Origin of the sequence: Bradyrhizobium sp. 154 (assembly GCF_023073875.1) — a bacterium.
Taxonomy (GTDB): Bacteria; Pseudomonadota; Alphaproteobacteria; order Rhizobiales; family Xanthobacteraceae; genus Bradyrhizobium.
In genome coordinates this window covers 54,209-109,689 of record NZ_JADPKG010000122.1, presented here as the reverse complement: position 1 = coordinate 109,689, position 55,481 = coordinate 54,209, and the positions used below count along the sequence as shown (strand labels likewise).

At 64.6% G+C, this 55,481-nt stretch carries 59 protein-coding genes (1 of these 59 cut by a window edge); 29 read left to right on the top strand and 30 right to left on the bottom strand.

The window, feature by feature from the left end; genetic code table 11:
* Positions 1–33: 33 nt before the first annotated feature.
* From IVA92_RS33815 to IVA92_RS33795, 5 genes are read right to left on the bottom strand one after another with little or no spacing between them, the layout of a single operon-like run.
* Positions 34–1,341 carry an adenylate/guanylate cyclase domain-containing protein gene (locus tag IVA92_RS33815; protein ID WP_247280747.1) on the bottom strand — a complete coding sequence of 436 codons (1,308 nt, stop codon included), beginning with the start codon at positions 1,339–1,341 and terminating at the stop codon, positions 34–36.
* Positions 1,342–1,371: 30 nt separating this feature from the next.
* Positions 1,372–2,535 (bottom strand): ABC transporter permease, encoded by a 1,164-nt coding sequence (locus IVA92_RS33810; protein ID WP_247280746.1) that lies wholly within the window; start codon positions 2,533–2,535, stop codon positions 1,372–1,374.
* A 12-nt stretch (positions 2,536–2,547) separates the two neighbouring features.
* Complete coding sequence (locus IVA92_RS33805; protein WP_247280745.1) at positions 2,548–3,480, bottom strand: ABC transporter ATP-binding protein; 933 nt, start codon at positions 3,478–3,480, stop codon at positions 2,548–2,550.
* Positions 3,477–4,424: an efflux RND transporter periplasmic adaptor subunit gene (locus tag IVA92_RS33800; protein WP_247280744.1), complete on the bottom strand. Its 948-nt coding sequence runs from the start codon at positions 4,422–4,424 to the stop codon at positions 3,477–3,479. Before IVA92_RS33800 ends, IVA92_RS33805 begins: the two co-directional genes overlap by 4 nt.
* Positions 4,421–5,113 (bottom strand): TetR/AcrR family transcriptional regulator, encoded by a 693-nt coding sequence (locus tag IVA92_RS33795; RefSeq protein WP_247280743.1) that lies wholly within the window; start codon positions 5,111–5,113, stop codon positions 4,421–4,423. Before IVA92_RS33795 ends, IVA92_RS33800 begins: the two co-directional genes overlap by 4 nt.
* A gap of 108 nt (positions 5,114–5,221) precedes the next feature.
* Here IVA92_RS33795 and IVA92_RS33790 point away from each other — a divergent pair, with 108 nt between their 5' ends.
* Genes IVA92_RS33790 through IVA92_RS33780 form a run of 3 tightly spaced genes read left to right on the top strand, consistent with a single transcriptional unit; the run spans position 5,222 to position 6,453 of the window.
* Positions 5,222–5,557 (top strand): metalloregulator ArsR/SmtB family transcription factor, encoded by a 336-nt coding sequence (locus IVA92_RS33790; protein ID WP_247280742.1) that lies wholly within the window; start codon positions 5,222–5,224, stop codon positions 5,555–5,557.
* Positions 5,554–6,027, top strand: a complete 474-nt coding sequence (locus IVA92_RS33785) for an SRPBCC domain-containing protein (protein ID WP_247280741.1) — start codon at positions 5,554–5,556, stop codon at positions 6,025–6,027. Before IVA92_RS33790 ends, IVA92_RS33785 begins: the two co-directional genes overlap by 4 nt.
* Before the next feature lie 12 nt (positions 6,028–6,039).
* Positions 6,040–6,453 carry a GFA family protein gene (locus IVA92_RS33780; RefSeq protein WP_247280740.1) on the top strand — a complete coding sequence of 138 codons (414 nt, stop codon included), beginning with the start codon at positions 6,040–6,042 and terminating at the stop codon, positions 6,451–6,453.
* A gap of 85 nt (positions 6,454–6,538) precedes the next feature.
* On the opposite strand, the gene IVA92_RS33775 is transcribed toward IVA92_RS33780, so the two are convergent.
* The 10 genes from IVA92_RS33775 to IVA92_RS33730 form a co-directional block, all read right to left on the bottom strand.
* The gene (locus tag IVA92_RS33775; protein ID WP_247280739.1) at positions 6,539–6,949 is read right to left on the bottom strand and encodes a DUF2000 family protein; all 411 of its coding nucleotides are present in this window, start codon (positions 6,947–6,949) and stop codon (positions 6,539–6,541) included.
* Positions 6,950–7,029: 80 nt separating this feature from the next.
* Positions 7,030–7,419, bottom strand: coding sequence for a DUF4189 domain-containing protein (locus tag IVA92_RS33770; protein WP_247280738.1), 390 nt, complete (start codon positions 7,417–7,419; stop codon positions 7,030–7,032).
* Between the two features lie 110 nt (positions 7,420–7,529).
* Positions 7,530–9,134, bottom strand: a complete 1,605-nt coding sequence (locus IVA92_RS33765; protein ID WP_247280737.1) for a molybdopterin-binding/glycosyltransferase family 2 protein — start codon at positions 9,132–9,134, stop codon at positions 7,530–7,532.
* Positions 9,131–9,832: an XdhC family protein gene (locus IVA92_RS33760; RefSeq protein ID WP_247280736.1), complete on the bottom strand. Its 702-nt coding sequence runs from the start codon at positions 9,830–9,832 to the stop codon at positions 9,131–9,133. The genes IVA92_RS33765 and IVA92_RS33760 overlap by 4 nt, the downstream gene beginning before the upstream one ends.
* 2 nt (positions 9,833–9,834) lie before the next feature.
* A complete protein-coding gene (locus IVA92_RS33755) occupies positions 9,835–10,158 on the bottom strand; it encodes an XdhC family protein (RefSeq protein WP_247280735.1) in 324 nt (107 codons plus the stop codon).
* A 10-nt stretch (positions 10,159–10,168) separates the two neighbouring features.
* A complete protein-coding gene (locus IVA92_RS33750) occupies positions 10,169–11,371 on the bottom strand; it encodes a VWA domain-containing protein (RefSeq protein ID WP_247280734.1) in 1,203 nt (400 codons plus the stop codon).
* Positions 11,372–11,487: 116 nt separating this feature from the next.
* The gene (locus IVA92_RS33745; RefSeq protein ID WP_247280733.1) at positions 11,488–12,411 is read right to left on the bottom strand and encodes a MoxR family ATPase; all 924 of its coding nucleotides are present in this window, start codon (positions 12,409–12,411) and stop codon (positions 11,488–11,490) included.
* Between the two features lie 61 nt (positions 12,412–12,472).
* Complete coding sequence (locus IVA92_RS33740) at positions 12,473–13,279, bottom strand: xanthine dehydrogenase family protein subunit M (RefSeq protein ID WP_247280732.1); 807 nt, start codon at positions 13,277–13,279, stop codon at positions 12,473–12,475.
* A 33-nt stretch (positions 13,280–13,312) separates the two neighbouring features.
* Positions 13,313–13,798: a (2Fe-2S)-binding protein gene (locus IVA92_RS33735; RefSeq protein ID WP_247280731.1), complete on the bottom strand. Its 486-nt coding sequence runs from the start codon at positions 13,796–13,798 to the stop codon at positions 13,313–13,315.
* Between the two features lie 135 nt (positions 13,799–13,933).
* Positions 13,934–14,380 carry a carbon monoxide dehydrogenase subunit G gene (locus tag IVA92_RS33730; RefSeq protein ID WP_247280730.1) on the bottom strand — a complete coding sequence of 149 codons (447 nt, stop codon included), beginning with the start codon at positions 14,378–14,380 and terminating at the stop codon, positions 13,934–13,936.
* 169 nt (positions 14,381–14,549) lie between these two features.
* Between IVA92_RS33730 and IVA92_RS33725 the strand changes: the two genes are divergently transcribed.
* The 3 genes from IVA92_RS33725 (at position 14,550) to IVA92_RS33715 (ending at position 17,214) form a co-directional block, all read left to right on the top strand.
* Positions 14,550–15,905, top strand: a complete 1,356-nt coding sequence (locus tag IVA92_RS33725) for a 3-carboxy-cis,cis-muconate cycloisomerase (RefSeq protein ID WP_247280729.1) — start codon at positions 14,550–14,552, stop codon at positions 15,903–15,905.
* A 27-nt stretch (positions 15,906–15,932) separates the two neighbouring features.
* Positions 15,933–16,715, top strand: coding sequence for a 3-oxoadipate enol-lactonase (pcaD, locus tag IVA92_RS33720; protein WP_247280728.1), 783 nt, complete (start codon positions 15,933–15,935; stop codon positions 16,713–16,715).
* 106 nt (positions 16,716–16,821) lie between these two features.
* Positions 16,822–17,214 (top strand): carboxymuconolactone decarboxylase family protein, encoded by a 393-nt coding sequence (locus IVA92_RS33715; protein WP_247280727.1) that lies wholly within the window; start codon positions 16,822–16,824, stop codon positions 17,212–17,214.
* Here IVA92_RS33715 and IVA92_RS33710 read toward each other — a convergent pair.
* Positions 17,176–17,700, bottom strand: coding sequence for a hypothetical protein (locus tag IVA92_RS33710; RefSeq protein ID WP_247280726.1), 525 nt, complete (start codon positions 17,698–17,700; stop codon positions 17,176–17,178). The genes IVA92_RS33715 and IVA92_RS33710 overlap by 39 nt on opposite strands.
* A gap of 183 nt (positions 17,701–17,883) precedes the next feature.
* Positions 17,884–18,045 (bottom strand): hypothetical protein, encoded by a 162-nt coding sequence (locus tag IVA92_RS33705; RefSeq protein WP_164934786.1) that lies wholly within the window; start codon positions 18,043–18,045, stop codon positions 17,884–17,886.
* A 276-nt stretch (positions 18,046–18,321) separates the two neighbouring features.
* On the opposite strand from IVA92_RS33705, the gene IVA92_RS33700 reads away from it, so the two are divergent.
* The 5 genes from IVA92_RS33700 to IVA92_RS33680 all read left to right on the top strand — a co-directional run bounded on the left by IVA92_RS33700 (position 18,322) and on the right by IVA92_RS33680 (position 23,434).
* Positions 18,322–19,239, top strand: coding sequence for a branched-chain amino acid ABC transporter permease LivH (locus tag IVA92_RS33700; RefSeq protein WP_247280725.1), 918 nt, complete (start codon positions 18,322–18,324; stop codon positions 19,237–19,239).
* Positions 19,240–19,270: 31 nt separating this feature from the next.
* Positions 19,271–20,572 (top strand): high-affinity branched-chain amino acid ABC transporter permease LivM, encoded by a 1,302-nt coding sequence (gene livM, locus IVA92_RS33695; protein ID WP_247280767.1) that lies wholly within the window; start codon positions 19,271–19,273, stop codon positions 20,570–20,572.
* On the top strand, positions 20,569–21,402 hold the full coding sequence (locus IVA92_RS33690; RefSeq protein WP_247280724.1) for an ATP-binding cassette domain-containing protein: 834 nt from the start codon (positions 20,569–20,571) through the stop codon (positions 21,400–21,402). The genes livM and IVA92_RS33690 overlap by 4 nt, the downstream gene beginning before the upstream one ends.
* Positions 21,399–22,142: an ABC transporter ATP-binding protein gene (locus tag IVA92_RS33685; protein ID WP_247280723.1), complete on the top strand. Its 744-nt coding sequence runs from the start codon at positions 21,399–21,401 to the stop codon at positions 22,140–22,142. The genes IVA92_RS33690 and IVA92_RS33685 overlap by 4 nt, the downstream gene beginning before the upstream one ends.
* A gap of 173 nt (positions 22,143–22,315) precedes the next feature.
* A complete protein-coding gene (locus IVA92_RS33680) occupies positions 22,316–23,434 on the top strand; it encodes a branched-chain amino acid ABC transporter substrate-binding protein (protein WP_247280722.1) in 1,119 nt (372 codons plus the stop codon).
* Positions 23,435–23,510: 76 nt separating this feature from the next.
* On the opposite strand, the gene IVA92_RS33675 is transcribed toward IVA92_RS33680, so the two are convergent.
* Entirely contained in the window at positions 23,511–23,897 is a 387-nt protein-coding gene (locus IVA92_RS33675) for a response regulator (protein ID WP_247280721.1), read from the bottom strand.
* Positions 23,898–24,130: 233 nt separating this feature from the next.
* Between IVA92_RS33675 and IVA92_RS33670 the strand changes: the two genes are divergently transcribed.
* From IVA92_RS33670 to IVA92_RS33660, 3 genes are read left to right on the top strand one after another with little or no spacing between them, the layout of a single operon-like run.
* Positions 24,131–26,968 (top strand): PAS domain S-box protein, encoded by a 2,838-nt coding sequence (locus IVA92_RS33670; protein ID WP_247280720.1) that lies wholly within the window; start codon positions 24,131–24,133, stop codon positions 26,966–26,968.
* 58 nt (positions 26,969–27,026) lie between these two features.
* The gene (locus IVA92_RS33665; protein WP_247280719.1) at positions 27,027–28,037 is read left to right on the top strand and encodes a P1 family peptidase; all 1,011 of its coding nucleotides are present in this window, start codon (positions 27,027–27,029) and stop codon (positions 28,035–28,037) included.
* Between the two features lie 36 nt (positions 28,038–28,073).
* On the top strand, positions 28,074–28,286 hold the full coding sequence (locus IVA92_RS33660) for a KTSC domain-containing protein (protein WP_247280718.1): 213 nt from the start codon (positions 28,074–28,076) through the stop codon (positions 28,284–28,286).
* A gap of 112 nt (positions 28,287–28,398) precedes the next feature.
* Here the strand turns inward: IVA92_RS33660 and IVA92_RS33655 are convergent, their stop codons facing one another.
* Positions 28,399–29,196, bottom strand: coding sequence for an EF-hand domain-containing protein (locus IVA92_RS33655; protein ID WP_247280717.1), 798 nt, complete (start codon positions 29,194–29,196; stop codon positions 28,399–28,401).
* A 252-nt stretch (positions 29,197–29,448) separates the two neighbouring features.
* Here IVA92_RS33655 and rpe point away from each other — a divergent pair, with 252 nt between their 5' ends.
* Complete coding sequence (gene rpe, locus IVA92_RS33650; RefSeq protein ID WP_247280716.1) at positions 29,449–30,150, top strand: ribulose-phosphate 3-epimerase; 702 nt, start codon at positions 29,449–29,451, stop codon at positions 30,148–30,150.
* 262 nt (positions 30,151–30,412) lie between these two features.
* On the opposite strand, the gene IVA92_RS33645 is transcribed toward rpe, so the two are convergent.
* Positions 30,413–30,598 carry a hypothetical protein gene (locus tag IVA92_RS33645; RefSeq protein WP_247280715.1) on the bottom strand — a complete coding sequence of 62 codons (186 nt, stop codon included), beginning with the start codon at positions 30,596–30,598 and terminating at the stop codon, positions 30,413–30,415.
* A 50-nt stretch (positions 30,599–30,648) separates the two neighbouring features.
* Here IVA92_RS33645 and IVA92_RS33640 point away from each other — a divergent pair, with 50 nt between their 5' ends.
* Positions 30,649–30,840: a hypothetical protein gene (locus IVA92_RS33640; protein ID WP_247280714.1), complete on the top strand. Its 192-nt coding sequence runs from the start codon at positions 30,649–30,651 to the stop codon at positions 30,838–30,840.
* Between the two features lie 22 nt (positions 30,841–30,862).
* On the opposite strand, the gene IVA92_RS33635 is transcribed toward IVA92_RS33640, so the two are convergent.
* From IVA92_RS33635 to IVA92_RS33615, 5 genes are all read right to left on the bottom strand, one after another.
* Positions 30,863–32,302, bottom strand: coding sequence for a bifunctional serine/threonine-protein kinase/universal stress protein (locus IVA92_RS33635; RefSeq protein WP_247280713.1), 1,440 nt, complete (start codon positions 32,300–32,302; stop codon positions 30,863–30,865).
* A gap of 5 nt (positions 32,303–32,307) precedes the next feature.
* Positions 32,308–33,048: a metallophosphoesterase family protein gene (locus IVA92_RS33630; RefSeq protein ID WP_247280712.1), complete on the bottom strand. Its 741-nt coding sequence runs from the start codon at positions 33,046–33,048 to the stop codon at positions 32,308–32,310.
* 116 nt (positions 33,049–33,164) lie between these two features.
* The gene (locus tag IVA92_RS33625; RefSeq protein ID WP_247280711.1) at positions 33,165–33,770 is read right to left on the bottom strand and encodes a hypothetical protein; all 606 of its coding nucleotides are present in this window, start codon (positions 33,768–33,770) and stop codon (positions 33,165–33,167) included.
* Positions 33,763–34,434: a hypothetical protein gene (locus IVA92_RS33620; RefSeq protein WP_247280710.1), complete on the bottom strand. Its 672-nt coding sequence runs from the start codon at positions 34,432–34,434 to the stop codon at positions 33,763–33,765. Before IVA92_RS33620 ends, IVA92_RS33625 begins: the two co-directional genes overlap by 8 nt.
* On the bottom strand, positions 34,431–35,201 hold the full coding sequence (locus tag IVA92_RS33615) for a MotA/TolQ/ExbB proton channel family protein (RefSeq protein WP_247280709.1): 771 nt from the start codon (positions 35,199–35,201) through the stop codon (positions 34,431–34,433). The genes IVA92_RS33620 and IVA92_RS33615 overlap by 4 nt, the downstream gene beginning before the upstream one ends.
* Before the next feature lie 214 nt (positions 35,202–35,415).
* Here IVA92_RS33615 and IVA92_RS33610 point away from each other — a divergent pair, with 214 nt between their 5' ends.
* The 3 genes from IVA92_RS33610 (at position 35,416) to IVA92_RS33600 (ending at position 37,857) form a co-directional block, all read left to right on the top strand.
* Positions 35,416–36,786: a histidine kinase gene (locus tag IVA92_RS33610; protein WP_247280708.1), complete on the top strand. Its 1,371-nt coding sequence runs from the start codon at positions 35,416–35,418 to the stop codon at positions 36,784–36,786.
* Between the two features lie 7 nt (positions 36,787–36,793).
* Positions 36,794–37,447, top strand: coding sequence for a response regulator transcription factor (locus IVA92_RS33605; protein WP_247280707.1), 654 nt, complete (start codon positions 36,794–36,796; stop codon positions 37,445–37,447).
* 104 nt (positions 37,448–37,551) lie between these two features.
* Positions 37,552–37,857, top strand: coding sequence for a hypothetical protein (locus IVA92_RS33600; protein ID WP_247280706.1), 306 nt, complete (start codon positions 37,552–37,554; stop codon positions 37,855–37,857).
* 33 nt (positions 37,858–37,890) lie between these two features.
* Here the strand turns inward: IVA92_RS33600 and IVA92_RS33595 are convergent, their stop codons facing one another.
* Positions 37,891–38,478, bottom strand: coding sequence for a TetR family transcriptional regulator (locus tag IVA92_RS33595; protein ID WP_247280705.1), 588 nt, complete (start codon positions 38,476–38,478; stop codon positions 37,891–37,893).
* Between the two features lie 566 nt (positions 38,479–39,044).
* On the opposite strand from IVA92_RS33595, the gene purB reads away from it, so the two are divergent.
* Together purB and IVA92_RS33585 are read left to right on the top strand one after the other, a co-directional pair.
* On the top strand, positions 39,045–40,352 hold the full coding sequence (purB, locus tag IVA92_RS33590) for an adenylosuccinate lyase (protein WP_247280704.1): 1,308 nt from the start codon (positions 39,045–39,047) through the stop codon (positions 40,350–40,352).
* A 147-nt stretch (positions 40,353–40,499) separates the two neighbouring features.
* Positions 40,500–41,669, top strand: a complete 1,170-nt coding sequence (locus IVA92_RS33585) for a M20 aminoacylase family protein (protein WP_247280703.1) — start codon at positions 40,500–40,502, stop codon at positions 41,667–41,669.
* 428 nt (positions 41,670–42,097) lie between these two features.
* Here IVA92_RS33585 and IVA92_RS33580 read toward each other — a convergent pair whose 3' ends face one another.
* Positions 42,098–43,903, bottom strand: coding sequence for a caspase family protein (locus IVA92_RS33580; RefSeq protein ID WP_247280702.1), 1,806 nt, complete (start codon positions 43,901–43,903; stop codon positions 42,098–42,100).
* Between the two features lie 204 nt (positions 43,904–44,107).
* A complete protein-coding gene (locus IVA92_RS33575; RefSeq protein ID WP_247280701.1) occupies positions 44,108–46,015 on the bottom strand; it encodes an acyl-CoA synthetase in 1,908 nt (635 codons plus the stop codon).
* Positions 46,016–46,260: 245 nt separating this feature from the next.
* On the opposite strand from IVA92_RS33575, the gene IVA92_RS33570 reads away from it, so the two are divergent.
* From IVA92_RS33570 to IVA92_RS33535, 8 genes are all read left to right on the top strand, one after another.
* Complete coding sequence (locus IVA92_RS33570; RefSeq protein ID WP_247280700.1) at positions 46,261–47,337, top strand: preprotein translocase subunit SecD; 1,077 nt, start codon at positions 46,261–46,263, stop codon at positions 47,335–47,337.
* A 262-nt stretch (positions 47,338–47,599) separates the two neighbouring features.
* Positions 47,600–48,406 (top strand): cyclic nucleotide-binding domain-containing protein, encoded by an 807-nt coding sequence (locus IVA92_RS33565; RefSeq protein ID WP_247280699.1) that lies wholly within the window; start codon positions 47,600–47,602, stop codon positions 48,404–48,406.
* Positions 48,407–48,640: 234 nt separating this feature from the next.
* Positions 48,641–49,438, top strand: coding sequence for a glutamate racemase (murI, locus tag IVA92_RS33560; RefSeq protein ID WP_247280698.1), 798 nt, complete (start codon positions 48,641–48,643; stop codon positions 49,436–49,438).
* Positions 49,439–49,499: 61 nt separating this feature from the next.
* A complete protein-coding gene (locus tag IVA92_RS33555) occupies positions 49,500–50,273 on the top strand; it encodes an aldolase/citrate lyase family protein (protein WP_247280697.1) in 774 nt (257 codons plus the stop codon).
* A gap of 67 nt (positions 50,274–50,340) precedes the next feature.
* Positions 50,341–50,724 carry a cupin domain-containing protein gene (locus IVA92_RS33550; protein ID WP_247280696.1) on the top strand — a complete coding sequence of 128 codons (384 nt, stop codon included), beginning with the start codon at positions 50,341–50,343 and terminating at the stop codon, positions 50,722–50,724.
* A gap of 112 nt (positions 50,725–50,836) precedes the next feature.
* Positions 50,837–51,604, top strand: a complete 768-nt coding sequence (locus IVA92_RS33545) for an acyltransferase (RefSeq protein WP_247280695.1) — start codon at positions 50,837–50,839, stop codon at positions 51,602–51,604.
* A gap of 199 nt (positions 51,605–51,803) precedes the next feature.
* Positions 51,804–52,421, top strand: coding sequence for a 30S ribosomal protein S4 (gene rpsD / locus IVA92_RS33540; RefSeq protein WP_247280694.1), 618 nt, complete (start codon positions 51,804–51,806; stop codon positions 52,419–52,421).
* A gap of 274 nt (positions 52,422–52,695) precedes the next feature.
* On the top strand, positions 52,696–53,763 hold the full coding sequence (locus IVA92_RS33535) for a threonine aldolase family protein (protein ID WP_247280693.1): 1,068 nt from the start codon (positions 52,696–52,698) through the stop codon (positions 53,761–53,763).
* Positions 53,764–53,808: 45 nt separating this feature from the next.
* Here IVA92_RS33535 and IVA92_RS33530 read toward each other — a convergent pair whose 3' ends face one another.
* Both IVA92_RS33530 and IVA92_RS33525 read right to left on the bottom strand, forming a co-directional pair.
* Positions 53,809–55,071 carry a serine hydrolase domain-containing protein gene (locus tag IVA92_RS33530; RefSeq protein ID WP_247280692.1) on the bottom strand — a complete coding sequence of 421 codons (1,263 nt, stop codon included), beginning with the start codon at positions 55,069–55,071 and terminating at the stop codon, positions 53,809–53,811.
* Position 55,072: 1 nt separating this feature from the next.
* Positions 55,073–55,481 carry the final stretch of a serine hydrolase domain-containing protein gene (locus IVA92_RS33525; RefSeq protein WP_247280691.1) on the bottom strand. The gene runs 878 nt beyond the window's last position, so 409 of the gene's 1,287 nt are visible here — the last part of the coding sequence; its start codon lies off the right edge, out of view — the gene reads right to left on this strand; it ends in the stop codon at positions 55,073–55,075.

The following is a 55,481-nucleotide window of genomic DNA, read 5'->3' as shown; positions in this document are numbered from 1 at the left end:
AGCGCTTTGCCTACGCCCCGTTCCAGACAGCGCTCACCCCAGCTGAAACACCGCGACCGGCCGCTCATAGCCGCGCACCTCGACCTCGCCCAGCGCCACGGCGTCGCTGCCGTCGTCGCCCAGCACTTCGCGGACGGATGCGGAAATCAGGAGCTGGGAGCCGAACTCCTTGTTCAGCGCCTCCAGCCGCGAGGCGAAGTTCACGGTGTCGCCGATGACCGTGTATTCCTTGCGTCGGGGCGAGCCGATATTGCCGGGGACAACCTCACCGAAATGGATGCCGATGCCGATCCGCAGCGGCCAGCTGGTTTGCGCGTTGATGCGATTCATCGCGGTTAGCATCTCGCGGCCTGCGGCGACAGCGCGATGCGCGGCGTCGGAGGCTTCCAGCGGCGCGCCGAACAGCGCGAGAAAACCGTCACCCAAAAACTTGTTCACGATACCGCCGTGGCGATCGAGAATGTCGACCAATATTGCGAAGGCGCCGTCGAGCCGGTCGACCACCTCCTGGGGCGTGCGGGACTGCGCGCCGGCCGTGAAGCCGCGGAAATCGACGAACATCACCGCGACGCGGCGGAGATCACCGCTGGCGCTCGTTCCCGCCGCCATCAGCCGCTCCACCACCTGCGGCGAGACGTGTTGGCCGAACAGATTGGTCACCCGGTCGCGCGCGGTCGCCGCCGCGATGCTCGCGGCAAATTGCCGCCGCAGCTGCGCGCCGACGGCGCCGGCGAGCACGCCGCAGATCAGGATGACAATGCTGCGCACCGCGTGAAAATAGATCTGGGGCTCGCCGGCTTCGCTCGCCAAATTGTAATACAGCGCGACGGCCAGAAGTCCGGCGGCGGCCACGAAACCCGTGAAGGTGGAGAGCCAGAAATCGAGCCGCAGGGTCGAGAGGATGACAAAAATGAAGTACATCAGCGGCACGGCGAAGCCGAGCGCCTGGCTCGCGCCCATGGTCCGGATTTGCAGGATGAGAATCACCGTGGGCAGCGAGGTCTCGATCAGCGTGCCGATATAGCGCCTGATCACCGGCAGGTCGCGATCGAGGCGGAGGTTCTTCCTGATCTGGGTGTGGACCCAGACTTCGAACAGGATGAAACCGACCAGAAGGCCATAGACCTCGATCAGCCCTTCCGTTCCGCGCCAGACCCGGTTCACGACAGCGGGCTCGATCAGATAGATCGCGGTGAGGAACAACACCATGACGCAGCCCGTCATGATCAGCGCGCGCACCCGCAACAGTTCGGTGCGCAGCACCTCCCGCGTCAGCTCACGCTCGAAATCGTCCGATAGCACGGCATGCTGCCGCGTCTTCCTGCTCGCAAATTTCGCCATTCCGCCCCTCGATTCCGGGGGCATCTTGCCTCAATCCAGCGTGCGGCGGAAGCGCGTCACTGCGATGGTCATGGCAAGCAGCATCAGGGCCGCCAGCGCCAGCGTGTCGAAGCGCAGGTTCTGCATGGTCGCGCCCTTCAGCATGATGGCGCGGACGATACGCAGATAATGGGTCAGCGGCAGGCCCTCGCCGAGATATTGCGCCCAGGCCGGCATCCCCGCGAACGGGAACATGAAGCCGGAGAGCAGGATGCTCGGCAGAAAGAACATCATCGACATCTGCATGGCCTGAAGTTGGTTCTGCACCAGCGTGGAGATCGTGTAGCCGATCGACAGATTCGTGGTGATGAACAGCGTCGAGAGCAGCGCCAGGAGGAACAGATTGCCAAGCAGGGGCACGCCGAACAGGCCGACACCAATGCCAATGATGAGGAAGGCCTGGAGGAAGCCGACCAGGACGTAAGGCACGATCTTGCCGAACATCACCTCGACCGGCTTGATCGGCATCGACAACAGGCTCTCCATGGTGCCGCGCTCGACCTCGCGCGTGACCGACAGCGCGGTGAAGATCAGCATGGTCATGGTGAGGATGGTGCCGACGAGGCCCGGCACGATGTTGAGGCTGGAGGCCGCGGCCGGATTGTAGCGGGCATGGGCGCGGATCTCGAACGGCATCTCCGGGGGATCGCCGATGTAGAGATCGTGCTTGAGCGCGGTCTGCACCACCATGCCGAGCGAACCGATCGCCGAGCTTGCCGCAACCGGATCGGTGGCGTCGGCCGCGACCAGCAGCGCCGGCCTGTCGCCGCGCCGCACCGCCCGCTCGAAGCCGCGCGGGATCTCGACGCCGAACAGCACCTTGCCGGATTTCAGCAGATTGTCGAAATCATCGACATCGTGCACTTCATAGAGGAAGCGGAAATAGGCGGTGTTCTCCAGCGCCTTCAGGATCGAGCGGGCGAGATCGGAGTCCTCCTGGAGCAGCACCGCGCTTGGCAGGTTACGCGGTGTGGTGTTGATGGCATAGCCGAACAGCATGAGCTGCATCACCGGCAGCATCACGATCATGGCGAACGAGACGCGGTCGCGCCTCAGCTGGATGAACTCCTTGACCAGCATCGCATAGGAGCGTTTCCAGAAGCCGAAGCGCTCCCGGATTTCGTGGGCCGGCGCGGGATGATCGACAGCGCTCATGGGAAATTGTCCTTACTGGAAATTGTCCTTTGAGCGGCTCATCAGCTCGATGAACACGTCTTCGAGCGATGGCGACGATTTCTGCCAGTGCAGGCCGCTTCTCTCGCGCCACGGCCCGATGCTGGCCTCGAGCGCAGCGACGTCGCGCCCCGAAACGTGCAGCGAGGTGCCGAACGGCGCCACCATATCGATGCCGGGCTTGCCCGTGAGCGCGGCCGCGATCTCATTGAGGTCTTCGCCCGTGACCGTGTAGGTGGTGAGCGCGGATTTGGCGATCACCTGCTCCACCGTGCCATGCGTCAGAAGATGACCATAAGCGATATAGGCGATCTCGTGACAGCGCTCGGCCTCGTCCATGTAATGGGTCGAGACCAGCACGGTGAGGCCGTCGGCGGCGAGCGCGTGGATCTCGTTCCAGAAGTCGCGCCGCGCCTTGGGATCAACGCCGGCGGTCGGCTCGTCGAGCAGCAGGAGTTGCGGATTGGGCAGCGTGCAGGCACCTAATGCCAGGCGCTGCTTCCAGCCGCCGGAGAGCTCGCCGGCCAGCTGCTCCTCGCGGCCCGACAGTCCGAGCCGCTTGATCATGTCGCGCGCAGCGCCGCGCGCGTCAGTGAGGCCATAGAGGCGCGCGACAAATTCGAGGTTCTCGCGCACCGAGAGATCCTGATACAGGCTGAAGCGCTGGGTCATGTAGCCGACCTGGCGCTTGATCTTTTCGGCATCGCGGCGGATGTCGTAGCCGAGGCAGGTGCCCTCGCCGCTGTCGGGCGTGAGCAGGCCGCAGAGGATGCGAATGGTGGTGGTCTTGCCCGAGCCGTTCGGCCCGAGGAAGCCGTAGATCGAGCCGCGCCTCACCTGCATCGACAGATCGTGCACGACCTCGCGGCCCCCGAACGACTTGGTCAGGCCCTTGACGTCGATCGCGATGCCGTTGCCGCCGCTCATCGCCTATCCGCCACCGGTGTCTTCGGATCGAGATAGACGTTGATCGGCTGTCCGACGCGCAAGGCGTCGGGGCGCGAGGGCCGCGCCTGGATCAGATAGACCAGCTTGTTCCGCTCATCGAGACTGTAGATGACGGGCGGGGTGTATTCGGCCGAGGTCGCGATGAAATAGATCTTTGCGGTGAGATCGGCCGCGCAATTGTCGCAGGCGATGCGCACTGTGTCCCCGATGGCGAGCTTCGGCAGCTCGGTCTCCGGCACGAAGAAGCGCAGCTTCATGTTGCCGGGCGGCATGATCGAGAGCACCGGCCGCTGCGCCGCCACCATCTCGCCCTCGCGGAAATAGATCTGCTGGATGGTGCCTGCGACCGGCGCAAAGCCCTTGCGACGCGCTAGCCGCGTCTCCGACGTCGCCACCCGCGCTTGCGCCACCCGTAAAGCCGAAACAGCAGAATCGAGATTGGCCTGCGTGCCGGAGCCGGTCTTGCTCAGCGAGGCCGCCCGGTCATAGGTCTGCTGCGCATTCGCCAGCGTCGCCTTCTGCTGGTTGAGATCGGCAAGCTGGAGGTCGTCATCGACGGAATAGAGGTGATCGCCTACCTTGACCTCGTCGCCCTCGCGGACATTGAGCTTGGTCACCCGGCCGGCTTCGTCCGGGCTGACGAAGATCATGTCGGCCTCGACCCAGCCCTGGAAGCCGGGATCGCGCTTCTCCTTGCAGCCGCCAAGCGAGGTTACGATCGCCAGAACCACGATCGAGCAAAGGCGCGACAGCTGTCGCCCCCTGACCCTGAGGAGCCGCCAACGGGTCCGCGCGGAGCGCGGCCCGATGACAGGCTCCGCGGCCTCTCGAAGGGCGAGGAGCCACAGCCGGGCCTGCATCCTTCGAGACGCGCGTTCCGCGCTCCTCAGGATGAGGTCAGACATGATTTGCGACGACCTCATGTCGTCCTCCGTTCGCCAAAAATCAAATCGAGATGGACGCGCAGCATCTCCTGCGCGTCGAGCGGCGCGTGCCGTGCGAACAAGCTCTGCCAAATCACCGCGATCATCGCGGGCGCAACCAGGATCTGGGGAAACCGCGCGAGATTTTTCTCGCGGATCTCGCCACGGGCGATGCCGAGCTCGATCAGCGCGCGCATGCCCGCGATTCCGCGCGAGACGACCTCGCGGTAGTAGAAATCGGCAACGGACGGAAAGCGCGGCCCCTCCGCCACGATCAGGCGCACGAGGTCGCCGCGCCTGGTGCCGATGACCTCCTTCAGAAAGTTGCTGGCGAAGGTCTCGACAAGGTCGCGGACCGTTCCGGTCGGCGGCGGCAGCGTCGTAAGGCGCGTGACCACCGGCACGATCACGGTGCGCACCAGCTCCTCGAACATCGATTCCTTGTCCTTAAAGTGCAGGTAGATCGTGCCTTTGGCGACGCCGGCTCGTTTGGCGATTTCGTCGAGCCGGGTCGCGGCAAAGCCGCGCGCGATGAACTCGTCCATCGCCGCCTCCACGATCGCGGCGCGCCGCTCCGCCGCGCGGGCGGCCCGATTTGAAACGCGGGCCTCGGCCTCAGCGCCGGCTTCGGGTGCCTGGCTTGCGGCTTGAGCCGCGGATGCGATCGTTCTGGCTGGCTTCTTCGTCATGCATAATTCATGACTGACTAGTCAGTCATCGTCAATAGGTGACGGAATCGCACTAGACGCGACGAATTAGCATTTACTAATGAATTAGTGTATGCTAATGCGTCTCTCATGATGGAAGCCACCCCCAACCCCGTAACGGCCGTGATGCGCGCCCTCGCCGATCCGACCCGCCGCGCCGTATTTGAACGCGTCTTCGACAGCCGGGAAATCAGCGTCGCCGAGCTGACACGCGGCAGCGGCGTGACCCAGGGCGCGATCTCGCAGCACCTGAAATCCCTCAAGCAGGCCGGCCTCGTCGCCGAGCGCGCCGAGGGCCGCAATGTCTACTACCGCGCCGCGCCGCAAGGGCTCGAGCCCCTGGTCACCTGGATGGACCATTACGGCGTGTTCTGGCGCGAGCGCTTCCAGAACCTGCGTGACCTCTTGAAGGAGATCGATCCGTGAGTGCAGCCGAGTTGAAAGCCGAGACCCAAGATATCGTCCGGGACATCGTCGTTGACGAAGTGCTCCCTCATGCGCCGGAGACGATCTGGAAGGCGCTGACCAGTGCCGAGTTGATCGGGCGTTGGCTGATGAAGCCGACTGGCTTCGAGCCGGTTGAAGGCAACACCTTCACATTCCAGACCACCCCGGGCGGCGCCTGGGACGGCGTCATTCATTGCCGGGTTCTCGAGGTGGTGGCCAACAGGCGTCTTGTCTACGCCTGGAAAGGCGGCGATGAGCGCAACACCGGTTACGGCGCGCCGCTCGACACCGTTGTGACCTGGTCCCTCGCTCCGGTCGAAGCCGGCACCCGGATCCGCCTGATCCATGCGGGCTTCGTCATGCCGAGGAACGAGTCGGCCTACAACGTGATGAGCGGCGGCTGGAAAAAGGTCGTCAGACAGCTCGACGAGATCAGCGGCGAGAAGTGAGGAGATATCGCGATGGACAAACCCTATACCGGTGGCTGCGCCTGCGGCGCGATCCGCTATTCGATTGCCGGCAAGCCGCTGTTCAGCAACCACTGCCAATGCCGCGACTGCCAGCGGGAAAGCGGCAGTGGGCATGGCTCGTACGCGACGTTCGCACGCGCCGGCGTCACGGTGACCGGCGAGGCTAAGCATTGGGACATGGTCGCCGACAGCGGCAACGTCAAGACGCGTGGTTTCTGCACGCAATGCGGCGTGCCTGTGTACATGACCTTCGCGGCACAGCCCGACGTCTTCACGATCCGCGCCGCAAGCCTCGACGAGCCCGCCCGCTACAAGCCGCAGGCGGTCACTTTCGCCGCGCGCGGCCATGACTGGGACCGCCTCGACCCCAGCCTGCTAAAGTTCGATGGCATGCCGCCGGGGTGAGGTGCGTTCCCTCTCCCGCTTGCAAGCGGGAGAGGTGAAACACCAGCGCTTGCAAGCGGGAGAGGTGAAACACCAGCAGCTAAATTCAACTGTGAAACTTCAGACCGTCGACGATCTTGTCGATCACCTTGCGCTCGGCACGCATCGCGATGCCGACGAGATTGAGCTCGGCGCGCGCCACGCCCCTCACCGCCTCGCGATTGGCGGCATCGTGCGTGGTCTTGAACATGTCCTCGGTATAGACCGCCGGTTTGACGTTGCGTGTCAGTGCCCGGTCGAGCGCGCGTGATAATGCCGGACCATCCGCGCCATAGATCAGGATCGGTTGGCCGATCAGCGCGTGATATTTCGTGCCCGAGGCGTCCTCATAGGCTTCGCCGATACATTCCGGAAAGGCCGCGGCGATGCCGCTGGTGAGGAAAGACGCGATGTTGAGCTTCTGCCAGGCCTGAAGATCGGTGCGGATCACGATGGCGATCTTGGTGTCGAACTGCATGTGTATTCCTAACTGTCATTCCACGCGCGATGCTACGCATCGCCCCGGAATGACGGCAAGAAGATTCAGCGCTCGAGGGATCAACCCTTGGCGTCGCAGGCCCAGGCGCGGATCACGCATTCCTTGCCGCCGTATTTGTAGCATTCGCGCGTCGCCGCATTCAGCGACGCCGAGATCTTCGGTTTGACGGCATAGCCATAGGCGCCGCACGGGTTGACGAGATCGACCGACATCGCAGCACAGGCGCGCTTCATCGTGACGGTGGTGCAATCACCCTTGCACTGCTTCTGTGCCACGGCGCGGGCCTCGTGCTCGGCGCCGTAATCATAGGCTTGGCCATAGGCGCCGCACTTGCCAACCGCAATGGCACCGGCGGCGTGAGCTTCTGTGATGTGACGGGCGCCGGAGACACAAACCGAGAGAGCAAAGAAAAACATCGCGCAACGGCGCGCGACGACGTTCGAAGCCATGGAAAAACCCCTCCCCCCAAGGCAGGCGAAGGCGACTCTAAGCGGCGGTCGTTTCCAGATGGTGAACGGGCGGTTGAAATGGGCGACTTGCGAGGGTTGCTACGACACTGTCATCCGCGCCGTGCCGCTTCCAGTGCCTGCGGGGTGTCGATGTCGAGGAAGGCGCTCTCGCCGTCGACGGGCACTTCGGCCACCGCTTCGGTGTGCTTGGCGATCAAGTGTCGCGCGCCAACGTCGCCGTCGAGCGTCATCAACTCCTTAAAGAAGCGACGCGACCATAGCACCGGGTTGCCGCGGCGGCCCTCGCTGACGGGCACGACAATGAGGTTGCCGCGGTCCGGCGCAAAGCCGTAGATGAGGCGGTCGATCAGGCCGGCGTCGATCAGCGGCATGTCGCCGAGACAAACCACGGCGCCATCGCAGGTCTCGGGCACGGCCGCGATACCGGCCTTGACCGAGCTCGCGATGCCGCCGGCGAAATCCGGGTTACGGACGAATTTGACCTTCAGGCCTTGCAGCGCCTGCTCGACCAGCTCGGCCTGGTGGCCGGTGACGACGATCACCTCGGATGCCCGGGAGGCCAGTGCCCGCTCGGTGGCGATCCGCACCAGCTTCTTGCCTTCGAACTCCGCGAGCAGCTTGTTCGGTCCGCCCATCCGGGTGGAGCGGCCCGCCGCCAGCACGATGGCGGCGACCTGACTGTTGCCCTCGGTCTCGGGTTTTGCGCGCGGCTGCGGCCGCGTCACGATCTCCATCAGGAGGCCGCCGACGCCCATGCCCATCAGCTCGGACCGCGTCACCTTGATGCCGGCGAGCAGCCGCATCAGCACCCAGTCAAAACCGTTCTCGACCGGCGAGCGCGCGCAGCCGGGCGCGCCCAGCACCGGGACGTCGCCAGCGCGGGCGATCAGCAGCAGATTGCCGGGATCGACCGGCATGCCGAAATGCTCGATCTCACCACCGATGCCGGTGACGGCTGCCGGAATCACGTCGCGGCGATCAGCGATCGCGGACGCGCCGAACACGATCACGAGCTCAGCCCCCAGCTCGAGCAACTCCTTGATCGCGGCCGACAGCGCCTGCTCCTCATGCGGGACCCGCCGCTCGGCGACGATGCCGGCGCCGGCCGGTGCAAGGCGCTCGGCAGTGACGCGCAGCGTCTTGTCGATCACCTTGGAAGACAGGCCCGGCAGCAGCGTTGAGACCACGCCGACGCGCTTGACGACGTAAGGGGCGATTCTGAGAACGTCCTTGCCGGCGGCCTTCACCGCGGCATCGCGCAAACTCTCCCCGATGCCAAACGGGATTATCTTGACGGTGCCGACCATCTCGCCCTCGACCACCGGCTTGAACGCCTGCAGCGTGGCAAAGGTGATGGCCTCGTCGACATTGTTGATGCGGTCGACTGCGGCGCGGTCGATCACCAGCACGCCCGCCCGCGCGGCGAACAAATTGGCGCGGCCGGTGAAGGCGCGCTCGACATGGATGCCCTCGCCGCCGACGGCAAGCGCGATGCTGGCGGCCGCAACGTCCTCGGAGACGTCGCCCGCCTCCATGCGTACCACGACAATCTGCTTGATGCCGGCGCGCTCCAGCGTCTCGACCTCGGTGGGGCCGATCGTCGTGCCTTTCTTGAGCACCAGCGGTCCCTGGCGCAGGGTGTGGACGGTCACCCCGCCGATCGCATCCCTCGGACTCGCCGGGCCGAACTTCATGCCGCTTCTTCTCTTTCTTTCGGAGGCAGGCGCAGCACCGCCGTGATCTCGGCCATGATCGCCACCGCGATCTCGGCCGGCGAGACCGCGCCGATCGCAAGGCCAATGGGCGCATGGATGCGCGCGATGTCGCTTTCTTTCGCGCCCTGCGCCCGCAGCCGGTCGCCCCGCTTGGCGTGCGTCTTGCGCGAGCCGAGCGCACCGATGTAGAAGCAATTGCGCTCGAAGGCGTGCAGCAGCGCGGGATCGTCGATCTTGGGATCGTGCGTTACCGCGACGAAGGCGGTGTAGGCATCGACATTGAGCGGCGGCAGCGCAGTGTCGGGCCATTCGGCGATCAGCGGAATATCGGGGAAGCGCTCAGGGCTTGCAAACGCCGTGCGTGGATCGATCACAGTGACGTCGTAGCCGAGCGAGCGCGCCAGCGGCGCCAAGGCCTGGCTGATATGCACCGCGCCGATGATGACGAGCTTGGCAGTCGGCGCATAGACGTTGAGGAACAGCTTCTTGCCGCCGGCCTCGACATTGGCGCTCTTGCCGGCGCGAAGCTGCTTTTCCAGCTCTGCGCGCAGCGGATCTTTGGCAAAGTCCTTCGCCTTCACCAGGCGCTGCTCGCCGCTTTCGGTGTCCGTCACCAGAATGACCGGCCGGCGCGCGGCGCGCTCGGCGTTGAGTTCGTGCAGGATCGCGAGCTTCACGGCTAGCCGACCTTCTCGACGAAGACGCGGATGGTGCCGCCGCAGGACAGCCCGACATTCCAGGCGGTCTCGTCGGCCACGCCAAACTCCAGCATCTTGGGCTTGCCACTCTCGATCACGTCCATGGCTTCGGTGACCACGGCGCCCTCGACGCAGCCGCCGGAGACGGAGCCCAAGAACGTGCCCTCGTCATTGATGACGAGACTCGAGCCCGCCGGACGCGGCGCCGAGCCCCAGGTCTCCACGACGGTGGCGAGCGCAACCCCACGGCCCGCCTTCTGCCAGTCCTCCGCCGCCTTCATAATATCCTCGTCGCGATCGAGCATGGGTGGCCTCTCAAGCTGCGGAGCGGATCAGGCTGCGGTGATGCGGCGGCAGCGGCTGGGAGAGCGTGGTGATCAGCTCCTGGATCGAACTCAAATTATGTACCGGGCGGAATTCGTCAACGTGGGGGAGCATCATTTTGATGCCCTGCGCCTTGGCCTCGAAACCGCCGAACCGGAGCAGCGGGTTCAGCCAGATCAGCCGCCGGCAGGATCGGTGCAGCCGGTCCATCTCGAAGGCCAGCTTGGAATCGGCCTCTCGCTCCAGCCCGTCGGAGATGAGCAGCACAATGGCACCCTGGCTCAGCACGCGCCGCGCCCACAATTTGTTGAAGTTGTGCAGCGAGGCAGAGATCCGCGTGCCACCGGCCCAATCCTCGACCGACGCCGAGCAGCTCGCCAGCGCCTCATCAGGGTCGCGCTGGCGCAGCGCGCGGGTGACGTTGGTCAGCCGGGTGCCGAACAGGAACACCGAGACGCGCTTGCGCGCATCGGTGATGGCATGGAGGAAATGCAGGAATAGGCGGGTGTATTCGTTCATCGAGCCCGAGATATCGAGCAGCGCAACGATCGGCGCGGGCTTCTCGATCCGTCCAAGGCGATGGATGTCGATGATGTCGCCGCCAGTGCGTAAAGATGCTCGGAGCGTGCGGCGCAGGTCGAGGCGTAGCCCGCGTGGATCGGGCCGGCGCCGGCGCGTCAGGAGCTCGGCTTGCGGCAGCCGCATCCGCTCGACGGCGCGAAGCGCCTCGGCGATCTCGGCCGCGCTCATCTGCGCAAAGTCCTTCTTCTGGAGGATCTCCTTGTCGGAGACCGACAGGCGCAGATCCTGCTCCTGGTGCTGCGGCGTCTCCGTCATGCGCGGCTGCGACATCGCCTCCTGCACGCGGCGGGAGCCTGCCTGCGGCTTCTTCCTGGCCTGCTCCGGCAGCGGCACCGAATCCAGCATATGCTTCCACTCTTCAGAGGCGCGGAAGAACAGGTTGAAAGCCTGCTTGAAGATCAGCGCATGCTCGTGGCGCTTGACGAAGATGGCCTCAAGCGTGGCGAAGACATCGGTGCGGCTGCCGATGTCGATCACCTGGAGCGCGCTCATCGCATCGATGACGGCGCCTGGGCCCACCGGCATCCCCGCCGCACGCAGCGCGCGGGCAAAGCCGACGATGTTGTCGGCGAACTGCTCGGTCTGCTCCGGGGCAAGATGGTTGATAGCCATGGTCTAATCCCTCTCTCCGTCATTCCGGGGTGCCGCTCAAGCGGCGAACCCGGAATCCAGAGATTGCGGCGCGAGATTCCGGGTTCGCGACTGCGTCGCGCCCCGGAACGACGGACCTACGACTCGCTCGTGGCGTCCTTCAGCACCTTCTGCAAGGCATCGCCCTGCATCCGGGTGATGTCGTCCTGGTATTTGAGCAGCGCGCCCAGCGTATCGCCGACCACTTGCGGGGTCAGCGAACGGGCGTCGAGCTCCGACAAAGCGGTGGCCCAATCGATGGTCTCGGCGACACCCGGCGACTTGTAGAAGTCCTGGTTGCGCAGCGCCTGGACGAAGCGCACGACCTGCTCCGAAAGTTTCGCCGATATGCCGGGCACGCGCGTCTTGACGATCGCGAGCTCGCGCTCGGCGGCGGGATAATCCACCCAGTGATAGAGACAGCGCCGCTTCAGCGCGTCGTGGATCTCGCGGGTGCGGTTAGAGGTGATGATGACGATCGGCGGGTGCGGCGCCCTCACGGTACCAAATTCGGGGATCGTCACCTGGAAGTCGCTGAGGATTTCGAGCAGGTACGCCTCGAACGCCTCGTCGGCGCGGTCGAGTTCATCGATCAGCAGCACCGGCGGACCGGCGACGTCGGGCTCCAGCGCCTGGAGGAGCGGCCGCTTGATCATGTAACGGTCCGCGAAGATGTCGCTCGAGAGCTGGTCGCGATCAGTGTCGCCGGCCGCTTCCGCCATCCGGATCGCGATCATCTGCGCGGCGCTGTTCCACTCATAGACCGCGGAGGAGACGTCAAGGCCCTCGTAGCACTGAAGGCGGATCAATTTCCGCCGCAGCGCCGCCGAAAGCACCTTGGCGATCTCGGTCTTGCCGACGCCGGCCTCGCCTTCCAGGAACAGCGGCCGGCCCATGCGCAGCGAGAGATAGGTCACCGTGGCCAGCGACCGCTCGGCGAGGTAGCCACACGAGGTCAGGAGTTCGAGCATCGCATCGACCGATGCCGGCAAAGCACCGGAAGAATTGGCCGCTGAAGTCATGAAAAAGCCAGTCTCGCTACGCCCTCACCGGGGACAGTTTGGGCCGCGGAATGAGGTCAGCTCATTCCTTGGCATTGGCGGCATCGACGGCGCGGCGCGTCAGCACGCCGATGAGATGCGCACGGTACTCGGCGCTGCCGTGGATGTCGCTGTTGAGGCCTTCGGCCGGCATCACGATGCCGTCAAGCGCCTTCGACGAGAAGCGCTTCTTCAGGGCCTCCTCGAACGCGGTGACGCGGAACACGCCTTCGGAGCCGGCACCGGTGACGGCGACGCGCACGTCCGACGGACGCCGCGCCACGAACACGCCGACCAGCGCGTAGCGCGAAGCCTGGTTGCGGAATTTGACATAGGCCGCCTTCTTCGGCAGCGGAAACATCACCTTGGTGATGATCTCGTCGGCTTCAAGCGCGGTCGAGAACAGGCCCTGGAAATACTCTTCCGCCTTCAGGCGGCGCTTGTTGGTGACGATGGTCGCCCCTAACGCGAGGACGGCGGCCGGATAATCCGCGGTCGGATCGTTGTTGGCGAGCGAGCCGCCGATCGTGCCCTTGTGACGCACGGCGGGATCGCCGATTCCACCCGCAAGGCTGGCGAGCGCCGGGATCGCCTCGCCGACGATCGGGGAGCTTGCGACCTCGGCATGCTTGGCGGTGGCTCCGATCACCAGCGAGCGACCCTTCATCTCGATCGTGTCGAGCCCCTCGATGTGAGAGAGGTCGACCAGATGCGGCGGGCTGGCGAGGCGCTGCTTCATGACGGGAATCAGCGTGTGGCCGCCGGCGATCACCTTGGCGTCTTCGTTCTTCACCAGGAGATTGGCCGCCTGGCGCACGGTGCCGGGGCGATGATATTTGAATTCATACATGGGTGTGTCCTGATCGCGGAATGCGCGCGCGGTCTACGCGAGATCGGATTTGGCCATCGCCTTCGCACCGGCGGTGATCGAGGCGACGATGTTCTGATAGCCGGTGCAGCGGCAGAGATTGCCTTCCAGCTCTTCGCGGATAGTGTGGTCGTCGAGCTCATGGCCCTTGCGATGCACGATGTCGATCGCGGTCATGATCATGCCGGGCGTGCAGAAGCCGCACTGCAGGCCATGATGCTCGCGGAAGGCCTCCTGCATCGGATGCAACGGCGCGCCATCCGCGGCGAGCCCCTCGATCGTCTTGACCTCGTGGCCATCGGCCATCACCGCCAGCGTGGTGCAGGACTTCACGGCCTTGCCATCGAGATGCACGACGCAGGCGCCGCACTGCGAGGTGTCGCAGCCGACATGGGTCCCGGTCAGCCGCAGATTCTCGCGCAGGAACTGCACCAGGAGGGTGCGGGGATCGACATTGGCCGTGACTGGATTGCCGTTCACGATGAGGGAGATTTTTGCCATAAGCACTCTCTATCAGCGCCCCGACGGGTCCCATCGAAGCGGTTCTTATAATTATTCCGACCCATCATATGGGCCATTATGCCCGGGAGCAACATCGCCCCGGACGCAAGGCGCCATGTCCAAAGGCGATAGCCTTTAGCCCTGTACCGCCTTGGCGAAGTTCGCGAAAAATTCGTCGGCCAGCTTCTTGGCGGCGCCGTTGATCAGGCGCTGGCCGAGCTGCGCCAACTTGCCGCCGATCTGCGCCTCGACGTCGTAGGAGAGCAGTGTGCCGCCGTCCTTCTCCGCGAGCCTGACGGCCGCGCCGCCCTTAGCGAAGCCGGCCACCCCACCCTCACCCTCACCGGAGATCTTGTAGCCGTTGGGCGGGTCGAGATCGGAGAGCATGACTTTGCCCTTGAAGCGCGCGGACACCGGGCCAACCTTCATTTTCGCCGTTGCGCGAAAGCCGCCGTCGTCGGTCTTCTCCAGCTCCTCGCAGCCGGGGATGCAGGCCTTCAGCACCTCGGGGTCGTTGAGCTTGTCCCACACGGCCTCGCGCGGCGCCGCAAGCTGAACTTCGCCGTTCATCGTCATGGCCATGGGTGCCTCCCGGATCGCACAACTATAATGCTGCTCAAGTAACGCACGGAGGCCGTAAAGGAAAGGGCGGCCCCCGGTCACGTGCAATGCATATTCGCAACTGCAAAAAGCTTGCGCCGATGGTTTGGGATTGGCACAGGCGGGCCATGGTGGTTAGGTCCCGCACAATATGAGCACATCCCTCTCCCCCCTGCTCGCGCCGATGCTGTCAAGCGCAGCCATGCGCGCGGTCTGCGACGATCGGTCGACCCTCCAGAACATGCTCGATTTCGAGGCAGCTCTGGCACGGGCCGAAGCCGCCACAGGTGTGATTCCCCCATCCGCGGTGGAGTCGATCGCGTCCGCCTGCAAGGCTGATGCCTTTGATATGGCAGCCCTGGCCGAGGCCGCGACGCGATCAGGCAATCTCGCGATTCCCCTGGTCAAGGCGCTGACCGCCAATGTCGGCAGGGCCGATGCGGAGGCCGCGCGTTACGTGCATTGGGGCGCGACCAGCCAGGACGTCATCGACACCGCGACCATGCTCACGCTGCGCGCGGGCATCGGTGCGTTGGACGCCGACCTCAGCCGCGCCATCAAGGGTCTTGCCGCATTGGCGCGCGCCCATCGCGCCACCGCGATGGTCGCGCGCACCTGGCTCCAGCACGCGCTGCCGATGCCGTTCGGGCTGAAGGCTGCCGAATACGCCGCAAGCCTTGCCCGCAGCCGCTGCCGCCTCAGGCGGCTCTCCCGCGAGGGTCTCGCGCTGCAATTCGGCGGCGCCGCCGGCACGCTCGCCGCGCTCGGCGACAAGGGACTAGCTGTTGCAGAGCGGCTGGCGCAGGAGCTGAACCTGCCATTGCCGGATGCGCCCTGGCACACCCATCGCGACCGCATCGCGGAGGCGGCGTCCTGCCTTGCGATTCTCGCCGGCAGTTGCGGCAAGATCGCCCGCGACGTCTCGCTGCTGATGCAGACCGACGTCGCCGAAGCGTTCGAACCCGCCGGCGAAGGCCGCGGCGGCTCCTCGACTATGCCGCACAAGCGCAACCCAGTCGCCGCCGCCAGCGCGCTTGGCGCTGCGACCATGGCCCCGCAACTCGCCGCGACGATTTTTGCCGCGCAAGTGCAGGACCACGAACGCAGCGCCGGCCCCTGGCACGCGGAATGGCCGACGCTGCCGCAATTGATGCTGGTCACCTCGGGCGCGCTTGCCGCCGTCGTTGACATCGCCGAGGGCCTTGACGTCGACACCGCGCGCATGCGCAGCAATCTCGATGCGACGCACGGCTTGATCATGGCGGAAGCGGTCACCTTTGCGCTGGCAGAGACGATCGGCAAGAGCGATGCGCATCATCTCGTCGAGGCCGCCAGCAAGCGCGCGGTCGCCGAGAAGAAGCATCTGCGCGAGGTACTGTCGGCTGATTCGCTTGTTACCGCTCATCTGCCGCCGGAAAAAATTGCGGCATTGTTCGAGCCGATGGCCTATCAAGGAGCTTCCCAAGCCCTGATCGACCGGCTGCTCGACAGCCTCGATCGCGAATAAGAACCGCGAATCCGACGGAGACGCCGCATGCCCATGATCGATGCCGACGGTTGCCTGCTCAACGTCTCGGTCGAGGGCCGCGACGGCGGACCGACCTTGATGCTCTCCAATTCGCTGGGCTGCACGCTGCAAATGTGGGAGCCGCAGATGAAGGCGCTGACGCAGGTGTTCCGCGTCATCCGCTACGACCGCCGCGGCCACGGCAAGTCCAACGTTCCGCCCGGTCCCTACACGATGGAGCGCTTCGGCCGCGACGTGCTCGCGATCCTCGACGATCTCAACATCGAGAAGGTGCATTGGTGCGGCCTGTCGATGGGCGGCATGGTCGGACAATGGCTGGGCGCGAACGCGCCGGAACGCTTCGGTAAGATCATCCTCGCCAACACCTCCTGCTATTATGCCGAACCGACCAAATGGCTGGAACGCATCGACGCTGTGAAGAAGGGCGGCATCGCGGCGGTCGCCGATGCCGTGCTTGCGGGCTGGCTGACCCAGGATTTCCGCGAGCGCGAGCCCGAGATCACCGCGAAGATGAAGTCGATGCTGCTTGCCTCGCCCGTCGAGGGCTATCTCGCCTGCTGCGAGGCGCTGTCGACACTGGACCAGCGCGCGCTGCTTCCCAAGATCAAGAGCCCGACGCTGGTGATCGCCGGCCGCCATGACATGGCGACGCCGATCTCGGCGGGCGAGCTGATCCGCTCGAACATTCCCGGCGCCAGCATGACCATCATCGATGCCGCCCACATTTCTAACGTCGAGCAGCCGCACGCGTTTACAGATGCGGTGGTAGGATTTTTGACGCAGCGCTGATCTCACCACGCGTCATTGCGAGCGCAGCGAAGCAATCCAGACTGCCGTCTGCGGAAAGATTCTGGATTGCTTCGCTTCGCTCGCAATGACAGAGAGGAGGATAGATATGGACGACCAAAACCGCCGCGATGCCGGCATGAATGTACGCCGAAAAGTACTGGGCAATGCCTGGGTCGACAAGTCGATCGCGAACCGCAACGCCTTCAACACCGACTTCCAGGACCTGATCACCGGCTACGCCTGGGGCGAGATCTGGACGCGGCCGCATTTCGACGAGCGCACGCGACGGGTGCTGGTGATCGGCACCATGGTCGCGCTCGGGCAATGGGACGAATTCCGCCTGCACGTGCGCGCGGCGCTCGCCGAAGGCGGCTTCACGCCCGACGACATCAAGGAGATCCTGCTGCAGCAGGCGATCTATTGCGGGGTTCCGGCGGCGAACCACGCCGTGAAGGAAGCCTCAGCGATTGTGCAGGAGCTCGGCCTGCTCAAGACCTAGGGGAGCGGCGATCTCGACGGTCTTCGGCGCTGCCGCCGGCTTCTCGATCACCACGACGATGGCCGCGCCGAGCAGAAGCAGAAGCTCGGTCGCGTGCAGCCGGAGCGCGGCCATCTCGCCGACCTTCGAGGCCATCACCATGCTGGCAAACGAGATCAGACTGCCGATCGCCAGGGCAATGCCGAGCGCCTCGTCACTGCCGCCATTCTTCCGCGTGCGGCGGATGCAGAGCAGCGCGAGATAGATCAGAAAGAACGCCACGACGGTCAGCCGTCCCAGGGCCAGCAGCCAGGCGGCCCGCACCGTGCTCATCCCCGCCATGTCGAGATGGTCGCTGAGGAACAGGGCGACCGCGACGCTCGGCCGCTCGTAGAGGCCGTGCACCGGTGCGACCATGATGTTGAAGGCCACCAGCGTCCAGGCCGGGATGAAGTAGGCCGCCAGCAGCGCGCCGTTGACCGAGCCGATCCGCCAATTCCTGAACATGCCGCTTCCCGCTTGCTTGCCGAAAGCCCTCAACGGAAGGCAATGGCTTTGCCGGAGCTAACTCGCATCAGACTGTGGCGGCAATTTAAACCCTTTGTTTACCTTAACCGCCCGGCGGACCGGGCGCCCACAAAAAAGGCCCCGCCTTACGGCAGGGCCCCTCTTCACGTCTGGGCTCCCAAACTACTTGTCCTGACCCTGTTGCTGACCGGGCCGGTCGCCCTGGCGCATCGGATCCTGCTGCTGCTGTCCGGGTTTCTGGCCGCCGCCCTGCTGTTGCTGAGGCGTGCGCTGGCCGGGGTTCTGACTCTGCTGACCCGGATTCTGGTTCTGCTGCTTCGTCATTCGGGGGAACTCCCTTGTTGGACGTCAGAGGCGAGACAACGGCCACGCTCCATTTTGGTTGCTCAGGAACCCGATTCCTCGCGGTTCGAGGGAACCGAAGGCGAAAATGACCTCTGTACAAGCCTGGATGTCGACATCTGGCCAGTTGCAGCGTCCAGTTCCCTCCTGTTACAAAACTGGAAGAATGCTCAAGGGCTGCCGGGGCCCGAGGAGAACTTGCGACCTCTCTCTCGAAGAGCTCCCTTTGAGCCGCGTCAGGTTTGGTAACGGCAGCCCATGGATTATTTCGCCCAGCAGCTCATCAACGGTCTCGTCCTGGGCTCGATTTACGGCCTGATCGCGATCGGATACACGATGGTCTACGGCATCGTCGGCATGATCAACTTCGCCCATGGCGACGTCTTCATGATCGGCGGCTTCATTGCGCTGATTACCTTCCTGATTCTGATCTCGCTCGGCCTCACCGCAATCCCGGTGATCCTGCTCGTGGTTCTGCTGGTCTCGATGGCGATCACCGCGCTCTACGGCTGGACCATCGAGCGCATCGCCTACCGGCCGCTGCGTCATTCCTTCCGCCTCGCCCCGATGCTGTCGGCGATTGGTATGTCCTTCGTGCTGACCAACTACTCGCAGGTGGCGCAAGGCGCGCGCGTCAAGCCGATCCCGCCTTTCATCACCGGCGGCTACACGCTGCATGAGAGCCCGGACGGCTTCGTCATCCAGCTTTCCAACATCCAGATCATGGTGGTCATCACCACCATCGTGCTGTTGGCGATCTTCACCTGGCTGGTGTCACGCACCCGGCTCGGACGCGACATGCGCGCCTGCGAACAGGACCAGACCATGGCGGCGCTGCTCGGCGTCGACGTCGACCGCACCATCTCCATGACCTTCGTGATCGGCGCCGCGCTCGCCGCGGTCGCAGGCCTGATGTACCTGCTCTATTATGGCCTGGTGGATTTCTTCATGGGCTTCGTCGCCGGCATCAAGGCCTTCACCGCCGCCGTGCTCGGCGGCATCGGCTCGCTGCCCGGCGCCATGCTCGGCGGACTTGCGATCGGCCTGATCGAGACGTTCTGGTCGGCCTATTTCTCGGTGGAGTACAAGGACGTCGCCGCGTTCTCGATTCTGATTGTCGTGCTGATCTTCATGCCGACCGGCCTGCTCGGCCGTCCCGAAGTCGAAAAAGTCTGACGGACCGGCCCGCGTGACAACTCCCTCGACCATGTCCGACCATCGCCCAGCAGGCATCTCCTACATTTTGAAGAAATCCTTCCTTAGCGCGCTAATCGCGCTGGTGCTGTTCTCGCTGATGGTCGGCGTGCGCACCGAGGCAGGATCCTCCGGCCAGCTCACCTATTGGACGCGATTCGGCGAGGTCGCCTCCCTCGTCGCCGTGGTGTTCGGCGGCTCGATCGTGATGGAGCTATTGCGGCAATGGATCGGCTCGAGCGGTGCCGAGAAGCTGGTACCTCCGGCGGTGCAGAGCGGCATATCCTTCATCGGCCGCTACCTCGCGCCGGCGCTCCTGATCTTCACGCTGCTGGTGCCCGTGATCTTCTATAACCAGCGCTACATCCTCGACCTCGCGATCCTCGTGCTCACCTATGTCATGCTGGGCTGGGGGTTGAACGTCGTGGTCGGCCTCGCCGGCCTGCTCGATCTCGGCTACGTCGCCTTCTATGCCGTCGGCGCCTATTCCTACGGGCTGCTCGCCACCAATTTCGGCTGGTCGTTCTGGATCTGCCTGCCGCTCGCCGGCATCCTCGCCGCATTCTGGGGCGTGCTGCTCGGCTTCCCCGTCCTGCGCCTGCGCGGCGACTATCTCGCGATCGTGACACTCGCCTTCGGCGAGATCATCCGCCTCGTCATCATCAATTGGCAGGAGCTCACCGGCGGTCCCAACGGCGTCTCGGGCATTCCCCGGCCCTCCTTCTTCGGCATCCCGCTCGACAACAGCGACGACGGGCTAGCTGCCAAGCTCGGCATCGAATATTCGCCGACCCACCGCATCGTCTTCCTGTTCTATCTGATCCTGGCGCTGGCGCTTCTCACCAACTGGGTCACGATTCGCCTGCGCCGCCTGCCGATCGGGCGGGCCTGGGAAGCCTTGCGCGAGGACGAGGTCGCCTGCCGCGCGCTCGGCATCAACACCACGACCACCAAGCTCACGGCATTTGCGACGGGCGCCATGTTCGGCGGCTTCGCCGGCGCGTTCTTCGCCACGCGCCAGGGCTTCATCAGCCCGGAATCCTTCACCTTCCAGGAATCGGCGCTGGTGCTCGCCATCGTCGTGCTCGGTGGCATGGGGTCGCAGCTCGGCGTTGCGCTCGCGGCGCTCGCCATGATCGGCGGCTTCGAGCTGTTCCGCAGCCTTGAGACTTACCGCATGCTGGTGTTCGGCATGGCGATGGTGCTCATCATGATCTGGCGGCCGCGCGGCCTGATCGGCCATCGCGCCCCCACCGTGTATCTGACCAAGGCGCATGCGATCTCCTCCGATCTCGTCAAGGAAGGGCACGGATGAGCCGCGACCAGATTCTCAGCGTCGACCGGCTCACGATGCGCTTCGGCGGCATCGTCGCCGTGCAGGACCTGTCGCTCTCGGCGGAGCGGAAGAAGATTACCGCATTGATCGGCCCGAACGGCGCCGGCAAGACCACCGTCTTCAACTGCATCACCGGCTTCTACAAGCCGAGCGGCGGCAGCATCCGCCTGAAGCATGACGACGGCAAGCTGATCGCACTGGAGAGCCTGAACGATTTCCGCATCGCCAAGCAGGCCAAGGTGGCGCGCACCTTTCAGAACATCCGCCTGTTTCCCGGCATGACCGCGCTGGAGAACCTGATGGTGGCGCAGCACAACGCGCTGATGCGCGCCTCCGGCTTCACCCTCCTCGGTCTCCTCGGCGTGCCCGCCTACCGCGACGCCGAAAAGCGCGCGATTGATCTCGCCACCGAGTGGCTCCAACGGGTCAACCTGCTCGAGCGCGCCGACGACGCTGCCGGCAATTTCGCCTATGGCGACCAGCGCCGGCTCGAGATCGCCCGCGCGATGTGCACCGAGCCCGCGCTATTGTGCCTGGACGAGCCCGCCGCTGGCCTCAATGCACGCGAGAGCGCGGCCTTGAGCGAGCTCCTGCTCTCGATCCGCAACGAGCTCGGCACCTCGATCCTGCTGATCGAGCACGACATGTCGGTGGTGATGGAAATCTCCGACCACATCGTGGTGATGGACCATGGCGTCAAGATTGCGGAAGGCTCTCCGCGCGACGTCCGCGACGATCCCAAGGTGATCGCCGCCTATCTCGGCGCCGACGAGGACGAGGCGGTGGCCGTGATGGAGGGCGGGACGTGACGTCTGCGCCCAATCCCCTGCTCGCGATCCGCAGCCTTCGCGCCGCCTACGGCAAGATCGAGGCGCTGAAGGGCGTCGATGTCGAGATCAATGCCGGCGAGATCGTTGCCCTGATCGGCGCCAACGGCGCCGGCAAGTCGACGCTGATGATGACGATCTTCGGCAAGCCGCGCGCCCGTGCCGGCCAGATCCTGTACGAAGGCCGCGATATCACCGACGTTCCCACCCACGAGATCGCGCATTTGCGCATCGCGCAATCGCCGGAAGGCCGCCGCATCTTCCCGCGCATGAGCGTTGCGGAAAACCTTCAGATGGGAGCGGATGCCACCGAATGCACGGATGTGGAGCGCGAGGTGACGCTCCAGCGCGTGTTCACGCTGTTTCCGCGGCTAAAGGAACGCTATGCCCAGCGCGGTGGAACCCTGTCCGGTGGCGAGCAGCAGATGCTGGCAATTGGCCGCGCGCTGATGAGCCGCCCCCGCCTGCTCCTGCTCGACGAGCCCTCGCTCGGGTTGGCTCCGTTGATCGCCCGTCAGATTTTCGATGCGATCCGCACCCTGAACCGGCAGGATGGTCTGACCGTTCTGATCGTCGAGCAGAACGCCAACCATGCGCTCAAGCTCGCCCATCGCGGCTATGTCATGGTCAATGGCCTGATCACCTTGGCCGGGACCGGCGCCGAGTTGTTGCAGCGCCCCGAGATTCGCGCCGCCTACCTCGAAGGCGGCCGGCGCGGCTGACGCCCGCCGAAGCCGGACAAGGGCCGACCCACGTGCGGGCCGAATGTGGCGAGATATCTCCGCCGATGCCCGTATTTTGCCGGTGACTTCTCCTCAAATTCATTCGAGAATGGCGCCGGTTTGAACCGGGCAAGCCCGGCAACTTCCACAGGCGACCACCCGCGAGGTATCTCATGAAATCACTGAAGCTCATCGGCCTGGCATTCGGCGCATCGCTCGCGCTCTCGAGCGCGGCATTCGCGCAGGATGTCACCGTCGCAGTCGCAGGCCCGATGACCGGCGGCGAGTCCGCCTTCGGCCGCCAGATGAAGAATGGCGCCGAGATGGCCGTGGCCGACATCAACGCCGCCGGCGGTCTCAACGGCAAGAAGCTGGCCCTGTCCGTCGAGGACGACGCTTGCGATCCGAAGCAGGCGCGCTCGATCGCCGAGAAGATCGCCGGCGCGAAAATCCCGTTCGTGGCCGGGCATTATTGCTCGTCCTCGTCGATTCCCGCTTCGGAGGCCTATGCCGACGGCAACGTGCTCCAGATCACGCCGGCCTCGACCAACCCGCTGTTCACCGAGCGCAAGCTCTGGAACGTGGCGCGCGTCTGCGGCCGCGACGACCAGCAAGGCCTGATCGCGGCGCAATACATCGCCAAGAATTACAAGGGCAAGAACATCGCGATCCTCAACGACAAGACCACCTACGGCAAGGGTCTTGCCGACGAGACCAAGAAGGCGCTCAACAAGGCCGGCATCACCGAGAAGATGTACGAGTCCTACAACAAGGGTGACAAAGACTTCAACGCCATCGTCTCGCGCCTGAAGCGTGACAACATCGATCTCGTCTATGTCGGCGGCTATCATCAGGAGAGCGGCCTGATCCTGCGTCAGATGCGCGATCAGGGCCTCAAGACCGTGCTAATGGCCGGCGACGCGCTCGCCGACAAGGAGTACGCCTCCATCACCGGTCCGGCCGGCGAAGGCACGCTGTTCACCTTCGGCCCCGATCCGCGCAATAAGCCGACGGCGAAGAAGATCGTCGAGGCGTTCAAGGCCAAGGGCATCGATCCCGAGGGCTATACGCTCTACACCTACGCGGCGATGCAGGTCTGGTCGCAGGCGGCCAAGAAGGCCGGCACCACCGACGCCAAGAAGGTCATGGAGACGATCAAGGCCGGCAAGTGGGACACCGTGATCGGCCCGATCGAGTATGACGCCAAGGGCGACATCAAGCAGATCGACTACGTCGTCTACAAATGGGATGCCAAGGGCGGTTACGTCGAGATCAGGGGCAACGGCACCTAACCCCGCTAGAGTGGCCTCAGACCGACCAATCATCACCACGCCCCGGCTCGCCCCGGGGCGTTCTTCTTGCGTGAGGTCAGACCGCGGCCGGCAGCTCGCCGCTCGGCGCCGCCTCGGCCTTTCGCAGAGCTTGCAGGAGATCATTCGGTCGAAACGGCTTTTGCAGGCAGACCACATTGGCGAGGTGGGGCGATTGGTCCATGAAATCGAGCGTCGTCATTCCGGACACCGCAATGACGGGGAGCGCAGGCGCGCGCTCGCGCAGGGCCGCGATGACATCCAGGCCGTTGGTATCACCGAGGAAGATGTCGACGATCGCCCCGTCAAAGGGGCTTTCCGCGAAGGCTTTCAGCCCCGCCGCACCGCTTTTGGCCTCCACGACCTCGAAACCATTGACCCGAAGCACGATCGCGACCATCGCGCGGACGTCCTTTTGGTCGTCGATGACGAGAACGCGGGGCATGGGACAACTCTCGATATCGAAATCAGATCGCCTGATTTAAACCTGGAACCCGCCGCGGCGGAGGGGCATTATGACACCGTCCAGTAAAGCCCATCTTACCGATCCCTGCTCCGCGTTCTCACCAGAATTAAGTAAGCTGTAACCGTCGGTTGAGTCGTAAGCCGGTTCCGTTCACGATGAGCGCCAGAACCCGCTACCATGAACGGGCTCGCAGTCGAATGAGACTAGCGGAGATGCTCAAGACCCTGCTGAAGACCGACCAGCTCAAAATCGACCTGCGAGAGGTGGACGTGCCTGCAACGATCGACCGAAGCACATTTCTTTCGACCCTGCCGGCCACCTCGACCGACCGCGCTGCGGCATTGACGATTGTCGGCGTGTCCTCGATCCTGTTCGCAGCGGCTGTACCCTTCGCGGGTATCCCGCTACTGCCGGTCCCCGCCTTCGTCGCGAGTTACCAATCGGCGCTCGCCATCAGCGACATCGTCACGGCAGTGCTGCTGCTCTCGCAATTCGCAGTCTTGCGGACTCGTGCATTGCTATGGCTCGCGACCGGTTATCTCTTCACCGCCGCAGCGGCACTGGTCCATGCCCTCACCTTCCCCGGCCTGTTCACACCGACCGGGCTCTTCGGCGCGGGCCGGCAAACCACGGTCTGGCTCTACATGATCTGGCACGGCGTCTTCCCGCTATGCGTGCTGGGCTATGCCTGGCTGAAGGAAAAGGACGGAGGCTCCCGGCTCCGGGGTGCGACGAGCAGTGCGATCTATGCCTGCGTGCTCGGAATCATCGTCGCGATGGCCGTCTGCACCTGGATCGTCACCGCGCAACACGATCTGTTGCCGGTCCTGCTGCGCGACGGCCACTACACGCCGACCATGATCGGCGTCGTGTCCTTCGTGTGGTCGCTGAGTTTTGCCGCGCTTGTCTCGCTCTGGTTCCGCAGACCGCATACGGTCATCGACGTCTGGCTCATGGTCGTCATGTGCGCCTGGCTGTTCGACATCGCGCTGTCGGCGATCGTCAACGTCGCGCGCTTCGACCTCGGCTTCTATGCCGGCCGGCTCTACGGCCTCGCCGCAGCGACCTTCGTGCTCGCGGTGCTCCTCATCGAGAATGTCCGTCTTCAGGCGCACACGATGGGCCTCGTCGGCAGGTTGCGCCAGCAATCGGCTTCGGAACGCGACTATTACGGCAAGCGCCTCGCGCTATATGGCGCGGTGATCGAGTCCTCCAACGACGCCATCATCACGAAAACGCTCGACGGCATCATCACCGGCTGGAACAAGGCCGCCGAGCATCTGTTCGGCTATTCCGCTGCGGAAGCCGTCGGCCAGCCAATCGACATCATCGTGCCGCCGGACCGCAAGGGCGAAGTCAGGAGCATCCTCAACCGGGTCGCCAGCAACGAGTCGATCGCCCAGCACGAGACGGTCCGCATCCGAAAAGACGGACGCCCACTCGACGTCGTCCTGAATATCTCTCCCCTGCGCACAGATCAGGGCGAGATCATCGGCGCCTCCAAGATCGCCCACGACATTACCGAAGAGAAGCAGGCGAGAGAGAAGCTTCGCCGCGAGACTGAAGAACGCCAGCGCATCTTCGAGACATCGCAGGACCTGATCCTGGTCACCGACGGCTATGGCAATTTCGTCCAGGTCAGCCCGAGCGTGAAGAACATTCTCGGCTACAGCCCCGAGGACATGGTCGGGCACAGCGCGACCGAGTTCATCCATCCTGACGATCTGGAGAAGACGCGGAGCGAGATGCGCGCAGCCCGGCGTGGCGCGGTCAAGCGCAGCTTCGAGGCGCGCTACTACCATTACGACGGTCACGAGGTCACGCTGAACTGGATGGGCACCTGGTCGGAGCCGGTGAAACGCCATTTCTTCATCGGCCGCGATCTCACCGACAAGCAGGCGGCCGAGGCCCAGCTCCGGCAGGTCCAGAAGATGGATTCGATCGGCCAGTTGACCGGCGGCGTCGCTCACGACTTCAACAACGTGCTGACCGTCATCACGGGCACGATCGGCATTCTCAGCGACGCCGTCGCCGACAGGCCGGAGCTTGCCGCCATCACCAAGTTGATCGACGATGCGGCTGAACGCGGCGCGCAACTGACCAAGCACCTGCTCGCCTTCGCACGCAAGCAGCCGCTCCAGCCGCGCGAGATCGACGTTAATGCACTGGTGCTCGAAGCTGCCAAGCTGCTGCATCCGACCCTGGGCGAGCAGATCACGATCTTGCCGCAGCTCACCGAGGACGCCTGGCCCGCGCTGGTCGATCCGGGCCAGCTCTCCACCGCGATCCTGAATCTCGCATTGAACGCGCGCGATGCCATGCCCGACGGCGGCACCTTGGTGCTGGAGACGCGCAACATCTTCCTCGACGACGGCTATGCCAGTATGAATCCCGACGTGGTCGCCGGCAATTACGTGATGATCGCCGTCAGCGACACCGGCACCGGAATTCCGCCGGACCTGATCGACCGGGTATTCGATCCCTTCTTCACCACCAAGGAGGTTGGCAAGGGCACCGGCCTGGGCTTGAGCATGGTGTTCGGCTTCGTCAAGCAGTCGGGCGGCCACATCAAAATCTACAGCGAGCAAGGCCACGGCACGAGCGTGAAGATCTACCTGCCGCGCTCGACCGGGGTGCAGGAGACCGCGTTCGAGGCGCTCCAGAATGCGCCGATCGCCGGCGGCAATGAGAAGATCCTGATCGTCGAGGACGACGCCCTGGTGCGGCAATATGTTGTGACGCAGGTCAGGAGCCTCGGCTATACCGCGCTCGAGGCCGCCAACGGCGCCGAGGCCCTCACCATTATCGACAACGACAAGACCATCGACCTGCTTTTCACCGACATCATCATGCCAGGCAACATGAACGGCCGCCAGCTTGCCGACGAAGCGCAGAAGCGCCGCCCCGACCTGAAGACGCTATTCACCTCGGGCTACACCGAGAACGCCATCGTCCATCACGGCCGGCTCGATTCCGGCGTGCTGCTGCTGGCCAAGCCCTACCGCAAATCCGAGCTCGCCAAGATGCTCAGGGCGGCCCTCGCCAGTTGAGCCTGCGACGTCTCTGCGCTATCGCAGAGGCGAACTCCTCTCAGCTCGCGAGGCCAGTTTGAAGAATCTCCTCACCGACGTTGCCGGCGTCCGCGTCGGCCATGCCGAAGACGCAAAAGTCGCCTCTGGCGCGACCGCGGTCATCTTCGATTCTCCCGCGATCGCCGCGATCGACGTTCGCGGCGGCGGACCCGGCACACGCGAGGACGCATTGCTCGATCTTGCCAACACCGTCGAGCGCATCGACGCCATCGCGCTGTCGGGCGGTTCCGCCTTTGGCCTCGATACCGGCGGCGGCGTGCAGGCCTGGCTCGCCGAGCAGGGCCGCGGCCACCGGGTTCGCGAAGCGCTGATCCCGATCGTGCCGGGCGCGATCCTGTTCGATCTCCTCAACGGCGGCGACAAGGCCTGGGGACGCTTCTCGCCCTATCGCGAGCTCGGCTACGCCGCGGCAGCCGCCGCTGGCACGGACTTCGCGCTCGGCAGCGTCGGCGCCGGCCTCGGTGCCACCACCGCAACGTTCAAGGGCGGGCTGGGCTCGGCCTCGGCGCTGACGCCCGACGGTGTCAAGGTCGCGGCGATCGTCGCCGTCAACGCGGTGGGCAGCGTCACCGTCGGCAACGGACCGTGGTTCTGGGCGGCGCCGTTCGAGGTGGACGGCGAATTCGGCGGACGCGGCCTGCCGGACAAGTTCACCGACGACATGCTCCGCATGCGCATCAAGGGCGGTCCTGCCGCGAGCGCGCGCGAAAACACCACGATCGGCGTCGTCGTCACCGACGCGGTGCTGACCAAGCCCCAGGCCAAGCGGCTGGCGATGATCGCGCATACCGGCTTTGCCCGCGCGATCTATCCGGTGCATGCGCCGACCGACGGCGACGTGCTGTTCGCCGCCGCGACCTGCGTGAAGCCGATCGAGCCGCTGGTCGGCCTCACCGAACTCGGCACGGTCGCAGCCAACGTGGTCGCGCGTGCCATCGCCCGCGGCGTTTACGGCGCGACGGCCCTGCCGTTCGCCGGGGCGCAGCCGGCGTGGAACGATCGCTTCGGAGAGCAACGAAACGCCTGACATGGCGTTATTCCGACGGAGCCAAGGTGCACCGTCATGCCGTCGTCAGTGATCCGCTTCTTTCGCTATGCGCCCGATACGCGTGAGCTGAAGGTGACTTTCGTCAGCGGTCGCCTGTATGTCTACGAGGACGTTCCGGCCGAGGTCGCGGCCGCGTTCAGTCAGGCCCGCTCAAAGGGATCGTTCTTCAACCGCGAAATCCGCGATCGGTATGCCTATCGTGACACTACCCACGACTACGTAGGCTAAAGCGCGATGAGATCAGGATGAACGTCATTGCGCTTTGGGTTATTGGTTGAGCATGATCTATTCGGACAACCGCTGCACGCTTTCCCAGATCATGCTGTAGCCTGGATCCCGCTCACACGCTCATTGACGTCGAAGAAGCGGTGGACGCGGCCTGCGCCTGGCGCTGCATCATCTGCCCGAACCAGTCATACGGCGAATTGCCGCCACTATTCGCGGTTGACGAGCGGGACGCGCCAGGGACCGTCGTCGACATCTTGAAGCCGTCCGCATAGGTGACGGTGGTGATGGTCGAGCCATCGGCATTGGTCGTCGTCGTCGAGGTCGATCCTCTGCTTGCCTTCGAGGATTCCGATCCGCCGCCTGCCGCATCGCCCGATCCGCCGGCGCTTTGCGCCTGATGGCGGCCATGGCCGCTCGTCAGCGCCTTCGTCATTTCGCCGAGGTTGATGCTGTCATCCGAATTCGCATCCATCTTCGAGAACACGTCATCGGCCTGTGCGAGATTGGTGCCGCCGGCACTGAGCGCGTCCTCGAACTCGGCCTTCGTGATCTTGCCGTCGCCGTCCGCATCGATCTGCGAGAACAGATCTTTCAGCGCCGCCTGCCGGCCCTTCGAGGTCGAGGGCGCCGATGAGGTCGAACTGGTCGCGCCGCTCGCACCATCGGTCGACTGACTCTGCGCGGCGAGCAGCGCCGTCATGGTCGCCGGCGCGATCTGTGGCGGACTGCCTGAGCCGACCAACGAGGACGTCATGCTGCTGCTGTCGATCGCGAACGGGTTGGTCGCGCCTTGCGGAGATCCGGTCTTATGCGTCGATCCGGCCTTCTGCGTTGCCGATGACGACTTCGAGTTCGTCAACGACTGGATCGCGTCGAGCGCACTCGATACCGCGCCAAGGGCAAACAACATTGCACAACTCCAACCCGATGCGGCATGCCGCGGCCAATGTTCCGAACGACGTCAGCAAGCGTCGTGCCAGCGTCAAAAGCTCAACAAAATCCGCCTTCGCTGCGCCTTGCACAGCCCGGGAACACCGGCAATTCGTGCCGGTCGCGGCAGAAATTTCCGCCCACAGGAAGCAGCCTCCCCCTGCATTGCCCGCCGCAGAGGCCCATGTTAGGCGAGGCCATTCTTCTTCGGCCGCCACCCGGAAAACGCGCCATGACCCAAGCTTTCGCCCCCCGTCCCCTGGCCATCGCGCCCTCGATCCTCGCCTCGGACTTCTCAAGGCTCGGCGAGGAGGTGCGCGCGGTGGACGCGGCAGGCGCCGACTGGATCCATCTCGATGTGATGGATGGACACTTCGTTCCCAACATCTCCTACGGTCCCGAGGTCATCAAGGCGATGCGCCCGCATACGAAGAAGATCTTCGACGCGCACCTGATGATCTCGCCCTGCGACCCCTATCTTGAGGCTTTCGCGAAAGCCGGCTGCGACCACATCACGGTGCATGCGGAGGCAGGTCCCCATCTGCACCGTTCGCTCCAGGCCATTCGCGGCCTCGGCAAGAAGGCGGGCGTGTCGCTCAACCCGGGCACGCCGATCAGCGCGCTCGAATACGTCCTCGACCTGGTCGATCTCGTGCTGGTGATGTCGGTCAATCCCGGCTTCGGCGGCCAGGCCTTCATCCCCTCCGCGATCGGCAAGATCCGCGACATCCGCGCGATGATTGCGGGACGCCCGATCGACATCGAGGTCGATGGCGGTGTCGGTCCTGACGTTGCCGGCCCGCTTGCGGCCGCCGGCGCCAACGCCTTCGTCGCCGGCACCTCCGTGTTCAGGGGCGGCACGCAGGAGGCCTACAAGACCAACATCGCTGCCATCCGCAACGCAGCCGCAGGCGCACGCGGCGAAGCGATTTGAGCTGGATCGGGAGTCCGCAAACCTGCAGCTCCCAAGTGTTGCGGCGCGCAATGCCTAAACGGAATCTTGATCCGTACTCATCCGGACTTCCCTGATTCGCGCAAATCACCGCAAGTGACTCCTGCCTGCTTTTGACGGGAGCACATCATGACGACGACCCTGGTTTGGACTGGCGTAGCGTTGTGGTTTGGATTGAATGCTGCGATTGCAGCTCGCAGCCTCTACATGGCGCGACCGGTGAAGGCCGCATCCTCTGCCCGCATCATTCACCTTCAGCGTCGCCGGGGGTGATGCCATGCAGCTCGCACTCGTGAAACGTCAGCCGAAGCGCAGGTGCCGTATTCCACGGCGACCGCATCCGAATCTCGACTACTTCTTCGGCCGCCTCGAACGCGCCGATCGCACGCGGAACGACGATGCCGGGCCCAGCAATGCGGACGTCGACCATTCGTTTGCCTCGCAGCGCCGACACTGAGATTTCCTTTTCCGGACCGCCCCATGAGACCGCATTGCCCGAACTGCCTGAAGGAAATGACCAAGGCATCCGCGTCGCGTAACCTGTTCAATTGCGAGCCCTGCCGCGAGATCATCCAGTATTTCGGCGGCAGCGCGGATCACGGCGAGGCTGACCCGCAATTCTCCTGGCCCATCCGCCGTAAGCACGCGGCTCACACGGCCCACGCGGCCTGATCCGCCGTTTGTAGGCGCAGCCCTATCCGGCCGCCTCGCCGTCATCCGCTTCAGCCACATCCCCCGCCATCCGCGGCGGCCGCACAATGGTGACGGTGCAGCTCGCCTCCGAGGCCACCTTGGCCGAGACGCTGCCGAGCAAGGTGCGCCTGAACGAGCCTTGCCGCGCGCCGATGATGACATGGTCGACATGGTTGACCTCGGCGAACTCCAGGATGGCAGCGGCGGGATCGACGGCCTCCAGCACATGGACCGACAACCGGCTCTCGTCCAGCTTGAGCGGCGCCGCCCAATGCCGGAGCGCCACCAGGCGGTCGATATGCTTGTTGGAGCCCTGCTCGTCGAGCGTCCGGTCGATCGCGATGCGATTGAGCTTGAGCACGTTGAGGCAGGCCAGCCGCGCCGAGGGCAGCGTGGCGAGAATGCGCTCGGTCGTCACGCGCAGTGCCTCGTTCAGCTCCGGTGCGCCCTCCACAGTGTCGAGCGCGATCGCAAGAATTGGGCTCGACGCGATCTGCGCCGCGACATCCGATTTCGCTCGTGGCTGCATGACGCCCTGATTGAAGCGGCGCCGCCACGCCACGCCGAGGGAATCACGCTTCAGCCGTTCCGCGCGCGCGGTGAGCTTGACCTGGTCCGGATGGGTGAGATCGAAGGCGAGCTGGGACGCCGTCGGATAACGCCACACCGGCTCGATCTCGAGGCAGCGCAGCACCACCTCCTGCAGCCAGGGCGGATAGCCGGCGCGCAATGCGCGCGGCGGATAGGGATCGCGCCACAGCCGGCGCCGCATCGCGCGCAACGTTTCACCCTCGCCGAAGGGACGCTCGCCCGTGGTGAAGAAATAGAGCAGCACGCCGAGCGAGAAGAGGTCACTGCGCGGATCGTCGCGCACGCCTAACAGCCGCTCCGGCGCCATGTAGGGCGCGGTCCCGTAAGGCAGACGAAATTCTTCCTGCAACAGGTCAGGCAGATGGTTGTGGTGCGACAAGCCGTAGTCGATCAGCACGGCCTCGCCACTGCCGCGGAACATGATGCTGCTCGGCTTGATGTCGTGATGAATCACGTTCTGCCGATGCAGGTCGGCGAGCGCGGTCGCGATCTTCGCCACGAGCTGCCGCGCCTCGTCATAAGGCAGCGGCAAGTCCGGCAGTCGCTTGTAGAGCGTCGCCCCGGGGATACGCTCGATCACGACATAGGCCTGATGCGCGAAATCCCCGGTGCCGAAGCAGGCCGGCACGTGCGGGCCTGCAACCCGCGGCAGGATCATCATCTCCATCTCGAACGAGACGATCGCCGCGGGATCCTCACCCTCCGACACCCGCGGGATCTTCATCAGCAAAGGCATGTCGATGCCGGGATGGGTGACGGTCCACAACGTCGCCATGCCGCCAGCATGAACGCATTCACCGATGGTGAAACCGTCGATTTCCGCACCTGCTTTGACCAGGGATTTCGGCATCACCGTCAGCGCCCCTGCGACAGCCGGTCGGCCAGCCAATGCGGCAGGCCGTTGTCGCGGATCCTGCCGGCCGCGGTCGCGACGTCATAGGGCGCGCGGCAATAGGTGATCTGGCACGAGACCGTGTCGAACAGCACGAAGGACGCGGACGGATCGCCGTCGCGGGGCTGGCCGACCGAGCCGAGCACGGCAAGCCATTGCCGCCCACGCAGGAGCTGCACGGAGACATCGGTCTTCGGCACGAAGCTCGTCATCTTCGCCGTCACCGACATCGAATAGAGCGCAGGTCTGTGGATGTGGCCGCAGAAGGTGATATGCGCGGGTGTCGCGATCAGGCTCTTGGCCGCATCCGCCGTCGACCGGACATAGTGCCAGCGCTGCGGGCTGGAGGCTTCCGAATGCACGAACAGGCGACCGTCGTCCTCCATCAGCATCGGCAATTCGGCCAAAAACCGACGCTGCGCCCTGTCGAGCCGGCCGCGAGTCCATTCGATCGCAACCTGCGCCTCGGCGTTCATGGTCTCAGCCGAGGAATTGACCGCCTGGTCGTGATTGCCGCGCACGGCGATGGCGCCGCGGGCAACGAGCTCCATCGCAGTGTCCACGACCCATTCCGGATCGGCGCCATAGCCGACGAAATCACCGAGCAGGATGAAGCGCTCCGCGCCTTTCGCGCGGGCCATCTTCAGGCACGCCTCGAACGCCTGCCGGTTGCCGTGGATATCCGAGAAGACAGCTAGGAGCACGCACCCTCCACCCTCAAAATCTTATCTGAAGCCGATAAGGCCAAATTGAGGGACGTCAAGAACATGCGCCGGCGCGTGCCGGTTTTCCAGCGGGCCGCTGCCGCGATGGTGAAGGGCTATTGCTCGTCCTTTGGCGGCATCCGCGGCGGCGGCAGCGGCGTGAACACGACGCCCTGCGCGCCGGCCGGCGGGGCGTTGAACTCGCCGGTCGAAGAATCGCCGCCGCTGGTCTCCAAGATCGTCTTCGGCGTCACATATTCCCGCACCATGTCGATCAGGCTGCCGTCACCGCCGCCGAAATCGGCGGCGCGCCCGCCCTGCGGATGCCCAGCCGCGATCTCGTTCTGCGCCGCATGGGTCTTGTCGGCCAGCCTGTCGTCATAGGGCACCCGGAAGGCGCGCGGAATGCCGCTCGGCCGATTGTCCTCATCGAGCGCCTCGACCCAGAGATAGATCGAGCCGGGATCGCCCTCCAACGAATGCGGCTCGACGATGCGGGCCTGGAGCAGCTTGAAGGCGGTCGGCATCCGGTCGGAGCTGGCCCAGCCGAGCAGTCCGCGCATTTCGGTAAAGCTGACGACATAGAAGGCGCTGGTGATGACGACGGCCGTCGCCTTCAGGACCCAGTGCAGCCGCGCATAGACCAGCACGACCAGCAGCAGCGCACCGATCACCGCATAGGCGACCGACAAAGTGAGGATGACCGTTTGCAGATTACTCACGGCGCACCCTCACCCGGGTCTTCGGATCGACATCGGCGCCGTTGCGCCAGCTGCTGCGGAACGTCTCCAATAGCGATTTCGGCCGCTGGTCGACATTGACGACCTTGCCTTCGGCATCGAGCCGGAACCGGACCGCGGTCTTCTCGTCGCCGGTGTGATCGAGCGTGAACTTGTTGTCGAAGACCACCTGCGCAGTCGGATTGAGCTTCTGCACCTTCACGTTGGCCGTCACGGGCTCGCCGGTCGTCGCCACGAAATGCGAGACGTTGACGGTGTATTCGCCGGCGACGATGCCCCGCACCGTGACAATCTCCTCGCGGATGGGCGAGGCGATCTTCTTGCCGGCGACGATGATGAAGTCGTTGGCCCCGCCGCGGTCGTCGCGATCAAGCGTGAGAAAGCCGGCCTCGCGGTGGCGATACCAGGCGATGTTGCCGGCGGGGTCCTGCACGAACAGGTCGAGATCATCGGGGTGGTTGTCCGGCCAGTCCAGCGTGATCATGAACTCGGCCTTGGAGTCGATCTTGCCCTCTTTGGCGTCCGGGGAGACCGCGAGCAGCGCCAGAAAGAACAGGAAGGCGATCACCTGGAGCGCCTTGAACAGCATCACGCCGAGCGGATCGAACGGCTCCTCGCGCGGATAGAGACCGAAATCATCCATCATGACGGCGTTCCAGCACCCTTGCGCTCCAGGACCGGCGTCACATAGGTCTCGGTCAGCACCACCGCGTCCGAGAACACCCGCTGGGTGGCGGCATCCAGCATGTAGTACTGGATGCGGACCAGGATCGAGCCGACGAGGCCGGCCAGCGTCGTGTACATCGCCACTGCCATGCCGTCGCTCATCAGCCCCATCGAGGACCGCATCGCGGCCTTGTCGGCGGCATCCAGGCCCGCGATCGGCGCCAGCATGATGATGAAGCCGATGATGGTGCCGAGCAGGCCGAGCTTCATCAGCGTGTCCGAGACGAAGGCGCCAAAACCGTTGGAGCCGCGCAGCCGGTCGGCGAGCGTCCGCAGCAGCAGCGTCTGGTCGACCGGCCGGTAGCCTTGCGCAGCGGCCTTGGTCACGAGGCTCTCGATGTGGTCGCGCACCAGGCCGCGCGGAAGCGCTGTTGCGCTAGCGTCGAGCGCCTTGCTGCCGCCGGCGGCCGACAGCACCGCCCGGCAGCGCCGTGCCGCTGCTCCCTCCCGCGCGATCGCCCGCGTCCGCAGGAAGCAGTGGCCGCAGGTAACGACGTAAAGCAGCGCGATCACGCTCGAAATGTAGGTGCGGTCCGAGGTCAGCATCAGGTGGATCAGGCCGAAGCGCCACAACAGCACGACGGCGAAGATCGAGAGCCCGGTGAAGATCATCCAGAACAGCAGCGCGCTGCGCTCGGTCGGGTCGGCAGCGTGGCCCGCGATCGGCCCAATCGTCATCGAACTCATGCTGCACTGCTCCTGGCTTGCGACGATTGGCCGAGAAAGATTGGCCTAGAAGGATTCTTTGGCCGATTAGATCAAAGCCGCCGCGCCAGGTCCAAAGAGCCATGCCCAATCCGGCTTGGGAAATTTGCCCGAGCTGCCATCCTGCCGTTCCCCGCAATTGGCAAGGCGCGGCGGCGTTGTTAGGCTGAGCTTACCAAAGGTTGGGGGTGATCGCATGCGCCTCGTGCTTCAGCTCGTCGCCCGTCTGCTGCTCATCGTGGCGCTGTGCCTGGGAGCAGCGACGGTATGGGCGACGTTCGACGCCTATCGCAGCGTCGACCGAGCGACCGCGGCTTCCGCACAAAGGGTCGCGCAGGCGCTTCAGGCGCTATATTGGCGCGAGCTCTTGTTGCGCAGCAGCAGAGCACGCGAACATCTGTTGCCGGTTCCGGACTGGCGTTCGCTGGAGACAATGAAGCTGATCTCGCCCGGCGTCTGCGTCGAGTTCCAGCCGGCCGCGGCGTTCGAGAAGCCGCTCTGCGGCCAGAGCCAAGGCATCGGCAAGACGCCGCCGCACTGGTTCGCATCGATCGTGCCGACCTTCCTCGGCAGCCATGCCGAGGTGGTGCGGCCCGTCAGTCCGCGCGCAGCGGCCGCCGGCACGGTGGTTGCAACCCCGGACGCCGCCGCCGCGATCTCGCTCGCCTGGGAGTACATCCTCAACGTGATCGACGTCGCGCTCTTGATGGCGGCGGCAATCGCGCTGCTGGCTTCGCTCGCCATCGCGCACGCGCTGGCGCCGGCACGCACCATCGTCACCGCGTTGCAGCGTATGGCGCGCGGCCAGTATCGCACGAAGCTGCCGCGCTTCCGTTCGATGGAGCTTGCGATGATCGGCAGCGCCGTCGATGCGCTCGGCGGCCGGCTGGAGGAAGCGACCGAGCAGCGCGCGGCGCTGACCCGGCGGCTGATCGAGATCCGCGACGACGAACGCCGCGCGCTCGCCCGGGAGCTGCACGACGAATTCGGACAAAATCTCTCCGCCATCCTCGCCTTCGCCAACACCATCGAGACGGCGAGCGCGAAGCATGACAGGGATAAAGGCATCGCGCAGGATGCGCGGATGATCTCACAGGCCACCCATCATCTGATGGCCTCGCTGCGCGATGCGCTGAAGCGGCTGCGCAATCCCCTGCCCGAGGAGCTCGGGCTCGAGGCAAGTCTCGTGAATTTGGTAGATAGCTGGCGTTCGCAGAGCGCGGCGCGACCGACAATCCAGCTCGACCTCAGGGGCGATCTTACCGATATCAGCGGCCCGGCGGCCATCACCGCCTATCGCGTGGCGCAGGAATGCCTGACCAACGCCCTGCGCCACAGCTCCGCGCGCGAGATCTCGCTACGCGTTGAGCGGCGCGCGGGCGAGCACGACGCGCTCCTGATCCGGGTCGAAGACGACGGCGGCGGCGATGCCAAGCGCGTCGCGCAATCGGCCGGATTCGGCCTCACCGGCATCCGCGAACGCCTTTCAGCCGCCGGTGGATCGCTGTCGATCCTGCCTGCGAACCGCGGCCTCAGCGTGGCCGCCACCATCCCGCTCGCCGCATGAGGCCGACGTGAATGATATCGCGGCAACAGGCATCTCCGTGCTATTGGTCGACGACCACCCGATCGTGCGGCAGGGCTACCGGCGTGTGCTGGAAAGCCAGGGCGATCTTCGTGTCGTCGCGGAAGCCGACAATGCTGCGGACGCCTATGGCGCCTTCAAGGCGCATGACCCCGACGTGGTCGTGCTGGATATCTCGATGCCCGGCGCGAGCGGGCTGGAAGCGATCCGCAACATCCGCGCGCGCAGCCCGCGGGCGCGCATTCTCATCTTCACGATGCACAACGAAGCCGTGCTGGTGAAAGCCGCCTTCGGCGCCGGCGCCTCTGGCTTCGTCACCAAGAGCAGCGAGCCGTCCGCCATCGTGAATGCGATCCGCAGCGTGGCGCGCGGCGAGCGCGCCATGAGCGACGACATCGCGCATATTCTCGCCGAGGACAGCCTATCGCCGACGGGTTCAGCGCTGGATCAGCTGGGCGAGCGGGAGATCGAGATCCTGCGCCAATTCGCCGGCGGCGCTACCACCGAGCAGATTGCAACGCATCTCAATCTCAGTGTGAAAACAGTCCAGAACTACCATTATTTGATCAAATCAAAGACCGGCGCACGCACGGATGCACAGCTCGTGCGGCTCGCAGCAACGTGCGGGCTGACGAGGATCTAGCAGCAAAGCTGCCGCACTCCGTCTTGAAGCTCGCCAATCTGCCGAACGAAATTGGAACGGAGCCCATCCGGCTCCGGTTAGTACGGCAGAAGGAGTAAACGGTCATGAGTAAGGGTCATCACAACGCAGTCGACCATCCCCCGATCATCACAGTAGGCGAGCTCATCGACGAACTCTGCCGTCTGCCGGACACCGCCGTCGTCCACTTCCGCTGCCCCATGCTCGATCAGGAGCTAACCTTCTACCGCCTGCGCAAGCGGTCAAAGGATGCTGTCGAAATCGCGGTCAATGCATACCCTGAAAGTCCCCCGGTGGTGCCATCGTCCGAGCCGAACTTCCATGCGCGGAAACGCTCGGCTTCGGCGCCCCCGGCCCGCAATGGTAGCTTTCTTCACAAGGCGAGAGGTTGATGGCCCTCGCGCCAATTGGGCAGGTGGCGTGGCCTAACCCGCCTTCAATCCGCGCAGCAGTAGCGCCAGCGTTGCATCGACCCGCGCGGAAAGATCGGCGTCCTTCCACTCGTCGGCATGGGCCGGATGGTGGAAGCGGACGGTGGCATCGAAAATGGCGCGCGCGGTCGTCTTGACGTCGTCCACCTCGAATACGCCCTGCTTGATGCCGTCGGCCAGGATCGCCGCGATCTGGTCGATCATGGTGTCCTTGTGACATTTGACGGCTGCGCAGGCCTCGCGCGCCAGCGTCAGATAAGTCTGGAACATCTCGGGGTCGTCGAGGACGCGCGAACGCTTGGCGGCGAACAGCGTGCGCAGCCAGCGGCCGAGCCTATCAGGCGCGGGGCCCTGCTCCTCGGCAATCGCGCGCAACGGCGCGTCGATGCGGTCGAGCCAGCGTTTGGCAACGGCTTCGCGCAGCGAGGCCTTGCTCGGGAAATGGCGGTAGACGCTGCCGTGGCTCACATCGAGCGCACGGGCAACGTCGACCACGGTGGCCTTGGCAAGTCCGAAGCGCCTGAGCACGTCCTCGGTGACTTCGAGGATCCGCTCCGGCGTCAAGACAACAGCTTCATTCATGCCAGCACCATTGTTCCCGTTCAGGGCTCAGTTACCCGGCAGTAGGGCTGTTTCCGAAGCGCCCTCGCCGGTCGTTTCGGAAAGCCTATGCCTTAATGAGGCAGTTTTGCAGCCTGCGCCGCGATCTGGCGCGCCACCAGCAAATTGAGCCAATGCCCAATCATGCCGGTGAAATTGAGGATTTCGGTCGTCATGTCTTAAGTCTCCATTCGTCCGCTTTCCCCGTTCTTCAATCGGCCCTCCGATCCGAGCTTGCTTCGGATGTCGGGCTCCCCGGGGCTTGTCGCGGGACGCCCAATCGGAGCGTCCGGAGACGGATATACACATCTCGCTGACAGATTTCAATATCTGTCAGTCAATGATCCGTGATTGATAGCTGATCTTTGGTCCAGCGCGTGGCTGGCTCCGCCCACCGGTGGATAGTTACCCCGCACCCCCGGCCGCGGGCCCGGATCGTTTGTTTCGCCCTCCCCGCTCTGCTAAATCGCGGCGTAAAAAGCATTTTGGCCGGTGCCCACGCCCCCAGCATCCCCAGGGGCGTCCCGCCCACCTCTTGGAGCCGTCAGATGATCCCCCGCTATACCCGCCCGGAAATGGCCTCGATCTGGGAGCCGCAAACCCGGTTCAAGATCTGGTTTGAGATCGAGGCGCATGCGGCGGACGCGCTCGCCGAGCTCGGCACCATCCCGAAGGAAGCTGCCAAGACGGTCTGGGCCAAGGCCAAGGATGCTATTTTCGACGTCGGCCGCATCGACGAGATCGAGCGCGAGACCAAGCACGACGTCATCGCCTTTCTCACCCACCTTGCCGAGATCGTCGGTCCCGAGGCGCGCTTCGTGCACCAGGGCATGACCTCCTCCGACGTGCTCGACACCTGCCTCAACGTCCAGCTCACTCGCGCCGCCGACCTGCTGCTCGCCGACATCGACAAGGTGCTGGCCGCCCTGAAGAAGCGCGCCTTCGAGCATAAGATGACGCCGACCATCGGCCGCAGCCATGGCATCCACGCCGAGCCCGTCACCTTCGGCCTCAAGCTCGCTTATGCCTATGCCGAATTTACGCGCGCGAAGGAACGTCTGGTCTCGGCGCGAAAGGAGGTCGCGACCTGCGCCATCTCCGGCGCCGTCGGCACATTTGCGCAAATCGATCCCCGCGTCGAAGAGCATGTGGCCAAGGCCATGGGCCTCGTGCCGGAGCCGATCTCGACCCAGGTGATCCCGCGCGATCGCCACGCGATGTATTTCTCGACCCTCGGCGTGATCGCCTCTTCCATCGAGCGCATCGCCGTGGAGATCCGCCACATGCAGCGTACCGAGGTGCTGGAGGCCGAAGAGTTCTTCTCGGAGGGGCAGAAGGGCTCGTCCGCGATGCCCCACAAGCGCAATCCGGTGCTGTCGGAAAACCTCACTGGCCTGTCGCGCATGGTGCGAGCCTATGTGACGCCGGCACTGGAGAACGTCGTGCTCTGGCACGAGCGCGACATCTCGCACTCTTCCGCCGAGCGCATGATGGGCCCGGACGCGACGGTGACCCTCGACTTCGCGCTGGTGCGCCTCGCCGGCCTGATCGACAAGCTCTTGGTGTACCCCGCCAACATGCAGAAGAATCTCGACCGCCTCGGCGGCCTCGTGCACTCCCAGCGCGTGCTGCTGGCCTTGACGCAGAAGGGCGCCAGCCGCGAGGATTCCTACAAGCTCGTGCAGCGCAACGCGATGCCGGTATGGCGCGGTGAAGGCGACTTCCTTCAGCTGCTGAAGAAGGACACTGAGGTGAAGAAGTATCTTACCGACGCCGAGATCGAGGAGCAGTTCGACCTCGGCTATCACCTCAAGCACGTCGACACGATCTTCAAGCGCGTGTTCGGGCAGAGCTGAATTTTCTTCGTCATTCCGGGGCACACGAAGCGTGAGCCCGGAATCTCGCGCTACAATCTCCAGATTCTCTGGTGCACAAATGCGCACCATAGCTCGATGCTTCGCATCCCCCCGGAAAGACAAGAACCCACAAGAAACGGATCCCCCATGCCCATCGTCAACCGCATCGCCGCCCTGTCCGACGAAATGGCCGCCTGGCGCCATGACTTCCACGAGAATCCGGAGCTGCTCTACGAAGTCCACCGCACCGCCGGCATCGTCGCCGACAAGCTGCGCGAATTCGGCTGCGACGAGGTGGTGACGGGCATCGGCCGCACCGGCGTGGTCGGCGTGATCCGCGGCCGCAAGTCGGCATCCGGCAAGACCATCGGCCTGCGCGCCGACATGGACGCGCTGCCGATCATGGAGACCTCCGGCGTGCCCTACGCCTCCAAGGTCCCGGGCAAGATGCACGCCTGCGGACATGACGGCCACACCGCCATGCTTCTCGGCGCTGCCAAATATCTCGCCGAGGCGCGCAATTTCGACGGCACGGCCGTGTTGATCTTCCAGCCGGCCGAGGAAGGCGGCGGCGGTGGCAGGGCCATGGTCGAGGACGGGCTGATGACGCGCTGGAACATCCAGGAGGTCTACGGCATGCACAACATGCCGAACCTGCCCGAAGGTCATTTCGCAACCACCCCTGGCGCGATGCTCGCCTCGTCCGACAACATCCAGATCACCGTCCACGGCAAGGGCGGCCACGCCGGCGCGGGTCCGCACAAATCGATCGACAGCGTGCTGATCGGCTCGCAGATCGTGGGTGCGCTACAATCGATCGTCGCGCGCAACGTCGATCCGCTGAAATCGGCCGTCATCTCGATCACGCAATTCCACGCCGGCACGGCCTTCAACATCATCCCGGAGGTCGCCGAGCTCGCGGGCACCGTGCGCACGCTCGATCCTGAAGTGCGCGATCTCGTCGAGCGCCGCATCGGCGAAGTCGCCGACAGCGTCGCCCGCGCCTATGGCGGCTCGGCCGAGACGAAGTACACGCGGATGTATCCGGTGACGATGAACCACGCACGCGAGGCCGGCATTGCCGCCGACGTCGCCCGCGACATCGTCGGCACCGAGCGCGTCAACGACAAGTTCATTCCGATAATGGGCGCCGAAGATTTCTCGTTCATGCTGGAAGCCCGCCCCGGCGCGATGATCCTGGTCGGCATGGGCGACGGCAACGAGTGCCACCACCCGGCCTATGTCTTCAACGACAACATTTTGGGCCACGGCGCCTCGTTCTGGGCCCGGCTGATCGAGACGCGGATGCCGGCGTAGAGTCTGTAGTGGACTAGCCGAAGGCGTAACCCACCATTTTTCTGTCGACGCGGACGTAAAGTGGTCGGCTACACTTGCTAACTCACCCGACTCAATCGCAGACGTCTCTCGTCCGGCCAACCATCACTGAACTCGCATCAGCGGTGCTAGCGCGCTCCATTCTGCATCCGTTCCCGACAAGCCGGCAGCATTGCAAAAGATCTGGCCAGATGTATGCGGCTTGGACGGTGTCGCCTCAACCTGGGCGCGCTCGGCAACGAGCCTCACCTTCTCCTGCTTGGCCGCCTTCGCCTTTTGCTCGGCTGCGGCACGCGTGTCTTCCGGCAGTGCTCTTCAGCACATCATCGCGCACGAAGCCAAACGCTTTGCGCAGGTCCAGGCCGAGAGCTCTAAGCGCGACGAGTACGCTCGAAATGAACGCTTGATCATCAGTTGCATATTTCGGCAGGTATTTTAGACGCCGGATTGGAAGGATGATTGGCCGTCCCGAGCCGGCACCCTTTGGCAATCGGCCTGCACCCGGCCGCGTTGCAGATCACCTGACCAGATGCCTGCGGCGCTGAGGGCGCGGCTTCCGTTTGTTTTCGGTCCCGATCCCGCCTCTTCGAATCCTCGCGCGTCGCAACCGGCTTCTTCTCCGGGATCTTCTCGCACTCATTGTCGTCACCGACGCGATAGCCGGCACGGCAGGTGATCTTCACGCATTGGTCGCCGTCGGCCTTGAAGCCGAAATTGCACACCAGCGGGCAGACGCGCCCCGGCTTCGCCTTCAACGCATCGAGTGCGTCGCTGCTTGCGAGCTTCACGTCGAACTGGGTGCCGGCATATTTGTTGAACAGCGTCAGCGAGCGCTGCGCGGCCGAAGTCCACTCGCCCTCTGCAGCCGAGGTGAGGCAGCCGACGCGGCGCAGTTCGCTCTGAACCGATTTGGCGAGCTCAGCTGCGGATAACGTCGAGGTCGGTGCAGGCGAGAGCGCGGCCACCTTCTGGTTCTCAACTTCGGGAATCTGCCGGTCGGTCGCCGGCTTTGCGGCCTGCTCCGCTTTCTCTGCCGCCTGCTTTGCAGCGAGTTCGGCCCTAGCTTTCTCCGCTGCTTGCTTCTCGGCCAATGCCTTCGCCGCCGCCGCTTCGGCCACCTTGCGCTGCTGCTCGGCGGCCTCGGCCCTCGCCTGCTCGATCTGCTTCTGCTTCTCGGCCGCGATCCGCGCCTCTTCGGCGGCCTTGGCCGCCGCGGCCGCCTTCTCCTGCTCGGCCTTCTGGGCGCGCTCGGCAACGAGCCTCGCCTTCTCCTGCTCGGCGGCCTTTGCCTTCTGTTCGGCCCCCGCGCGCGTCTCCTCGGCGGCGATCTTGTTCAACTGCCCCTTGGCCAGGTTGGCGTAGAAGCCCTCCGGATACGCCGCCAGAAACGCTTCCCAGCCGTCCCGCGTGCCGAGTTGGAGCGCCAGCTCGTAATCCCTGCGAACGGCCTCCTGCGGGTTGGCCTGCGGACCAGTCGCGGCCGGCTTGACCGCGACCAACGGCACGTCGTCGCCGCCGAGCGAGCCGTAGACATAGGGCTCCTGCTTGTAGCCGGTCGCTTTCAAAACGTCGTCGCGCACGAAGCCGAAGGCCTTGCGCAGATCAAGACCCGGCTTCGGCAGGTGCTCGACCAGCGCGGCGGCGAACGGGCTGTTTCGGGAATCGCCATCCGATGCCGTCGATCCTGCCTTGGCGGCGAATGCAATCATCGTATTCGGGCTGGTGGGCTCGACCTTGGCGAGGCCGCGCCCGACCGCGCGCGAGGCCAGCGTGCGCTTCATCGTCTTCGCAAACGGATTGTCCCGGCACGCGTCCAGGATGATCAGCCGCAGCTGCTTGGCCGGTTCGACCGCGAACAATGCCCGCTCGACCGGAATGGTCTCATCGAGAACGTCACCATCCGTCTCCAGCGTGGCGTCGGTCGGGATGAGATAGTTGTTGCCGTCGAGCTCGATACCATGGCCGGCGTAATAGATCACCGCCATCTCCGCATCACGCGACCTGCCGGCAAATTCGCGCAGCATGCGCCGCATCTCGCTGGCGCTGAGATCGAGCCTGACGTCGACAGAATCGAAGCCGGCCTTCTTGAACATGCCGCCGACCAGGGTGGCGTCGTTCACGGGATTGCCGAGCTTCGGAGCGCTCTTGTAGGCGGAATTGCCGATGACGAGCGCGACCCGCCGGTCGGCGTGTGCCGGTCCGCACGCAAGGCTCATCGCCAATATCAACAATGCAAATAGCCGAAACGGAATCACTTGCGTCCCCCCGGATGCAATTCCCTGAGACTATTCGGTAGCGTCGCCGATTGCTAATTCTTCCTATGTGATACCGGTCACATAGAGGTCCTCAAACAGGGGTATGGATAATGCGGCGAAGCGTCGCCCTGCTGCCCCAGCTGACGCCACGGTCCTTCGGGGCTGCTACGCTTGCACCACCTCGTGGCGCATCACGAACGGTGCCAGCAGCGCGTGCACCTCGCCCTCGACCGCTTCGCGCTGACCCGCCGGCAAGCCGGTCAGCGTCACGGTGGCGATGGAGCCGTGGCTGCCGTGCGGACCGACCTTGACCTTGCAATCGATGCCGCGCTCGACCAGCGGTGCCAGCACCTTGGTGAACACACGCTGCGCTGCGTCCCAGCGCAGCTGCGGCTTGAACACCTTGCCGACGCCCGTCAGTGGCATCGGATCGATCGGAATGACCTGCACCGGCACGGCGGCGCGCTCCGGGGTGCGCTCGCGCACCCACGCTTCGAGCTCGCCCTGCTCGACGCTCGCGCCGGGCTTCAACTGCACATACCCCACCGGCAATTCGCCGGCATAGGCGTCGGGCTGGCCGACCACGGCGGCGAAGCCGACGGCGGGATGTCTGAACATGATCTCCTCGATCGGCGCCGGATCGATGTTGTGGCCGCCGCGGATCACGAGGTCCTTGGCGCGGCCTGTGATCCAGAGATAGCCGTCGGCATCGAGGCGACCGAGATCGCCGGAATTGACCCAGACCTCATCGATGAAGGCGCCCTTGTTGTGCTCGTCGTTGAGATAGCCGCCGAACACGCCGGGCCCGGCCATGATGACGACGCCGATCTCGTCGGGCGCGCAATCGCGGATCAGGCGTCCCTCGGCATCGAGCTGCACGATGCGCACACGCGCGTAAGGCATGGGAAGGCCGACCGAGCCGAGCCGGATGGGCCGCGACGGATAGGCCAGCGTGTGCACGCTCGAGGTCTCCGTCATGCCGTAGACCTCGATCACCGGCAGCTTCAGTTTCTTCTGAATCGCCGAGCCGACCGCGACCGGAATCGCCGAGCCGCCACCTGCCGCATATTTCAGGCTCGAAATATCCGCCTTGCCCGGCGGCACCGCCAGCGCGGCAGCGAGCACCGTCGGCACGCTCGACAGCGCCTCGGGCTTGAAGCGCTCGACCAGCCCCCAGATGTTCTTCACCGCATTCGGATTGCGCCAGCCGCTCGGCGACAGCACGACCAGCGAGCCGCCGCTTGACAGCGTCAGCAACGCCTGTGTCAGCGAGCCCCCGACGTGGAACAGAGGCATGCCGAACAGCAGGTTTGCGCCCGGCTTGGCCTTCAGCAGCAGATTGAGCGCCCAGGCCTGATAGACCTGGTTGGCATGGGTGTGCCGCACCAGCTTCGGCGTGCCGGTGGTGCCGCCGGTGTGGAAATAGGCGGCGATGTCGCTGCCCAAGATCTTGCGGCCGCTGATAAGCCGGTCCGCCGGTTGCAGCTTGATCAGGTCGCTGAAGGCAAAGATGCCGTTCGCCGGATCGCCGCCGCCGAACACCTGGACCGTTGCCTTGAGATGCTTGAGTTGCGGCCGGATCTGCTCGACCTTCTGCCAGATGTCGGTGCCCGGCATCGGCCCAAGCGCCACCAGGATTTTCGTGTTCGCAGCCTCCAGAATCTCCGCGATCTGGTGCGGCTCGAGCAGCGGATTAACGGGATTGGCGATGCCGGCGGCTTCGGCGCCGAACAATGTCACGAAAGCATCCGGCACCAGCGGCAGCATGAAGCTGATGACGTCGCCCTTCTCCGCGCCCAGCGCGTGAAACATGTTGGCGGCCTGCGTGACGCGCGCCATGAAATCGCGATACGTGACCACGACCGGCGTGTCGGCGGGATCGGCGTTTTGCAGGAACTGGATCGCCGCCCCGTCGGGGTTGCGCGTTGCACCCAGCCGGATCGCGTCATACGTGCTCTCGGCCGCGACGCGATCGGCGTAAGGAACCTGCTCGAAGGCCCGGACCTCCGCGTCTGTCAACAAATCCGGATAGTCGTTGCCGATGAGCCGATCGAGCGCGTGGATGCCCGCCATGGATTTCCGTCCTCCCTCAGATGCATGTCCCCACCCCTTCTTTTGACATTTGGTTCGGCGGGGCCTCGACCGATGGCCCGTCGAGCGCGGACAGAATGATGGATGATTTGGCGTTCGTCCATGGCCGTGGACAGCGGCGGTTAGGCTCGATCTAGACCGAATTTGAACCTCCGCGCCCGATCCCGGGACCAAGAACTGGCGTCGGATTCGCCTACCAGCGTCCTGCCGCAAGACTTGAGGTGATTATGCCTACGCATCTGCGGAACCGCATCACAAGCCTGCTCGTCGTGCTCGCGATGGCATCGACGATCGTGCTGCCTCGCGCGGCGTTCGCCGACACTCAATTCGACAAGATGCGCGCCAAGGTCGCGGCTTTCGTCGCCGACAAGATGGAGAAGCTGGGCGGGTCCCGCATCATCTACAAGGTCGACACCGACGCCCTGCGCGAGGCGGTTGTCACGGACCTGCGCGACCACATTTACAAGATCCTGCGCGAGGGCCGGATCGCCTTCTCCGGGCTTGCGATCCGTGACGGCGGCGTCGACGTTAAAATCCCGGACGCGAAGGGCCGCGAACAGCTCACGCACATGCTCACCTCGGCGGCGGAGGGGCTGGCCACGCAAGCGCTCAGCGTGACCGATGCCGGAGATGGACTGATCAGGCTCGCGCCGACCGACGCCGCATCTGCCGCACGGCTGCACGACCTAGTCGAAGATTCCATCGCCATGATCGAGCAGCGCCTCAAGGACGCCGGCATCACGCTCGCCAGCGTCCAGGTTGAGGGAACAGACCGCATCCGCATCTTGCTGCCGGGCACGATGCAGCCCGAGCGCATCACCGCGATCTTCGCCAAGAAGGTGCGGGTTAGCTTCCGCCTGATCGATCTCTCGATGTCGCCGGAGCAGGCGCAATCCGGCACGCCGCCCGCTGGCACGGAAGTCCTGCTCGGCTTCAAGGACAAGCTCCCCTATCTGGTGAAGGCCAGCGTGCTCGACGGCGACGACATCAGCTATGCGGGACCGGGATTTGCGAGCAGCACGAAAGAGCCGATCGCCTCGTTCCGTTTCAACGGCCGCGGCACGCGGCGTTTCGCCCACATCACCGCAGAGAACATCGGCAAGCCCTTCGCCATCGTGCTCGAAGACAGGGTGCTCTCCACCCCCGTGATCCGCGAGCCCATCACCGGCGGCTCCGGCCAGATCTCCGGCAAGTTCAGCCTGGAAGAGGCCAACAGCATCGCCATGCTGTTGCGCGCGGGCTCACTGCCCGGACGCCTTGGCCTCGTCGAGCAGCAGGTCGTGCAGCCCGCCGCCAGGCCCTGAGGCGGAGATCGGGCGGCCCCGCGTTGTTGCGGCGCCCGGGTCCATCCCCGGCACCAAAGCCCGCGCCGAGGCCTCGAAGCATCAGCGCGCCGCGGCCAGACGCGCAAACCAACGGGCAATTGCCGAAACGCCCGATCGAGCTAAAATTTGCCTCTTGCGGCATGACGGCCAAAGGCTTCATTTCAGCCAGCCGTCATTCGATTTGGGCTACACGTGTCGAGCATACCGACCAGGACTGAAGGCCTTACGCGGGGTTAGTATCATGCCGTCCGGCAGCGCAGACGTTTCGTCGATCCTCGACCGCATTCTCGACGCGGCAACGGACAACCTCAGGATCGCGAAGATCCTGGTCCAGATGGGCCTCGATCCCAACAACGTCACCTACGACGCCATCTTCAATCGGCTGCTGGAGATCTTTGTCCAGAACATCACGCTGGCCAATCTGTTTGCCGCGGTCGGCGCCGGCTTCTTCGTCGCCACCCTCTTGATGCGGACGATGGTGCCGCTGCGCGTCGCGAACATGGTCGGCTGCGCGTTGTTCGCCGTTTTCGGCGCGCTCTCCGCCAACGTCGCGACGTTCCTGCTGTATCTTCTGTTGCTTCCGATCAACGCCCTGCGCCTGCGGCAGATGCTCAAGCTGGTCAAGAAGGCGCGCCATGCCGCCGAAGGCGACATGTCGATCGAATGGCTCAAGCCGTTCATGACCGAGCGCAAATACCGCCGCGGCGACATCCTCTTCAAGCTGCGCGACCCCGCTAACGAAATGTTCCTCACGGTCACGGGCAAGTTTCTGGTCAAGGAGATCAACGTCGAAATTTTGCCCGGAGCTCTGATGGGTGAACTGGGCTTCCTCACGCCGGACAACCGGCGTACCGGAACGGTCGAATGCATCGAAGACGGACACGTGCTGACGATCACCTATGACCGGCTGCTCGAGATTTATTTCCAGGATCCGCAGTTCGGCTATTACTTCCTGGTGCTAACCAGCCAGCGCCTCTTGCAAAACATCGAGCGTCTGCAGAGCCAGCTCGCGGCCGAGCGAGCGGCAACGACGAACAGGATCGCGTGACCGCTGCGGCCGGCGCCGATACGGAATGGCGGGGACACATCTGCTCCGTCGTTGCGCGTGCCACATTTCCTCCTGCGCCGGACGCAGCGCAGCGCTTCAGCGGTGCCCCCCGGGAATTTTGCGGATGTGTCGCCCTCCGCAGGGCATTCAGCCGATCCAGATCCGCCCCAAGCGGCCCCGCCGCAAAACCGCCCTAAAAACAGATTGGTAACCATGGCGCCTTAGGATAATGACGTGACCAATTCTCCGACGATCCTGGTGTTCGATTCCGGCCTTGGCGGACTCACGGTGCTCCGTGAGGTCGTCGCCGCACGCCCGGACGCGCATTACGTCTATGTCGCCGACGACGCCTTCTTCCCCTATGGCCACCATGGCGAGGACGAGATCATCGCCCGCGTGGTGCCATTGATGGGGGAATTGATCGGCACGCATGATCCCGACCTCGTCGTTATCGCCTGCAACACGGCATCCACCCTGGTACTGTCTCACTTGCGCGCCGCTTACTCCCTGCCCTTCGTCGGCACGGTGCCGGCGATCAAGCCGGCCTGCGCGCAGTCGAAGACCCGCCGCGTCTCGGTGCTCGGCACCAAGGGCACGGTGAAGCGGGAATATACGAAAGCTTTGATCCGCGAGTTCGCGCAGGGCTGCGAGGTGACGCTGGTCGGCTCGCCCCAGCTTGCCTCGCTGGCTGAAGCCGAGCTGAGCGGCGCTCCGATCAGCGATGAGGCCATCCTTGCCGAACTCGCTCCCTGCTTCGTGGGCGACGCCGGGGATGCGACATCGCGCACCGACACGGTGGTGCTCGCATGCACGCATTATCCGCTGCTGCTCGGCCGGCTCAAGCGGCTGGCGCCCTGGCCGGTTGACTGGATCGACCCGGCGCCCGCGATCGCCCGCCGCGTCTCGGATCTGCTTGGCCGGCGGATCGTCGGCATCGCGCAGTCCGGCGCCGAGATGATCTTTACTTCGAACCGCGTGCATAGCCTTTCGGCGATGCTGACGCCGTTCTTCGGCGGCCGCGCCCTCGCCTGACTTTGCGCGGCAACGGCGCGCTGCTAGGCTTTGCCGTCGTCACCTTGCCGCAGGCCTTCCCATGTCGGTCCCCTCCACACCACTCAACCGTCTTCGCCAGCTCTGGCGCGAGGGGCGCCCCGCCTTTGGCGCGATCGCGACGATCCCGAGTGTGCAGATGGTGCAGATCATGGCGCGCTCGCTCGACTGGATCATCGTCGATCTCGAACATGGCCCGATTGGATTGACCGAAGCACATGCGATGATCGCCGCGACCACAGGCACGCCGTGCACGCCGCTGGTTCGGATCGCCGCGAACGAGCCATGGCTTGCGAAAGCACCGATGGACATCGGTGCCTTCGGCATCAACTTCCCGATGATCACCAACCGCGACGATGCCGAGAAAGCGGTGCGCAGCGTGCGCTACCCGCCGCGCGGCGATCGACTCTGGGGTCCCTTCCACGCGCCATTCCGCTGGGGCCAGTCGATGCCGGAATATATGGCTACAGCCGACGACGAGATGATCTGCATGATCACCATCGAGCATGTCGACGCCGTCAATCGCATCGACGAGATCATGGCGACGCCGGGCGTCGACGTCGCGGTCATCGGTCCGGGCGATCTCGCCACCTCCATCAACAAGCGCGGTCAGATGGACGATCCGGAGCTGCTCGAGCTGGTCGCCCGTGCGGAAGTCGGCATCCTCAGAAGCGGCGTGCCGATCGGCGGCGTGGCCCGCACCGCCGACCAGGCCAACGCTCTGATTGACCGTGGCTACCGCGCGATCGCGCTCGGCTTCGACTGGTCGCTGTTCCAGCGCGGCATCATGGCGGCGTTCGAAGGGGTCAGGCGCTGAATCGCCGATACGGCCTTGCTGGGAACCGCGGCGCTGCTAGGGTCGTCGGCTCCAGGGAGGAAAAACCATGCTCAGAAAGACTTTGCTTGCGCTCGCTTTCACTGGCATCGCCGTCGCGGCCTCTGCCCAGCAATCCGGCATCAAGCGCACCCCGCTCCAGAAGATCGACTTTCCGGAGGGCTACACGACCGTGACCGCCATCGCCGAGGTGCCGGCCGGCGGCGCCGCCGGCCGGCATACCCATCCGGGGATCGAGACGGGTTATGTCCTGGAGGGCGAGCTCGACCTCCTCATCGACGCCCAGCCGGACAAGCGCCTGAAAGCCGGCGATTCCTACCAGATCCCGGCGGGTTCCGTGCACGACGCCAAGACCCATGGTGACAAATCATTGAAAGTGCTTGGAATTTACGTCGTCGACAAAACCAAGCCGCTGGCGTCGCCGGCACCCTGATGCGGCGAACCGACCGGGTCCAAACCCGTTGGTTCGTGCTAGAGCACGCGGCGAGCGGACGACCCACTCGCTGCACATACTTTCATCTTTGATCCCCAGGACCCGGAGACCAATGCGCGGGACGCCCAAGACCATCTCCCTGCGGCGCCGTCTGATCTGCGACCTCATGCACGCTTCGATGGGCGTGCCCTTCGTTTCGCTATCCCGTTCGCTCAACGTCCGCCCTCTGCTGGAAGCTCGCGCGGGCGCAACGGCGCGCGCCGGCTGGGCAGCGATGTTCGTGAAGGCTTTCGCCCTGGTTGCAAGTGAGGAGCCGATCCTCCGCACGCTCTACGCCAAATGGCCCCGGCCAGCCCTCTATGAACTGCCCAGGAGCGTGGCACTGGTGGCGGTCGCCCGCGTCGAGGATGGCGAGGAATGCGTGATGCCACAGCGAATTGCGGCCCCCGAGGCCATGACGCTGGCGGCGGTCGACGCCGAGATCCGGCGCGCCAAGACGGCACCGGTTGAGGAGGTTCCCATGTACCGCAAGATCATGCGGGCGACCCGCCTCCCGTTGCCGCTGCGACGCCTGTCTTGGGCGGTGGGGCTGAATTTCGGCCGGCAGCGCGGCAATTGGTTCGGCAGCTTCGCGGTGAGCTCGGTGGCCGCTTATGGCGGCGGCGAGCTCCACCCCATCACGCCGGGACCCTTCATCGTCAGCTATGGGGTGGTTGAGGCGGACCAGACCATCCATGTCGTGATCCGCTGGGACCATCGGGTGACGGATGCCGCCCCGATCGCCCGGGTCCTGACCCGGCTGGAACAGGTCCTGAACACTGAAATCGCTGGCGAATTGCGTGCGGCCGGGCCAAAGCCGATCCGGGCGGTGGGTACCTGATTCCGGGTCCATTCGCATTGACAGCGAACCCCAAACTCCCCTAAAAGCCGCCTGCTCGCGGGCCGATTTCGGCCCGCGAAGCGTTTCGCGACCCGTGGTTCTGTCCCTTAAGCTTTGGGGATCGGACCTGTCGGTGCCGGGATTTCCCCGTCACACAGGAGGGCGCGTTTCCTCAAACCATGTACCTGAAGAGGACGCGATGACTAAGCGCAGTGAGGCGAAGTACAAGATCGATCGTCGTATGGGCCAGAACATCTGGGGCCGCCCGAAGAGCCCCGTGAACCGCCGCGAATACGGCCCCGGCCAGCACGGCCAGCGTCGCAAGGGCAAGCTCTCCGACTTCGGCGTGCAGCTGCGCGCCAAGCAGAAGCTGAAGGGCTACTACGCCAACATCAGCGAGCGCCAGTTCCACGGCATCTACGTGGAAGCCAGCCGCCTCAAGGGTGACACCGGCGAGAACCTGATCGGCCTTTTGGAGCGCCGTCTCGACGCGGTCGTGTACCGCGCCAAGTTCGTTTCCACCATCTTCGCCGCGCGCCAATTCATCAACCACGGCCACATCAAGGTGAACGGCCGCAAGGTCAACATCTCGAGCTACCAGCTCAAGGTCGGCGACGTCGTCGAGGTCAAGGAAGCCTCCAAGCAGCTCACCCACGTGCTCGAAGCCAGCCAGCTCCCCGAGCGTGACGTGCCCGACTATCTCGATGTCGACCATGGCAAGATGACCGCGAAATACACGCGCATCCCCAACCTCTCCGACGTGCCGTTCCCGGTGCAGATGGAGCCGCATCTGGTCGTCGAATTCTATTCGCGCTAATCGTTTCGGCAGATCGAAGTTTAAAGGCCCCGGTTTCCGGGGCCTTTTTCGTTCAGGCAGCCACTCCGATGTCTCAGCCCATCCGCATCCTTATGCAGGGCGGCAGACCACGCGTGCATACGTCCGTCGCTTGCCGGTCAACGCTTATCCTTATCTGATCGATTATCGTGTGACCGAGACAGAAATCGCTATTATGCGGTTTCGTCACGCCGCTCGGCGTCCACCTAGAACTCGCTGACCGCGAGTGAATGCCAATCCCTCAGGGAGCAAGTTGATGCTCTACACCCCTCCCCCCATCGACCCCAAGGCACCGCCGGTGCGCATCAATCTGCTCTCGGACACGCAGACCAAGCCGACGGCTGCGATGCGCGAGGCGATGGCGCGGGCGGAGGTCGGCGACGAGCAGGTCGGCGACGATCCGACGGTGAACGCGCTGTGCGAGCGCGTGGCGGATCTGCTCGGCAAGGAAGCGGCGGTCTACATGCCCTCGGGCACGATGTGCAACGTCACCGCGACGCTTGTGCATTGCCGTCCCGGCGACGAGATCCTTGCGCACGAGACCGCGCACATCATCGCCCGCGAAGGCGGCGCGCATGCCGCGATCGGCGGCTTCCAGGTGACGCAGCTCAAGGGCGCCAACGGCCAGTTCACGCCGGAGACTCTCCGTAAGGCGCTGCATCCACGCACGCGCTATCAGCCGCCGCAGACCGTCGTCAGCGTCGAGCAGACCGCCAATATCGGCGGCGGCACGATCTGGAAGAAGGCGGCGCTCGACGAGATCGTCGCGATCGCCAAGCAGCACGGCCTCATCACGCACATGGATGGCGCGCGCCTGCTCAACGCCACCGTGGCGAGCGGAATCTCGCCGCGTGACATGACCGCGGGATGGGATTCGGCCTGGATCGACTTCTCCAAGGGCCTCGGCGCGCCGATTGGCGGCGTGCTTGCAGGCTCACGCGTCTTCATCGACGCGGTGTGGCAATGGAAGCAGCGCCTCGGCGGCTCGATGCGGCAGGCCGGCATCTGTGCGGCCGCCTGCATCTACGCGCTCGACCATCACGTTGAGCGCCTTGCCGACGATCACGCCAATGCGCGCGCGCTCGCCCGCGGGCTGTCGCAGATCGCAGGCATCGAGGTGCAGGAGCCCGAAACCAATCTGGTGTTCTTCAAGCCCGACGGCGCCGGCATTCCCGGCGACAAGATGGTCGCAGCGTTGCGCCAGCGCGGCGTGACGCTTGCGATGATGGACGGCCGCATCCGCGCCTGCACCCATCTCGACGTCAATGCGAGCCAGATCGAGGAGACGATCGGATACGTGCGCGAGATCGTGCGCGGGGCGTAAAGTCGCGTAGATGGAGTAACGGGCCGACCAACCAACCGCTCGCGATCACCGCCCCATCGCTTGATAAATCAGCGTCTTCAGCGCCAGTTGGATCCGGCCACGCTGCGAGGGGGTCTGCACCATGAAGATCCCGAACAGGTCGTCTTCGGGATCGATGAAGAAGAATGTGCCGCCGACGCCGTCCCAGCGATATTCGCCAAGCGGCCAGGAAGTCCCCGGCGGCACCGCGGTACGTACGGCGAAGCCGAGGCCGAATCCGCTGGTGGCGCCCGGGTAATAGTTCTGGTCGCGCGCGATCTTCGTCTCAGGTCCGATGTGATCGGATGCCATCAGCGCGATCGTCTCGGGCTTGAGATAACGCCGTCCCTCATAGATGCCGCCACTGAGCAGCATCTGCGCGAAACGGGCGTAGTCGCCGACCGTGCCGACCATGCCGCCGCCGCCCGATTCCCATTTCGACGGCCGCCTGATGTCGCGAACCGGCGTGGTCGGGTTGATGTTGCGATCCTCGGGCATCGGCTCGGCAATGCGCGGGAATTTGGCGGGATCGGCGACGAAGAACGCGGTCTCGGTCATGCCGAGCGGATCGAGCAGCCGCTCTTTCTCGAACTGAAGCAGGGTCTTTCCCGCGACCACCTCGATGACGCGGCCGAGCACGTCGGTGGAAAAGCCGTAATCCCACGCGGTGCCCGGCTGCTCGACCAGCGGCAGCGTGGTGATCTTCGCGACGAAGTCGGCATTGCTGAGATTGCTTTGGAACAGATTGGCCTCGGCATAGAGCTCCCGCACCATGCCGCCACCATAATAGCCATAGGGCAGACCCGACGTGTGGCGAAGCAGGTCCTTGATCGTGACGGGACGATTCTGCGCTTCCAACGCCAGCGCGACCTTGCCGTCCTCGGCCTTCTTCTCGACGCCGACCTTCATCTTGGCGAAGGCCGGAATGTATTTCGAGACGGGATCGTCGAGCGAAAGCTTGCCCTCTTCGACCAGCATCATCGCCATGACAGAGGTGATCGGCTTCGACATCGAATAGAGCCGGAAGATCGTGTCCGCGCTCATCGAGATCTCGGTCGCGACGTCGCGGACGCCGAAATTTTCGTAATAGACCGGCTTGCCGTGCTGCTGGAGGAGCAGGATGGCGCCGGGGATCTTGCCGGTGGCGATCTCGTTTCGGATGTAGTCGGAAACCTTCGCCAACCCCTCGGGCGAGAAGCTGCGCGCGGCCCGTCCCTCAGAGCCGGCCTTCGCACCGAAGGCACCGACCAGAACAACGAGCCCCGCGATCAGCGCGCGGCGCCCGCGCACTTCACTTCTCCATGGCTTCATAGACCAACTGCTTCAATGTCCGTTGCACGCGCTGGCGCTCGGTCGGGGTCTGTTCCAGGAGGACGAAGAACATGTCCTGCTTGGGGTCGATCACGAAATAGCAGCCGGAGGCGCCGTCCCACTTCAATTCGCCGAGATTGCCCGGGGGCGGCGGCTTGGCATTGCCGGGATCAGTGCGGACGGCAAGGCCGAGGCCGAAGCCAAAACCGTCACCGGGAAAGTAGAAGTAGTCGCGCTCGACGCCGGAGCCTGGTCCGACCTGATCGGTCACCATCAGCTTGAAGGTCTCGGGTTTGAGAATGGTCTTGCCGTGGAGGCTGCCGCCGTTGAGTAGCATCTGCGCAAAGCGCTCATAGTCGGCCATGGTCGTGACCATGCCGCCGCTGGCG

Coding starts and splice junctions, on each gene's coding strand:
- IVA92_RS33575 (WP_247280701.1), bottom strand. CDS start 46,015: ATGGCGGGCATCCACGCGCTCGATCGGCTCATCGGCAACGACTATCCG.
- IVA92_RS33710 (WP_247280726.1), bottom strand. CDS start 17,700: ATGTTCAGGAATTGGCGGATCGGCTCGGTCAACGGCGCGCTGCTGGCG.
- IVA92_RS33765 (WP_247280737.1), bottom strand. CDS start 9,134: ATGAAGTTCGGCCCGGCGAGTCCGAGGGATGCGATCGGCGGGGTGACC.
- IVA92_RS33615 (WP_247280709.1), bottom strand. CDS start 35,201: ATGAGTTCGATGACGATTGGGCCGATCGCGGGCCACGCTGCCGACCCG.
- IVA92_RS33640 (WP_247280714.1), top strand. CDS start 30,649: ATGAGACCGCATTGCCCGAACTGCCTGAAGGAAATGACCAAGGCATCC.
- IVA92_RS33545 (WP_247280695.1), top strand. CDS start 50,837: ATGCGCGGGACGCCCAAGACCATCTCCCTGCGGCGCCGTCTGATCTGC.
- IVA92_RS33600 (WP_247280706.1), top strand. CDS start 37,552: ATGAGTAAGGGTCATCACAACGCAGTCGACCATCCCCCGATCATCACA.
- IVA92_RS33675 (WP_247280721.1), bottom strand. CDS start 23,897: ATGCCCCGCGTTCTCGTCATCGACGACCAAAAGGACGTCCGCGCGATG.
- IVA92_RS33690 (WP_247280724.1), top strand. CDS start 20,569: ATGAGCCGCGACCAGATTCTCAGCGTCGACCGGCTCACGATGCGCTTC.
- IVA92_RS33755 (WP_247280735.1), bottom strand. CDS start 10,158: ATGCTCGATCGCGACGAGGATATTATGAAGGCGGCGGAGGACTGGCAG.
- rpsD (WP_247280694.1), top strand. CDS start 51,804: ATGACTAAGCGCAGTGAGGCGAAGTACAAGATCGATCGTCGTATGGGC.
- IVA92_RS33585 (WP_247280703.1), top strand. CDS start 40,500: ATGCCCATCGTCAACCGCATCGCCGCCCTGTCCGACGAAATGGCCGCC.
- IVA92_RS33570 (WP_247280700.1), top strand. CDS start 46,261: ATGCCTACGCATCTGCGGAACCGCATCACAAGCCTGCTCGTCGTGCTC.
- IVA92_RS33770 (WP_247280738.1), bottom strand. CDS start 7,419: ATGGCTTCGAACGTCGTCGCGCGCCGTTGCGCGATGTTTTTCTTTGCT.
- purB (WP_247280704.1), top strand. CDS start 39,045: ATGATCCCCCGCTATACCCGCCCGGAAATGGCCTCGATCTGGGAGCCG.
- IVA92_RS33795 (WP_247280743.1), bottom strand. CDS start 5,113: ATGACGAAGAAGCCAGCCAGAACGATCGCATCCGCGGCTCAAGCCGCA.
- IVA92_RS33815 (WP_247280747.1), bottom strand. CDS start 1,341: ATGGCGAAATTTGCGAGCAGGAAGACGCGGCAGCATGCCGTGCTATCG.
- IVA92_RS33535 (WP_247280693.1), top strand. CDS start 52,696: ATGCTCTACACCCCTCCCCCCATCGACCCCAAGGCACCGCCGGTGCGC.
- IVA92_RS33620 (WP_247280710.1), bottom strand. CDS start 34,434: ATGATGGATGATTTCGGTCTCTATCCGCGCGAGGAGCCGTTCGATCCG.
- pcaD (WP_247280728.1), top strand. CDS start 15,933: ATGCCCATGATCGATGCCGACGGTTGCCTGCTCAACGTCTCGGTCGAG.
- IVA92_RS33735 (WP_247280731.1), bottom strand. CDS start 13,798: ATGGCAAAAATCTCCCTCATCGTGAACGGCAATCCAGTCACGGCCAAT.
- IVA92_RS33580 (WP_247280702.1), bottom strand. CDS start 43,903: ATGAGCCTTGCGTGCGGACCGGCACACGCCGACCGGCGGGTCGCGCTC.
- IVA92_RS33730 (WP_247280730.1), bottom strand. CDS start 14,380: ATGGCCATGACGATGAACGGCGAAGTTCAGCTTGCGGCGCCGCGCGAG.
- IVA92_RS33565 (WP_247280699.1), top strand. CDS start 47,600: ATGCCGTCCGGCAGCGCAGACGTTTCGTCGATCCTCGACCGCATTCTC.
- IVA92_RS33805 (WP_247280745.1), bottom strand. CDS start 3,480: ATGAGCGGCGGCAACGGCATCGCGATCGACGTCAAGGGCCTGACCAAG.
- IVA92_RS33750 (WP_247280734.1), bottom strand. CDS start 11,371: ATGGCTATCAACCATCTTGCCCCGGAGCAGACCGAGCAGTTCGCCGAC.
- IVA92_RS33635 (WP_247280713.1), bottom strand. CDS start 32,302: ATGCCGAAATCCCTGGTCAAAGCAGGTGCGGAAATCGACGGTTTCACC.
- IVA92_RS33780 (WP_247280740.1), top strand. CDS start 6,040: ATGGACAAACCCTATACCGGTGGCTGCGCCTGCGGCGCGATCCGCTAT.
- IVA92_RS33670 (WP_247280720.1), top strand. CDS start 24,131: ATGCTCAAGACCCTGCTGAAGACCGACCAGCTCAAAATCGACCTGCGA.
- IVA92_RS33745 (WP_247280733.1), bottom strand. CDS start 12,411: ATGACTTCAGCGGCCAATTCTTCCGGTGCTTTGCCGGCATCGGTCGAT.
- IVA92_RS33740 (WP_247280732.1), bottom strand. CDS start 13,279: ATGTATGAATTCAAATATCATCGCCCCGGCACCGTGCGCCAGGCGGCC.
- IVA92_RS33680 (WP_247280722.1), top strand. CDS start 22,316: ATGAAATCACTGAAGCTCATCGGCCTGGCATTCGGCGCATCGCTCGCG.
- IVA92_RS33550 (WP_247280696.1), top strand. CDS start 50,341: ATGCTCAGAAAGACTTTGCTTGCGCTCGCTTTCACTGGCATCGCCGTC.
- IVA92_RS33705 (WP_164934786.1), bottom strand. CDS start 18,045: ATGACGAAGCAGCAGAACCAGAATCCGGGTCAGCAGAGTCAGAACCCC.
- IVA92_RS33800 (WP_247280744.1), bottom strand. CDS start 4,424: ATGAGGTCGTCGCAAATCATGTCTGACCTCATCCTGAGGAGCGCGGAA.
- rpe (WP_247280716.1), top strand. CDS start 29,449: ATGACCCAAGCTTTCGCCCCCCGTCCCCTGGCCATCGCGCCCTCGATC.
- IVA92_RS33715 (WP_247280727.1), top strand. CDS start 16,822: ATGGACGACCAAAACCGCCGCGATGCCGGCATGAATGTACGCCGAAAA.
- IVA92_RS33655 (WP_247280717.1), bottom strand. CDS start 29,196: ATGTTGTTTGCCCTTGGCGCGGTATCGAGTGCGCTCGACGCGATCCAG.
- livM (WP_247280767.1), top strand. CDS start 19,271: ATGTCCGACCATCGCCCAGCAGGCATCTCCTACATTTTGAAGAAATCC.
- IVA92_RS33790 (WP_247280742.1), top strand. CDS start 5,222: ATGATGGAAGCCACCCCCAACCCCGTAACGGCCGTGATGCGCGCCCTC.
- IVA92_RS33595 (WP_247280705.1), bottom strand. CDS start 38,478: ATGAATGAAGCTGTTGTCTTGACGCCGGAGCGGATCCTCGAAGTCACC.
- IVA92_RS33700 (WP_247280725.1), top strand. CDS start 18,322: ATGGATTATTTCGCCCAGCAGCTCATCAACGGTCTCGTCCTGGGCTCG.
- IVA92_RS33645 (WP_247280715.1), bottom strand. CDS start 30,598: ATGGTCGACGTCCGCATTGCTGGGCCCGGCATCGTCGTTCCGCGTGCG.
- IVA92_RS33660 (WP_247280718.1), top strand. CDS start 28,074: ATGCCGTCGTCAGTGATCCGCTTCTTTCGCTATGCGCCCGATACGCGT.
- IVA92_RS33610 (WP_247280708.1), top strand. CDS start 35,416: ATGCGCCTCGTGCTTCAGCTCGTCGCCCGTCTGCTGCTCATCGTGGCG.
- IVA92_RS33555 (WP_247280697.1), top strand. CDS start 49,500: ATGTCGGTCCCCTCCACACCACTCAACCGTCTTCGCCAGCTCTGGCGC.
- IVA92_RS33810 (WP_247280746.1), bottom strand. CDS start 2,535: ATGAGCGCTGTCGATCATCCCGCGCCGGCCCACGAAATCCGGGAGCGC.
- IVA92_RS33725 (WP_247280729.1), top strand. CDS start 14,550: ATGAGCACATCCCTCTCCCCCCTGCTCGCGCCGATGCTGTCAAGCGCA.
- IVA92_RS33775 (WP_247280739.1), bottom strand. CDS start 6,949: ATGCAGTTCGACACCAAGATCGCCATCGTGATCCGCACCGATCTTCAG.